General features: G+C 71.9%; 51 protein-coding genes (2 of these 51 cut by a window edge). 29 read left to right on the forward strand and 22 right to left on the reverse strand.

The window, feature by feature from the left end:
- Together secG and I2501_RS24710 are read left to right on the forward strand one after the other, a co-directional pair.
- A protein-coding gene (gene secG, locus I2501_RS24705) for a preprotein translocase subunit SecG (protein ID WP_196196398.1) crosses the window boundary here: on the forward strand, positions 1–164 show its 3' portion. It extends 76 nt beyond the left edge of the window; only the last 164 of its 240 coding nucleotides appear in the window; its start codon lies off the left edge, out of view; the stop codon is at positions 162–164.
- A gap of 246 nt (positions 165–410) precedes the next feature.
- Positions 411–698, forward strand: a complete 288-nt coding sequence (locus tag I2501_RS24710) for an RNA polymerase-binding protein RbpA (protein ID WP_042363813.1) — start codon at positions 411–413, stop codon at positions 696–698.
- Between the two features lie 178 nt (positions 699–876).
- Here the strand turns inward: I2501_RS24710 and I2501_RS24715 are convergent, their stop codons facing one another.
- Positions 877–1,989 (reverse strand): LLM class flavin-dependent oxidoreductase, encoded by a 1,113-nt coding sequence (locus I2501_RS24715; protein ID WP_196196399.1) that lies wholly within the window; start codon positions 1,987–1,989, stop codon positions 877–879.
- A gap of 90 nt (positions 1,990–2,079) precedes the next feature.
- Between I2501_RS24715 and I2501_RS24720 the strand changes: the two genes are divergently transcribed.
- Together I2501_RS24720 and I2501_RS24725 are read left to right on the forward strand one after the other, a co-directional pair.
- The gene (locus I2501_RS24720; RefSeq protein WP_196196400.1) at positions 2,080–2,667 is read left to right on the forward strand and encodes a PadR family transcriptional regulator; all 588 of its coding nucleotides are present in this window, start codon (positions 2,080–2,082) and stop codon (positions 2,665–2,667) included.
- A gap of 54 nt (positions 2,668–2,721) precedes the next feature.
- Positions 2,722–3,273, forward strand: a complete 552-nt coding sequence (locus I2501_RS24725) for a hypothetical protein (protein WP_196196401.1) — start codon at positions 2,722–2,724, stop codon at positions 3,271–3,273.
- On the opposite strand, the gene I2501_RS24730 is transcribed toward I2501_RS24725, so the two are convergent.
- The 6 genes from I2501_RS24730 to tkt all read right to left on the reverse strand — a co-directional run bounded on the left by I2501_RS24730 (position 3,246) and on the right by tkt (position 10,198).
- Complete coding sequence (locus I2501_RS24730; RefSeq protein ID WP_196196402.1) at positions 3,246–3,443, reverse strand: ribbon-helix-helix domain-containing protein; 198 nt, start codon at positions 3,441–3,443, stop codon at positions 3,246–3,248. The genes I2501_RS24725 and I2501_RS24730 overlap by 28 nt on opposite strands.
- Before the next feature lie 109 nt (positions 3,444–3,552).
- Positions 3,553–4,335, reverse strand: coding sequence for a 6-phosphogluconolactonase (gene pgl, locus I2501_RS24735; protein WP_196196403.1), 783 nt, complete (start codon positions 4,333–4,335; stop codon positions 3,553–3,555).
- Positions 4,332–5,381, reverse strand: a complete 1,050-nt coding sequence (gene opcA / locus I2501_RS24740; RefSeq protein WP_196196404.1) for a glucose-6-phosphate dehydrogenase assembly protein OpcA — start codon at positions 5,379–5,381, stop codon at positions 4,332–4,334. The genes pgl and opcA overlap by 4 nt, the downstream gene beginning before the upstream one ends.
- A complete protein-coding gene (gene zwf, locus I2501_RS24745) occupies positions 5,378–6,898 on the reverse strand; it encodes a glucose-6-phosphate dehydrogenase (RefSeq protein ID WP_196196583.1) in 1,521 nt (506 codons plus the stop codon). Before zwf ends, opcA begins: the two co-directional genes overlap by 4 nt.
- A gap of 74 nt (positions 6,899–6,972) precedes the next feature.
- A complete protein-coding gene (gene tal / locus I2501_RS24750; protein WP_196196405.1) occupies positions 6,973–8,091 on the reverse strand; it encodes a transaldolase in 1,119 nt (372 codons plus the stop codon).
- A 31-nt stretch (positions 8,092–8,122) separates the two neighbouring features.
- Positions 8,123–10,198, reverse strand: coding sequence for a transketolase (gene tkt / locus I2501_RS24755; RefSeq protein WP_196196406.1), 2,076 nt, complete (start codon positions 10,196–10,198; stop codon positions 8,123–8,125).
- A 341-nt stretch (positions 10,199–10,539) separates the two neighbouring features.
- Here tkt and I2501_RS24760 point away from each other — a divergent pair, with 341 nt between their 5' ends.
- Both I2501_RS24760 and I2501_RS24765 read left to right on the forward strand, forming a co-directional pair.
- Positions 10,540–11,481, forward strand: a complete 942-nt coding sequence (locus I2501_RS24760) for a heme o synthase (protein ID WP_328806596.1) — start codon at positions 10,540–10,542, stop codon at positions 11,479–11,481.
- 92 nt (positions 11,482–11,573) lie between these two features.
- Positions 11,574–11,909 carry a hypothetical protein gene (locus I2501_RS24765; protein WP_196196408.1) on the forward strand — a complete coding sequence of 112 codons (336 nt, stop codon included), beginning with the start codon at positions 11,574–11,576 and terminating at the stop codon, positions 11,907–11,909.
- Between the two features lie 132 nt (positions 11,910–12,041).
- Here I2501_RS24765 and I2501_RS24770 read toward each other — a convergent pair whose 3' ends face one another.
- The 3 genes from I2501_RS24770 to I2501_RS24780 all read right to left on the reverse strand — a co-directional run bounded on the left by I2501_RS24770 (position 12,042) and on the right by I2501_RS24780 (position 14,874).
- On the reverse strand, positions 12,042–13,010 hold the full coding sequence (locus tag I2501_RS24770; protein ID WP_236047146.1) for a COX15/CtaA family protein: 969 nt from the start codon (positions 13,008–13,010) through the stop codon (positions 12,042–12,044).
- 134 nt (positions 13,011–13,144) lie between these two features.
- Positions 13,145–13,864: an ABC transporter permease gene (locus I2501_RS24775; protein WP_196196584.1), complete on the reverse strand. Its 720-nt coding sequence runs from the start codon at positions 13,862–13,864 to the stop codon at positions 13,145–13,147.
- A gap of 80 nt (positions 13,865–13,944) precedes the next feature.
- Positions 13,945–14,874, reverse strand: coding sequence for an ABC transporter ATP-binding protein (locus I2501_RS24780; RefSeq protein WP_196196410.1), 930 nt, complete (start codon positions 14,872–14,874; stop codon positions 13,945–13,947).
- 157 nt (positions 14,875–15,031) lie between these two features.
- Here I2501_RS24780 and I2501_RS24785 point away from each other — a divergent pair, with 157 nt between their 5' ends.
- The 10 genes from I2501_RS24785 (at position 15,032) to I2501_RS24830 (ending at position 23,816) form a co-directional block, all read left to right on the forward strand.
- Positions 15,032–15,805: a helix-turn-helix transcriptional regulator gene (locus I2501_RS24785; protein WP_408022781.1), complete on the forward strand. Its 774-nt coding sequence runs from the start codon at positions 15,032–15,034 to the stop codon at positions 15,803–15,805.
- A complete protein-coding gene (gene sufB / locus I2501_RS24790; RefSeq protein ID WP_196196411.1) occupies positions 15,802–17,214 on the forward strand; it encodes a Fe-S cluster assembly protein SufB in 1,413 nt (470 codons plus the stop codon). The genes I2501_RS24785 and sufB overlap by 4 nt, the downstream gene beginning before the upstream one ends.
- 63 nt (positions 17,215–17,277) lie before the next feature.
- Positions 17,278–18,480, forward strand: coding sequence for a Fe-S cluster assembly protein SufD (gene sufD, locus I2501_RS24795; protein ID WP_196196412.1), 1,203 nt, complete (start codon positions 17,278–17,280; stop codon positions 18,478–18,480).
- Entirely contained in the window at positions 18,477–18,803 is a 327-nt protein-coding gene (locus I2501_RS24800) for a non-heme iron oxygenase ferredoxin subunit (protein WP_196196413.1), read from the forward strand. The genes sufD and I2501_RS24800 overlap by 4 nt, the downstream gene beginning before the upstream one ends.
- A gap of 4 nt (positions 18,804–18,807) precedes the next feature.
- Positions 18,808–19,572 carry a Fe-S cluster assembly ATPase SufC gene (sufC, locus tag I2501_RS24805; protein WP_196196414.1) on the forward strand — a complete coding sequence of 255 codons (765 nt, stop codon included), beginning with the start codon at positions 18,808–18,810 and terminating at the stop codon, positions 19,570–19,572.
- Positions 19,569–20,825: a cysteine desulfurase gene (locus I2501_RS24810; RefSeq protein ID WP_328806598.1), complete on the forward strand. Its 1,257-nt coding sequence runs from the start codon at positions 19,569–19,571 to the stop codon at positions 20,823–20,825. Before sufC ends, I2501_RS24810 begins: the two co-directional genes overlap by 4 nt.
- A gap of 38 nt (positions 20,826–20,863) precedes the next feature.
- Entirely contained in the window at positions 20,864–21,319 is a 456-nt protein-coding gene (sufU, locus tag I2501_RS24815) for a Fe-S cluster assembly sulfur transfer protein SufU (RefSeq protein WP_196196415.1), read from the forward strand.
- 116 nt (positions 21,320–21,435) lie between these two features.
- Complete coding sequence (locus I2501_RS24820) at positions 21,436–21,723, forward strand: metal-sulfur cluster assembly factor (protein WP_196196587.1); 288 nt, start codon at positions 21,436–21,438, stop codon at positions 21,721–21,723.
- Positions 21,724–21,820: 97 nt separating this feature from the next.
- On the forward strand, positions 21,821–22,912 hold the full coding sequence (locus I2501_RS24825) for a hypothetical protein (protein ID WP_196196416.1): 1,092 nt from the start codon (positions 21,821–21,823) through the stop codon (positions 22,910–22,912).
- A 541-nt stretch (positions 22,913–23,453) separates the two neighbouring features.
- Complete coding sequence (locus I2501_RS24830) at positions 23,454–23,816, forward strand: hypothetical protein (RefSeq protein ID WP_196196417.1); 363 nt, start codon at positions 23,454–23,456, stop codon at positions 23,814–23,816.
- Here the strand turns inward: I2501_RS24830 and I2501_RS24835 are convergent.
- Positions 23,743–25,041 carry an MFS transporter gene (locus I2501_RS24835; RefSeq protein WP_196196418.1) on the reverse strand — a complete coding sequence of 433 codons (1,299 nt, stop codon included), beginning with the start codon at positions 25,039–25,041 and terminating at the stop codon, positions 23,743–23,745. The genes I2501_RS24830 and I2501_RS24835 overlap by 74 nt on opposite strands.
- Before the next feature lie 296 nt (positions 25,042–25,337).
- On the opposite strand from I2501_RS24835, the gene I2501_RS24840 reads away from it, so the two are divergent.
- Positions 25,338–27,059, forward strand: coding sequence for a hypothetical protein (locus I2501_RS24840; protein ID WP_196196419.1), 1,722 nt, complete (start codon positions 25,338–25,340; stop codon positions 27,057–27,059).
- A 164-nt stretch (positions 27,060–27,223) separates the two neighbouring features.
- Here I2501_RS24840 and I2501_RS24845 read toward each other — a convergent pair whose 3' ends face one another.
- Positions 27,224–28,771 (reverse strand): APC family permease, encoded by a 1,548-nt coding sequence (locus I2501_RS24845; protein WP_196196420.1) that lies wholly within the window; start codon positions 28,769–28,771, stop codon positions 27,224–27,226.
- Between the two features lie 110 nt (positions 28,772–28,881).
- Here I2501_RS24845 and I2501_RS24850 point away from each other — a divergent pair, with 110 nt between their 5' ends.
- Positions 28,882–29,526, forward strand: a complete 645-nt coding sequence (locus I2501_RS24850) for a TetR/AcrR family transcriptional regulator (protein ID WP_196196421.1) — start codon at positions 28,882–28,884, stop codon at positions 29,524–29,526.
- A gap of 16 nt (positions 29,527–29,542) precedes the next feature.
- On the opposite strand, the gene I2501_RS24855 is transcribed toward I2501_RS24850, so the two are convergent.
- Entirely contained in the window at positions 29,543–30,580 is a 1,038-nt protein-coding gene (locus I2501_RS24855) for a COG1361 family protein (protein WP_196196422.1), read from the reverse strand.
- Between the two features lie 170 nt (positions 30,581–30,750).
- Between I2501_RS24855 and I2501_RS24860 the strand changes: the two genes are divergently transcribed.
- Complete coding sequence (locus tag I2501_RS24860; RefSeq protein ID WP_196196423.1) at positions 30,751–31,962, forward strand: hypothetical protein; 1,212 nt, start codon at positions 30,751–30,753, stop codon at positions 31,960–31,962.
- Between the two features lie 42 nt (positions 31,963–32,004).
- Here I2501_RS24860 and I2501_RS24865 read toward each other — a convergent pair whose 3' ends face one another.
- Entirely contained in the window at positions 32,005–33,783 is a 1,779-nt protein-coding gene (locus tag I2501_RS24865; RefSeq protein WP_236047148.1) for a PucR family transcriptional regulator, read from the reverse strand.
- A 205-nt stretch (positions 33,784–33,988) separates the two neighbouring features.
- On the opposite strand from I2501_RS24865, the gene pruA reads away from it, so the two are divergent.
- The 4 genes from pruA to lgt all read left to right on the forward strand — a co-directional run bounded on the left by pruA (position 33,989) and on the right by lgt (position 38,086).
- Entirely contained in the window at positions 33,989–35,617 is a 1,629-nt protein-coding gene (gene pruA, locus I2501_RS24870; RefSeq protein ID WP_196196589.1) for an L-glutamate gamma-semialdehyde dehydrogenase, read from the forward strand.
- 227 nt (positions 35,618–35,844) lie between these two features.
- Positions 35,845–36,774 (forward strand): proline dehydrogenase family protein, encoded by a 930-nt coding sequence (locus I2501_RS24875; protein ID WP_196196424.1) that lies wholly within the window; start codon positions 35,845–35,847, stop codon positions 36,772–36,774.
- Between the two features lie 157 nt (positions 36,775–36,931).
- Positions 36,932–37,159, forward strand: coding sequence for a hypothetical protein (locus I2501_RS24880; protein WP_196196425.1), 228 nt, complete (start codon positions 36,932–36,934; stop codon positions 37,157–37,159).
- Positions 37,160–37,216: 57 nt separating this feature from the next.
- On the forward strand, positions 37,217–38,086 hold the full coding sequence (gene lgt, locus I2501_RS24885; protein WP_196196426.1) for a prolipoprotein diacylglyceryl transferase: 870 nt from the start codon (positions 37,217–37,219) through the stop codon (positions 38,084–38,086).
- Here the strand turns inward: lgt and I2501_RS24890 are convergent.
- From I2501_RS24890 to I2501_RS24900, 3 genes are all read right to left on the reverse strand, one after another.
- Positions 38,080–38,730, reverse strand: a complete 651-nt coding sequence (locus I2501_RS24890) for a LysE family transporter (RefSeq protein ID WP_196196427.1) — start codon at positions 38,728–38,730, stop codon at positions 38,080–38,082. The two genes, lgt and I2501_RS24890, sit on opposite strands and share 7 nt — an antisense overlap.
- 203 nt (positions 38,731–38,933) lie before the next feature.
- Positions 38,934–39,122, reverse strand: a complete 189-nt coding sequence (locus tag I2501_RS24895; protein WP_196196428.1) for a hypothetical protein — start codon at positions 39,120–39,122, stop codon at positions 38,934–38,936.
- Between the two features lie 65 nt (positions 39,123–39,187).
- Complete coding sequence (locus I2501_RS24900; protein WP_236047150.1) at positions 39,188–39,859, reverse strand: hypothetical protein; 672 nt, start codon at positions 39,857–39,859, stop codon at positions 39,188–39,190.
- 344 nt (positions 39,860–40,203) lie between these two features.
- On the opposite strand from I2501_RS24900, the gene pepN reads away from it, so the two are divergent.
- From pepN to I2501_RS24925, 5 genes are all read left to right on the forward strand, one after another.
- A complete protein-coding gene (pepN, locus tag I2501_RS24905; RefSeq protein ID WP_328806600.1) occupies positions 40,204–42,765 on the forward strand; it encodes an aminopeptidase N in 2,562 nt (853 codons plus the stop codon).
- Positions 42,766–42,767: 2 nt separating this feature from the next.
- On the forward strand, positions 42,768–43,862 hold the full coding sequence (locus I2501_RS24910; protein WP_408022786.1) for an amidohydrolase family protein: 1,095 nt from the start codon (positions 42,768–42,770) through the stop codon (positions 43,860–43,862).
- 148 nt (positions 43,863–44,010) lie between these two features.
- Positions 44,011–46,680, forward strand: coding sequence for an ATP-binding protein (locus tag I2501_RS24915; RefSeq protein WP_196196430.1), 2,670 nt, complete (start codon positions 44,011–44,013; stop codon positions 46,678–46,680).
- A gap of 64 nt (positions 46,681–46,744) precedes the next feature.
- On the forward strand, positions 46,745–47,422 hold the full coding sequence (locus tag I2501_RS24920; protein ID WP_196196431.1) for a uracil-DNA glycosylase: 678 nt from the start codon (positions 46,745–46,747) through the stop codon (positions 47,420–47,422).
- Between the two features lie 314 nt (positions 47,423–47,736).
- Positions 47,737–50,472 (forward strand): tetratricopeptide repeat protein, encoded by a 2,736-nt coding sequence (locus tag I2501_RS24925; RefSeq protein WP_196196432.1) that lies wholly within the window; start codon positions 47,737–47,739, stop codon positions 50,470–50,472.
- A gap of 56 nt (positions 50,473–50,528) precedes the next feature.
- Here the strand turns inward: I2501_RS24925 and I2501_RS24930 are convergent, their stop codons facing one another.
- Positions 50,529–51,761, reverse strand: coding sequence for a S53 family peptidase (locus tag I2501_RS24930; RefSeq protein WP_196196433.1), 1,233 nt, complete (start codon positions 51,759–51,761; stop codon positions 50,529–50,531).
- Positions 51,762–52,278: 517 nt separating this feature from the next.
- On the opposite strand from I2501_RS24930, the gene I2501_RS24935 reads away from it, so the two are divergent.
- Positions 52,279–53,313: an SCO1860 family LAETG-anchored protein gene (locus I2501_RS24935; RefSeq protein WP_236047152.1), complete on the forward strand. Its 1,035-nt coding sequence runs from the start codon at positions 52,279–52,281 to the stop codon at positions 53,311–53,313.
- Positions 53,314–53,320: 7 nt separating this feature from the next.
- Here the strand turns inward: I2501_RS24935 and cobC are convergent, their stop codons facing one another.
- The 4 genes from cobC to cobJ all read right to left on the reverse strand — a co-directional run.
- Entirely contained in the window at positions 53,321–54,385 is a 1,065-nt protein-coding gene (gene cobC, locus I2501_RS24940) for an Rv2231c family pyridoxal phosphate-dependent protein CobC (RefSeq protein WP_196196434.1), read from the reverse strand.
- On the reverse strand, positions 54,375–55,373 hold the full coding sequence (locus I2501_RS24945; RefSeq protein WP_196196435.1) for a sirohydrochlorin chelatase: 999 nt from the start codon (positions 55,371–55,373) through the stop codon (positions 54,375–54,377). The genes cobC and I2501_RS24945 overlap by 11 nt, the downstream gene beginning before the upstream one ends.
- Positions 55,370–56,005, reverse strand: a complete 636-nt coding sequence (locus tag I2501_RS24950; RefSeq protein ID WP_196196436.1) for a precorrin-8X methylmutase — start codon at positions 56,003–56,005, stop codon at positions 55,370–55,372. The genes I2501_RS24945 and I2501_RS24950 overlap by 4 nt, the downstream gene beginning before the upstream one ends.
- A 65-nt stretch (positions 56,006–56,070) precedes the next feature.
- On the reverse strand, positions 56,071–57,428 hold the 3' portion of the coding sequence (gene cobJ, locus I2501_RS24955) for a precorrin-3B C(17)-methyltransferase (protein ID WP_196196437.1). 367 nt of this gene lie beyond the right edge of the window; only the last 1,358 of its 1,725 coding nucleotides appear in the window; its start codon lies off the right edge, out of view — the gene reads right to left on this strand; it ends in the stop codon at positions 56,071–56,073.

A 57,428-nucleotide genomic window follows, 5' to 3' on the forward strand; every position in this document is an offset into this window, starting at 1 on the left:
AGGGCGGCGGCCTGTCCGACATGTTCGGTGGCGGCATGTCCTCCACCGGTGGTGGCTCCGCAGTGGCCGAGCGCAACCTCGACCGGATCACCATTTTCATGGGCGTCGGATGGTTCGTCTGCATCATCATCCTGTCGCTGCTGATGAAGGCCAAGAACGGCTGATTGCGCAGGTCAGCAGGACGCTGTCAGGAGATCTGACGGAGCGTCGCCTCCACGCCTATCATGGGTGACGGTCGTCACCGGCCCGTCCTGACGGGGGTGTGGGGCGACGCTTATGCGTTCCGTACACTAGGACGACCTTCGCCCAGGCCCAGTGGCCGGGTGGTCGCAGTACCGCACCATCACGCAGGGAGTCAGACCGTGGCAAGTGGGAACGCCATCCGTGGCAGCAGGGTCGGGGCCGGCCCGATGGGTGAGGCCGAGCGGGGCGAGTCCGCGCCGCGCCTGCGCATCTCCTTCTGGTGTGCGAACGGGCACGAGACGAAGCCGAGCTTCGCCTCCGATGCGCAGATTCCGGACACGTGGGACTGCCCGCGATGCGGGTTCCCCGCCGGTCAGGACGAAGAGAACCCGCCGGCTCCGCCGCGCACCGAGCCCTACAAGACGCACCTCGCGTACGTCCGCGAGCGCCGCAGCGACGCGGACGGCGAGGCGATCCTCGCCGAGGCGCTGGCCAAGCTGCGCGGCGAGATCTGAACTTTTCGCAGTGAGGTAGTTGCACTGCCCAGGGGCGCGAGAAACCACTGATGAGCGGATGGCCCTGAACGGTCGGGGCTCTACCTGCGTGGGTGGCTTATCGCGCTCACGTGGCGGAGCCGCACATTGGCAGAGTCCCGCGCCCCTGACGCTGCAACTGGCCCCTCGTGCAAAGGGATTACCGGAATCGTGGGATCACGCGTTCCCCCCACTGCCGGATGGTCTCCAAGCACGCCGCCTGCGGCACCGTGCCCATCTGGATCAGGCAGATGACCTCGTCCACGCCGATCTCGGCCAGCCGCTCGACATAGGCCACCGCAGTCTCCGCCGTCCCGTAGGCGTGGTCGACGTTGAAGGTCCCCGTCGCGCTCGGGCGGACCGGAACCCTCGCCTCGTGGAGTCTCGCGACCAGCTCCTCGCGGTGCGAGGCCATCGCCGACGCGTGGTCCGCGTCCGGGGCCGGGTCCTCGACGGGCGAGGGGCCGCCGCCGTACCAGTGGGCGATGGACTCGGCGAAGAAGCGCTGCCCTCGCGTGCCCACCCGGTACGCCTCCTCCGCGTCGTCCAGGACCACCGTCGGACACAGCGCCGCGAAGTGGTCGTTGACCTCGGAGGAGACCAGGCGTGAGCCGTCCCGCGCGGCCAGCGCCGCGTCGTAGACCGCGCGCATCTCGCGGACGTCGTCCGCGCCCGCGAAGCCGAGGACCAGCGCGCCGACGCCGTACTCGGCGGCGGTCCGCAGCGTGTCGTGCTTGCTGCACGCCATGTACAGGGGCGGGTGCGGGAGTTGGACCGGGCGCGGCAGCACCGCGCCGGGGCCGATGTCGATCGAGCCGTGCCACTCGAACTGCTCCTTGCGCCACGCCGCCGCGACAATCCGCAGCGCCTCCTCCACCTGCGGATAGGTGTCCTCGGCCCGGACGCCGAACATCGCCATCTCCTGCGCGGTCGCGCCGCGTCCCGCGCCGAGGTCGACCCGGCCGCCGGAGAGGGCGTCCAGCATCGCGCTGCGCTCGGCGACGCGCAGCGGATGCTGGTAGCCGAAGGGCATGGTGACCACGCCGTGGCCGATCCGGATCCGGGAGGTGCGGGCGGCCACCCAGGTCAGGAAGATCTCCGACGCGCTCATGTGCGCGTACCGGAGCAGGGAGTGGTGCTCGACGGCCCAGACGCGGTCGAAGCCGACCTCCTCGGCGAGGACCGCCTGGTCGACGCAGTCGTGGAGGAGGGCGTGCTCGCGTTCGGGGGTGGGGTGGGCCAGCTGTGCTTCGAAGATCATGGAGAACTTCACGGGCTGCCTCCGATATGCCGAATAGCTATATGACTAGCAGTCATATCCCAAGAAGGGAACGAGCGTTGGCACAGCACGTACACTGCGGGGATGAACGCACTGCCGATCACCGGTTGGGCCGTGCTGGGTCTGCTGTCCTTCGGGCGGGAGCTGTCGGGCTACGACCTGAAGAAGTGGGCGGACCAGAGCATGGGCTTCTTCTACTGGAGCCCGTCGTACAGTCAGATCTACAGCGAGCTGCGGCGGTTGGAGTCCGTCGGCTACGCCGCCTCGGAGGAGGTGCCGGGCGACATCCGTGCCAAGCGCCTCTACCGGATCACGCCGGCCGGAGAGGACGCCCTGCGGGAGTGGGCCGGAACGGCGCCTGTCGAGCCCGCCGTGCTCAAGCACGGGCCGATGCTGCGGCTCTGGCTCGGACACCTCCAGGATCCCGCGCGGCTGCGCGAGACCCTGCACGCCCAACGCGACCTCGCGGAGCAGCGCCGCGCCCAGGCGGCGGCGGACGTCCTCGCGGCCGAGGTGAACCCGGAGTGGATCTTCCCGGTGATGACGCTTCGCTGGGCCGAGCAGTACTACGCGGACGAGCGCGACCGGATGGACCGCATGCTCGCCGACCTCGACGCGGTGGCGAAGCCCACCAAGACCACCAAAGCCGCCAGGGCCAACGGCAAGGGCTGACCGAGGGGATGCGAGGATGACGCGGCCCGCTCCGCTCGATCCTGCGAGGACTCCGTGATCGTCCACACCCGGCCGCTGACCCCACCCCTGCTCCGCGACCTCCTCGCCCTGGCAACCAGCGCCTGGGACCAGGACTCCGTGCAGGCGTTCCTCGACGCGAGCGGCTGGACACCGGCCGACGGAGAGGGCGTGGACACCGGCTCCGGCCACCATCTCGTCCCGGACGACCCGGACTGGTCCAGCGCCGCCCAGCGTGGCTTCCACCTCCCCTTCGCGACAGCCGGCGACGGCGACGAGGAGGTCGAACTGCCGGGCTGGGAACGGGAATCGGGACGCGACGCCTTCGACGCGGCCTGGCGCGCCGCGTGCGCGGTCGTGAGCGGGGAGTTGGGACCGGCGGAGGTGACGCTTCCGGTCGAGGGCACCGCGTGGCAGCTCGCCGCGTGGCGGGCGGGGGAGTCGACGGCCGTGGTCGTGGCGCAGGGGGAGGAGTTCACCAGCTACGGCGAGCTCGACATGGCCGCGCTCTGGCTGCTCCGGCACCCGGCGGACGCCGCCTGGCCGGACTCGGCGGGTTGCTACGCCTGGCTGCTGGGCGAGGGCTGAGACCGGAGGCCGTCGCCCAAGGGGCCGAGCGTGACGCGTAGGTGCTCCGCCTGTGCGTGGATCGACTCGCGCAGCAGCCTGCCCAGCGGAACCCCGGTCCAGCGGGCCGCAGCGCGGAGGACGGCGAGGTCGTCGGCGTCCAGGTGGACGGTGATGCGCTTGATCGTCATGGCCCCATCCTGGCCTGGCACGGCATTCGTCCTCACGCGATGAGGCCCGCCTCCCCCGAAAGGGGGAGACGGGCCTCATTGTCGTTCACCGCGTCCGGGCTTCGCCCGCCTACGCGACGTCCGGCGGGTAGAGCGCGGGCGGGATCTTCGCCGCGGCGGCGCGGTCGAGGAGCCAGAGGGTGCGCTGGCGCCCGACCGCACCGGACGCCGGGGCCTGGATCGGGCCGGGGCCCGACAGCGCCAGTGCGACGGCGTCCGCCTTGTCGTCCCCCGCCGCGAGGAGCCAGACCTCGCGCGCGGCCCGGATCGTCGGGAGGGTCAGCGAGACCCGCGTGGGCGGCGGCTTGGGCGCCCCGCGCACGCCGATGACGGTCAGCTCGGTCTCGCGCACGCCCGGAAGCTCCGGGAAGAGCGAGGCCACATGGGTGTCAGGGCCGACACCCAGCAGCAGCACGTCGAACTCCGGCACCCGGAGCCGGTCCAACGGACCGGAGGCCTTGGCCAGTTCGGCCGCGTAGCTCGCCGCAGCCGCCTCGGGGTCGTCGCCGTCCGGGCCGTCGGAGGCCGGCATCGGGTGCACCCGCGCCGGGTCCAGCGGCACCGCGTCGAGCAGTTCGGCGCGCGCCTGGGTGTAGTTGCGCTCCGGGTCGCCCTCCGGAAGGAACCGCTCGTCGCCCCACCACAGGTCCAGCCGCGACCAGTCGATCGCGTCCCGCGCCGGGGACGCGGCGACCGCCGCGAGCAGGGCGTTGCCGTTGCGACCACCCGTCAGCACCACCGAGGCGGTGCCGCGCGCGGACTGCGCGTCCACGATCCGGGTGATCAGCCGTGCGGCCGCGGCAAGGGCCATGAGCTCCTTGTCGCGGTGCACGACCAGTTGAGGCGCCGTCACTTCTGGGTCCGGGACGCCGAAGCGGTGCTCTTCTTCGTCGCCGGCTTCGCGGCCGGCTCCGAAGCGGAGGCCGCAGTCGGCTTCTCCGTCGGGCTGTCGACGACCTCGCTGCTGACCGTGGTGTCGTGGAGCTTCTCCACGCCGTAACGGACCGCCGAGGCGTAGATCAGGTCCGGGTCGAGGCGGCGCAGCTCCTCCGCGATCAGCTCCGAGGTCTCCCGGCGCTTGAGCGCGACCATGCGGTCCGGTTGGTCCGGCATGGACAGCTTCGCCAGCAGGCCGTCGGGACGGTCCAGGCAGACGTCGCCGTCCTTGGTGTGCATCCGGACCGCGGTGATGCCGGGGCCCTCGCTGACGGTCCGCTCGACCTTGATCTTGAGGCGCTCGGCCAGCCACAGCGCCAGCAGCTCGGTGCTGGGGTTGTAGGACTCGCCCTCGACGACCGCGGACTCGACCTTGACGTGGCGCTGGTCGAGCGCGGCGGCCAGCATCGAGCGCCACGGGGTGATCCGGGTCCAGGCCAGGTCGGTGTCGCCGGGCGCGTAGGACGCGGCCCGCGCAGCGAGCTGCTGGACCGGGTTCTCCGCGGTGACCGCGTCGGTGATCCGGCGCTGGGCCAGTGCGCCCAGGGGGTCCTTGGCCGGGTTCTCCGGAGCGTTCTCCGGCCACCAGACCACCACGGGGGCGTCCGGCAGCAGCAGCGGCAGCACGACCGACTGCGCCTGCGCGGCCAGCTCGCCGTGGAGGCGGAGCACAACCGTTTCTCCGGTGCCCGAGTCCGAGCCGACCCGGACCTCGGCGTCGAGCCGGGCCTGGGACCGCGCCCGGGGCGAGCGCCCCGGACGCTTGATGACGGCCAGGATGCGCGAGGGGTGCTCGCGCGACGCGTCGGAGGCGGCCTTGAGCGCGTCGTAGGCGCTGCCCTCGTCGGTGACGATGACGAGGGTGAGCACCATGCCGACGGTCGCCGTGCCGATGGCCCGGCGCGCGTCGATCAGCGCCGCGTTGATCTTGCTGGAGGTGGTGTCGGTGAGGTCGATCTTCATGGCCGTCGCCAGCTCCTGCCGTCTCGTGCGAGCATCTCGTCCGCTTCTTCCGGGCCCCAGGTGCCGGCCTCGTACTGGGCGGGCTTGCCGTGCTTGTCCCAGTACTGCTCGATCGGGTCGAGGATCCGCCAGGACTGCTCGACCTCCTGGTGGCGCGGGAACAGGTTTGCGTCCCCGAGCAGCACGTCCAGGATCAGCCGCTCGTAGGCCTCCGGGCTGGACTCGGTGAAGGACTCGCCGTAGGCGAAGTCCATCGTCACGTCCCGGACCTCCATCGAGGTGCCCGGCACCTTCGAGCCGAACCGCACGGTCACGCCCTCGTCCGGCTGGACCCGGATGACCAGGGCGTTCTGCCCCAGCTCCTCGGTCGCCGAGGCGTCGAACGGCAGGTACGGGGCGCGCTGGAAGACCACCGCGATCTCGGTGACCCGCCGGCCCAGCCGCTTGCCGGTGCGCAGGTAGAACGGCACGCCCGCCCAACGGCGGTTGTTGATCTCCAGCTTGATGGCGGCGTAGGTGTCCGTGGTGGACTTGGGGTTGATCCCCTCCTCCTCCAGGTAGCCGGGCACCTCCTCGCCGCCCTGCCAGCCGTGCGCGTACTGCGCCCGCACGGTGTGCCGACCCAGGTCCTTGGGGATCTGGACGGCCGACAGCACCTTGAGCTTCTCCGCCACCAGGGCCTTGGGATGGAAGGAGGCGGGCTCCTCCATCGCCGTCAGCGCCATGAGCTGCAGCAGGTGGTTCTGGATGACGTCACGGGCGGCGCCGATGCCGTCGTAGTAGCCCGCGCGACCGCCGATGCCGATGTCCTCGGCCATGGTGATCTGCACGTGGTCGACGTAGCCGCGGTTCCAGATCGGCTCGAACATCGAGTTGGCGAAGCGCAGCGCCAGGATGTTCTGGACCGTCTCCTTGCCCAGGTAGTGGTCGATCCGGAAGACCTCGTCACGCGGGAAGACCTCGTGGACGACCTTGTTGAGCTCCTGCGCGGAGGCCAGGTCGTGACCGAAGGGCTTCTCGATGACGGCACGCCGCCACGAGCCCTTGGGCGGGTCCGCCAGGCCGTGGTCCTTCAGCTGCTGGACCACCTGCGGGAAGAACTTCGGCGGGACGGAGAGGTAGAAGGCGAAGTTGCCGCCCGTGCCCTGCTCCTTGTCCAGCTCCTGGATGGTCGTGCGCAGCCGGTCGAAGGCCGCGTCGTCCACGAACTCGCCCTGGATGAAGCGCATGCCCTTGGCCAGCTGCTGCCAGACCTCCTCGCGGAAGGGCGTGCGCGAGTGCTCCTTGACGGAGTCGTGCACGACCTGGGCGAAGTCCTCGTCCTCCCAGTCGCGGCGCGCGAAGCCGATGAGCGAGAAGCCCGGCGGCAGCAGGCCGCGGTTGGCCAGGTCGTAGATGGCCGGCATCAGCTTCTTACGGGACAGGTCGCCCGTGACGCCGAAGATGACGAGGCCGGACGGCCCCGCGATGCGCGGGAGCCGCCGGTCCTTCTCGTCCCGGAGGGGGTTGATCCACACGTTCGTCTCGCCGGACTCGTCGTCCGACGTGAGTTCGTCGAGAACGGCGTCGTCCGCCACCGCCACAGGATCGGTCACTTGGAGGAGCCGCCCTTCGCGTCGAGAGACTTCTGCACGGTCTCCAGGAGCTCCTTCCAGGAGACCTCGAACTTGTCGACGCCCTCGTCCTCCAGCAGCTGGACGACGTCGTCGTAGGAGATGCCCAGCCCGGCGATCCGGTCGAGCACCGCCTTGGCGTCGGCGTAGTTGCCGGTCACCGTGTCGCCGCGGACCACACCGTGGTCGGCGACGGCGTCGAGGGTGGCCTCGGGCATGGTGTTGACCGTGCCCGGGGCGGCCAGCTCGACGACGTACATGGTGTCGTCGTAGGCCGGGTCCTTGACGCCGGTGGACGCCCACAGCGGACGCTGCGGCTTGGCACCGGCCGCGGCCAGCGCCTTCCAGCGGTCGGAGGAGAAGACCTCCTCGTAGGCCTGGTACGCCAGGCGGGCGTTGGCGATGGCCGCCTTGCCCTTGAGGGCGAGCGCCTCGTCGGTGCCGAGCTTCGTCAGGCGCTTGTCGATCTCGGTGTCCACCCGGGACACGAAGAAGGAGGCGACCGACTCGATGGTCGACAGGTTGTGGCCGTTGGCCTTGGCCCGCTCCAGACCCGTCAGGAACGCGTCCATGACGGCCTTGTAGCGGTCCAGCGAGAAGATCAGCGTCACGTTGACGCTGATGCCCTCGGCCAGCACGGCGCTGATCGCGGGCAGGCCCTCGACCGTGGCCGGGATCTTGATGAAGGTGTTGGGACGGTCCACCAGCCACCACAGCTGCTTGGCCTCGGCGACGGTCGGCGCCGTCTCGTGGGCCAGCCGCGGGTCGACCTCGATGGAGACCCGGCCGTCGCGGCCGTTGCTGGCGTCGTAGACCGGGCGCAGCACGTCGGCCGCGTCGCGGACGTCGGCGGCGGTCATCATCCGCACCGCCTCCTCCACGGTCACGCCGCGCACGGCCAGGTCGGCCAGCTGCTCCTCGTAGCCGTCGCCGGTGCCGATCGCCTTCTGGAAGATCGACGGGTTGGTGGTCACGCCCACCACGTGCTTGTCGCGGACCAGTTCGGCCAGGTTGCCGGAGGTGAGCCGCTTGCGGGACAGGTCGTCCAGCCAGATCGCCACGCCTTCGTCGCTGAGGCGCTGCAGTGCGTCAGTCATGATCAATCACTTTCCTCGCGTGTCGAAACGTTCAGCGCCCGGCGGCGGAGAGAGATTCCTTGGCGGCGGCGACCACGTGCTCCGGAGTGAAGCCGAACTCGCGGAACAGCACCTTGCCGTCGGCGCTCGCGCCGAAGTGCTCCAGGGAGACCACCCGGCCGGCGTCGCCGACCAGGCGGTACCAGGTCAGCGCGATGCCGGCCTCGACCGCGACGCGGGCCTTGACGGCCGGCGGGATCACGGAGTCGCGGTACTCCTGCGTCTGCTCCTGGAACCACTCCAGCGACGGCATCGAGACCACGCGGGTCGGGATGCCCTCGGCCTGGAGCGTCTCGCGGGCCGCGACGGCCAGCTGCAGCTCGGAGCCGGTGCCGATGAGGACGACCTGCGGCTCGCCACCGTCGGCCTCGGTGTGGACGTAGCCGCCCTTGGCCGCGTCCTCGTTGCGCGGGTACACCGGCACGCCCTGACGGGTCAGTGCCAGGCCGTGCGGGGCCGGGTTGGCGGTGTGGCGGCGCATGATCTCCTCCCACGCCACCGCGGTCTCGTTGGCGTCGGCCGGGCGGACCATGTTCAGACCCGGGATGGCGCGCAGCGCGGCCATGTGCTCGACCGGCTGGTGGGTCGGGCCGTCCTCGCCGAGGCCGACGGAGTCGTGCGTCCACACGTAGGTGACCGGCAGCTTCATCAGCGCGGCCAGGCGGACGGCCGGGCGCATGTAGTCGGAGAACACCAGGAAGGTGCCGCCGTAGATGCGGGTGTTGCCGTACAGCGCGATGCCGTTCATGGTTGAGCCCATGGCGTGCTCGCGGATGCCGAAGTGCACCGTGCGGCCGTAGGGGTCGGCCTCCGGCAGCGGGTTGCCGACCGGCAGGAACGACGAAGTGGCGTCGATGGTGGTGTTGTTCGAGCCGGCCAGGTCGGCCGAGCCGCCCCACAGCTCCGGCAGCACCTTGCCCAGACCCTGCAGCACCTTGCCCGAGGCGGCACGGGTGGCGACCGAGGTGCCGGGCTCGAACGAGGGGACGTTCTGCTCCCAGCCCTCGGGCAGCTCGCCCGCGGCCATCCGGTCCAGCAGGGCGGCGCGCTGCGGGTTGGCGGTGCGCCAGTCGGCCAGCTGCTTCTCCCACTCGGCGTGCGCCTGCGCGCCGCGCTCGCCGACCTTGCGGGCGTGCTCCAGCACCTCCGGCTCGACGACGAAGGACTTCTCCGGGTCGAAGCCGAGCACGCGCTTGGTGGCGGCGACCTCGTCCGCGCCCAGCGCGGAGCCGTGGGCGGCCTCGGTGTTCTGCGCGTGCGGGGCCGGCCAGGCGATGATCGTGCGCATCGCGATGAACGACGGACGCGAGGTCTCGGCCTTGGCGGCGGCGAGCGCCTCGCTCAGCGCCTTGACGTCGATGTCACCGCTCGCCTGCGGCTCGACCCGCTGCACGTGCCAGCCGTAGGCCTCGTAGCGCGCCAGGACGTCCTCGGAGAAGGCGGTCTCGGTGTCGCCCTCGATGGAGATGTGGTTGTCGTCGTAGAGGACGACCAGGTTGCCCAGCTTCTGGTGGCCGGCGAGCGAGGACGCCTCGGAGGAGATGCCCTCCTCCAGGCAGCCGTCGCCGACGATGCACCAGATGGTGCTGTCGAACGGAGAGGCGCCCTCGGGCGCCTCCGGGTCGAACAGGCCGCGCTCGAAGCGGGCGGCCATCGCCATGCCGACCGCGTTCGCCACACCCTGGCCGAGCGGGCCGGTGGTGGTCTCCACACCGACGGTGTGCCCGTGCTCCGGGTGGCCCGGCGTCAGCGAGCCCCAGGTGCGGAACGCCTCGAGGTCCTCAAGCGTCAGGCCGTAGCCGGACAGGTAGAGCTGGATGTACAGCGTCAGCGAGGTGTGCCCGGGGGACAGCACGAAGCGGTCGCGGCCCAGCCACTGGGCGTCCGCCGGGTCGTGGCGCAGGAAGCGCTGGTAGATCAGGTAGGCGGCCGGGGCCAGACTCATCGCCGTGCCGGGGTGGCCGTTGCCGACCTTCTGCACGGCGTCAGCCGCGAGAACGCGCACGGTGTCCACCGCACGCTGGTCAAGTTCGGTCCACTCGAAGGTACTGTTCGGCGTCGTGCTCACCCTGGATCAGGGCTCCTTCCGTAACGTCTTTCGACCCGGCGCCAGGAGCCGACTGCGGTGGCGGTCTCTTGGGCACAGAACGTTGACCCTTTGTACAGAGCGAGCCTACCGCTCATGCGCACAAGGGTTCCCGCTGAACGAGCGCTGAACGGGTCAGCGCGGCGAGGCCCGAGGGTGTCGCGGCGCGGATGTTCGACGTGCGCCTCCATACGTTCATTCCGACGTTCATTCAGTGCGCTTACGACGGGCTTTGCGCCGACACGGCCCCCCGCCGCCGGAGCCGAGATATGGAGCGTCTAAGGTGGCGTGGTACTCGTGAGCTTTATCAACCAGGGGTGTTCGTGACCGCCGTCGAAACCCGTCCGGCCGGTCTGGTCGAGGGGAACCCCGGACAGAGGCCGTTGTCGGCCCGTGTCGGGGCCTTCATCGCACTGACCAAGCCGCGGATCATCGAGCTGCTGCTGATCACCACCGTCCCGGTGATGTTCCTGGCCCAGCGCGGTGTGCCCAACCTGCTGCTGGTGCTCGAGGTCGTCGTCGGCGGCTACCTCTCCGCCGGCGGTGCCAACGCGCTCAACATGTACATCGACCGCGACATCGACGCGCTGATGGCACGGACCGAGCGCCGCCCGCTGGTGACCGGCATGGTCTCCCCGCGTGAGTGCCTGGCCTTCGGCATCGCGCTGGCGCTCGTCTCGACCGCGTGGTTCGCCGTCCTGGTCAACCCGCTGAGTGCGGCGCTGTCGCTGGCGGCTCTCCTCTTCTACGTCTTCGTCTACACGCTGGGCCTGAAGCGGCGGACCGCGCAGAACATCGTCTGGGGCGGGATCGCGGGCTGCATGCCGGTTTTCATCGGCTGGTCCGCCGTCACCAACTCGCTTGCGTGGCCGCCGGTCGTGCTCTTCCTGGTCATCTTCTTCTGGACGCCGCCGCACTACTGGCCGCTGTCGATGAAGGTGAAGGAGGACTACGCCAAGGTCGGCGTGCCGATGCTGCCGGTCATCGCGACGAACGAGGCCGTGGCCAAGCAGATCGTCATCTACAGCTGGGTCATGGTGGCCGTCTCCATGGCGCTGTGGCCGCTGGACCACACCAGCGTGGTCTACCCGATCACCGCGGTCGTCCTGGGCGGCCTCTGGCTCAAGGAGGCGCACGGGCTGCAGTCGCGCGCCAAGGCCGGGATCGTGGGCGCGAAGCTCAAGGAGATGCGGCTGTTCCACTGGTCGATCACCTATCTGACGCTGCTCTTCGTCGAGATCGCGATCGACCCCTTCCTGAAGTAGTTCCGGCTCCAGCCGTCACCGGGCCCCGATGTGCAAGAAAGCACATCGGGGCCCGGTCGTGTGTGTCGCTACCGCTGAGTAGTCTGCTGTCCATGACCACCGAAGAGACCCCCGCCGCCACCGCCGTCCTGTCGCCCAAGGACGAGAAGCGCGCCCAGCGCATCGCCAAGCACGTCAAGGCTTTCGCCGCGGAGCACGGCGGCAGTGCCGACGGCGTCGTGGAGTACGTGGGCGCGTCGGCCACCCGCATCGCCATCGTCGGCGCGGACGGCGCGTGGGGCGACCAGGTCGCCCCGAGCCCCGCGGTGGCGGAGCGCGCGGTGGAGCTGTCCGGGATCACGAAGCACGAGAACTTCGAGGGCGAGCTCGGCCTCAAGGTGAAGACCGGCGTGTACGAGTGGCGCCGCATGGCGGGCATTCAGCTTTGAGTTAGTTGCACCAAGCAGGGGCGCGGGGAACTGCGCGACAAGCCACCCACAGCAGTTGGTCCTCAATGAGCAGGGCCATCCGCACAGGGTGGTTTCTCGCGCAGTTCCCCGCGCCCCTAAAGGTGCTGCAACTTAGACGGTTGCCAAGGCTTCGATGTCCGCCGGGCGCGGGAGCGCGCCTACCTCTGGGCGCACGCGGAGCGAGAGGTGGAGGCGGAGGACCGAGACCCAGCAGAGCGCGGCGCCCAGCAGGTGGATGCCCACCAGCAACTCGGGGACGTGCGTGAAGTACTGGACGAATCCCAGGACGCCCTGAGCCAGCAGGACCCCGAGGAAGACCTTGGCGAGCCTGCGCGGCGCGGTGGGTGCGTCCACCGCCATCAGGGCGAAGATCAGCGCCACGGCGAGGCCGATGCTCAGCATCGCGAAGTCCGCGTGGAACTGGGTGATCTCCTCCCAGTTGAACGGCATCCGCTTGACGTCGCTGCTGTCGCCCGGGTGCGGGCCGGAGCCGGTGACCAGGGTGCCGGCGGCGATCAGCAGGGCCGTCATCGCGACCGTCACCCGCGAGAGGTGGATGATCGGGCGGCCGACGGTGCGTACCGGCTCGGCGTCGCCCTCGCGGGTGCGCTGCCACATCGCGTGCGCGGTGAGGATCAGCACCATCGACAGCAGGAAGTGGATCGCCACGACGTACGGGTTGAGGTGCGTCAGCACCGTGATCCCGCCGACGATCGCGTCCACGACGGTGACCCAGAACTGGGCCCAGCCCAGCCGGGTGACCTCCTTGCGCCACGGCTTGGCGCAGCGCGAGGCCAGGATCGCCAGTCCGATGACCACACAGATCACGTCGGTCAGCATGCGGTTGCTGAACTCGATGATGCCGTGCACGCCCATCGCCGACGTCGGCGCGAGCGTCGACGTCGTACAGGTGGGCCAGGTCGGGCAGCCCAGGCCGGAGCCGGTGAGCCGCACCGCGCCGCCGGTGACCACGATCAGGACGCTGCACACCAGCGTCGCCAGCGCGGTCCAGCGGACCCAGCGGTCCGGGACGGTGACGCGCTCGGCGAGGAGGGAGAAGGGGGTACGCACGCGCTTCATGGTAGTTCGCGCCATTCGGCGTCCCGGACGGGGGTCCGTGCCCGAGCCCGTCGGTCCGGGCCGTGTGCCAGGACGACGGCGCTGACCTGCGAATACCCCGTCGGCCCCGTCACATGGGGGCCGTTCGTGTGCGTCTACTCCCAGCGGAAGAAGCGTGCCGCCGCGGCCAGGCCGACGACGGCCCAGACGGCGAGGAGGCCGACGTCACCCCAGGGCATCGCCGCGCCCTGCTGCAGCACCGCGCGCAGGCCGTCGGAGAGGGCGCTGATCGGCAGCGCTTCCAGGACCGGGCGGACGGCGGACGGGAACTTCGACAGCGGGACGATCACGCCGCCCGCGAGCAGCAGCAGGATGAAGACCAGGTTGGCCGCCGCCAGCGTCGCCTCCGCCTTGAGCGTGCCCGCCATCAGCAGCCCGAGACCGGAGAACGCGGCCGTGCCCGCGACGAGCAGGAGCAGCACCGCGAGCGGGTTGCCGTGCGGCTGCCAGCCGAGCGCGAGCGCGATCACGCAGAGCAGCACCACCTGCAGCACCTCGGTGACCAGCACGCTCCCGGTCTTCGCGGTCATCAGCGCCCAGCGCGGCAGCGGGCTCGCACCGAGGCGCTTGAGCACGCCGTAGCGGCGCTCGAAGCCGGTGGCGATGGCCTGGCCGGTGAAGGCGGTGGACATGACCGCGAGCGCCAGCAGGCCGGGCGCGAGGAAGTCGACGCGTCTGCCGGGGCCGGTCGTCGCCACGATGCCGACAGCGCTGAACAGCACCAGCAGCACGCTCGGGATGACGACCGTCAGCAGCAGCTGCTCGCCGTTGCGCAGCAGCAGCTTGGTCTCCAGAGCGGTCTGCGCGCGCAGCATGCGGCCCAGCGGGGCGGCGCCCGGGTCGGGGGCGTAGGCGCCGGCCGCGGGGGTGGTCGCCGTCGCAGGGGAGGTGGTGGTCACGAGCGCAGGTCCCGTCCGGTCAGTTCGAGGAAGACGTCTTCGAGGGTGCGGCGCTCGACCGCGAGCTTCTCGGGCATCACGCCGGACTGCGCGCACCAGCTGGTCACCGCGGCCAGCAGCTGCGGGTCGACCGGGCCGGTGACCAGGTAGCTGCCGGGGCTCGGCTCGGCGGCGGTGCAGTCGTCCGGCAGCGCCTTGAGCAGCGTCTCCAGCTCCAGGCCGGGACGGCCCTGGAACCGGATGGTGTTGCCCGCACCGCCCTGGCAGAGCTGCTCCGGGCTGCCCTGGGCGATCACCTTTCCGCTGTCGACGATCGCGACGTCGTCGGCGAGTTGCTCGGCCTCGTCCATGTGGTGCGTGGTGAGCACGATGCTGACGCCGTCCCGGCGCAGGTCGCGGACCAACTCCCAGGTGGCGCGGCGGGCCTGCGGGTCCAGGCCGGCGGTCGGCTCGTCCAGGAAGACCAGCTCGGGCCGCCCGACGACGGCCATCGCGAGCGCGAGCCGCTGCTGCTGGCCGCCGGAGAGCCGCCGGTAGACCGTCCGCCCGCAGGAGCCGAGCCCCAGCCGCTCGGCGAGTTCGTCGACGTCGAGGGGGTTGGCGTGCAGCGTGGCCGTGTGCCGCAGCATTTCCAGCGCGCGAGCGCCCGGGTAGATGCCGCCGGACTGCAGCATGACCCCTATGCGGGGGCGCAGCGCGGCCGCGTCGGCGACGGGGTCGAGACCGAGCACGCGGACGGTCCCGGAGTCGGCGCGGCGGTAGCCCTCGCAGGTCTCGATGGTGGTCGTCTTGCCCGCGCCGTTGGGCCCGAGCACGGCGGTGAGGCTGCCACGGGCGACGGTGAGGTCCAGTCCGTCGACGGCGGTCTTCGCGCCGTAGCGCTTGGTGAGATCCCGGATCTCAACGGCTGGGGCGTGGTCATGCATGCGGACGAGTCTAGGTGGGGCGTTCCGTTGCACTTTCCTCAGGGGCGCGGGGCCCTGCCGCCCCTGGTTGATTAGGTAACCCTTAGTGATAGAGCGCACTTCGCGCTCCGACCTGCGCCGCTTGTTGCATCCGGAGGAATTACGCAACAATGGCGTTGTGAAATACGTGCGCGAGACGACGGAGGGGCGCGAGACGGTCGAGACGGCCGCCCCGCAGTCCACCGCGTCCTCGCGCGACCGGGTCGCGCGGTCGATCCTCGACCACGGCCCGTCCAGCGCCGCCGATCTGGCCGAGCGCCTCTGCCTCACCCAGGCGGCCGTACGGCGTCACCTCGACGCGTTGACCGCCGCCGGGCTCGTCACCTCGCGGGAGCAGAAGGTCTACGGCCACCGCGGCCGGGGCCGCCCCGCGCGTGTGTTCCTGCTGACGGACTCCGGGCGGAGCACCTTCTACCAGGCGTACGACCAGCTCGCCGCCGACGCCCTCGGCTTCCTCGCGGAGGCCGCCGGTGGCGGCGAGAAGGGCCGCGAGGCGCTGGCCGCCTTCGCGCGGGCCCGGCTCGCGCGGGACGCCGAGCGCTACGCCGGGTCGCTGGGCGAGTGCCCGGACACCGAGGCGAAGGCGCAGGCCCTCGCCGGGGCGCTGACCGCGGACGGTTACGCTGCCACGGTGCGCAGCGCGCCGCTCGGTGAGCAGCTCTGCCAGCACCACTGCCCGGTGGCGCACATCGCCGAGCAGTTCCCGCAGTTCTGCGAGGCCGAGACGGAACTCTTCTCGCAGCTGCTGGGCACCCACGTGCAACGGCTGGCCACCATCGCCCACGGCGACGGGGTCTGTACGACCTTCGTGCCCAGGGCGGCCCCACCGCCCCACCAAGAGACCAGTACCACCGACGACGAAACCGCCGCATCCGGGAGGAACCCCGCATGACCACCACCGCTCACCCGGAGCTTGAGGGCCTCGGCAAGTACGAGTACGGCTGGGCCGACTCCGACGCGGCCGGCGCCGCTGCCAAGCGCGGTCTGAACGAGGACGTCGTCCGGGACATCTCGGCGAAGAAGAACGAGCCCGAGTGGATGCTGAAGCTCCGCCTCAAGGGCCTGCGCCTCTTCGACAAGAAGCCCATGCCGACCTGGGGTTCCGACCTCACCGGCATCGACTTCGACAACATCAAGTACTTCGTCCGGTCCACCGAGAAGCAGGCGGAGTCCTGGGAGGACCTGCCCGAGGACATCAAGAACACCTACGACAAGCTCGGCATCCCGGAGGCGGAGAAGCAGCGCCTGGTCGCCGGTGTCGCCGCGCAGTACGAGTCGGAGGTCGTCTACCACCAGATCCGCGAGGACCTGGAGGAGCAGGGCGTCATCTTCCTGGACACCGACACCGCGCTCAAGGAGCACCCGGAGCTGTTCCAGGAGTACTTCGGCACGGTCATCCCGGTCGGCGACAACAAGTTCGCCTCGCTGAACTCGGCCGTGTGGTCCGGCGGATCGTTCATCTACGTGCCGAAGGGCGTGCACGTCGAGATCCCGCTCCAGGCCTACTTCCGGATCAACACCGAGAACATGGGCCAGTTCGAGCGGACGCTGATCATCGTCGACGAGGACGCCTACGTCCACTACGTCGAGGGCTGCACCGCCCCGATCTACTCCTCGGACTCGCTGCACAGCGCCGTCGTCGAGATCATCGTCAAGAAGGGCGGCCGCTGCCGCTACACGACGATCCAGAACTGGTCGAACAACGTCTACAACCTGGTCACCAAGCGGGCCGTGGCCTACGAGGGCGCGACCATGGAGTGGGTCGACGGCAACATCGGCTCCAAGGTCACCATGAAGTACCCGGCCGTGTACCTGATGGGCGAGCACGCCAAGGGCGAGACGCTCTCCATCGCGTTCGCGGGCGCGGGCCAGCACCAGGACGCCGGGGCCAAGATGGTCCACATGGCGCCCAACACCTCCTCCAACATCGTCTCCAAGTCGGTGGCGCGAGGCGGCGGCCGCACCTCCTACCGCGGCCTGATCGAGATCGGCGAGGGCTCGCACGGCGCCAAGTCGAACGTGCTCTGTGACGCCCTGCTGGTGGACACGATCTCCCGCTCCGACACCTACCCGTACGTCGACGTCCGCGAGGACGACGTCTCCATGGGTCACGAGGCGACGGTCTCCAAGGTCTCCGACGACCAGCTCTTCTACCTGATGAGCCGTGGCCTGACGGAGTTCGAGGCGATGGCGATGATCGTCCGCGGCTTCGTGGAGCCGATCGCCAAGGAGCTTCCGATGGAGTACGCGCTGGAGCTCAACCGGCTGATCGAGCTGCAGATGGAAGGTGCCGTCGGCTAAAGCGCCCGACGCCCACCCCAGCTGCCACTTTGTCCTTTCCAGAAAGCGAGTAGCACGACAGCCATGGCTGACGTCACCACCACCCCCGGGGGAGCCACCACCTCCGGCTCGATCCAGGTCGCCGGTGTGCCCGGCGAGTTCACCGCCCAGCCTGCGGATGCCCGCACCGACGCCGTCGCGTCCTACGACGTGAACGACTTCCCGGTCCCGCACGGCCGCGAGGAGAACTGGCGCTTCACGCCGCTGCACCGCCTCAAGGGCCTGCACGACGGCTCCGCCGAGGCGACCTCCGGCGCGATCAAGGTCGACGTGACCGCCCCCGAGGGCGTCCTCGTCACCGCCGTCGAGCGCGACGACGCCCGCGTGGGCGCCGCCGGCAAGCCGGTCGACCGCGTCGCCGCGCAGGCGTTCAGCAGCTTCGGGAAGGCCGGCCTGGTCTCCATCCCGAAGAACGCGCAGCTGACCGAGCCGGTCCGGATCACCATCCACGGCCAGGGCGGCACCGCCTACGGCCACCAGGTGATCGAGGTCGGCGCGTTCGCCGAGGCCGTGGTCGTGATCGAGCACACCGGTGACGCCGTGCTCGCCGCCAACGTCGAGTACCTGATCGGCGACGGCGCCAAGCTGACCGTCGTCTCGGTCCAGGACTGGGAGGACACCGCCGTCCACGCCGCCCAGCACACCGCGCTGGTCGGCCGCGACGCGACCTTCAAGTCCGTGATCGTCACCCTCGGCGGCGATGTCGTCCGCCTGCACCCGCGGGTGATCTACGGCGGCACCGGCGGTGAGGCCGAGCTCTACGGCCTCTACTTCGCCGACGCCGGTCAGCACTTGGAGCACCGCCTCTTCGTCGACCACGACACGCCGCACTGCCGTTCCAACGTCGCCTACAAGGGCGCGCTGCAGGGCCAGGACGCGCACGCGGTGTGGGTCGGCGACGTGCTGATCCGCGCCGAGGCGGAGGGCACCGACACGTACGAGCTCAACCGCAACCTGCTGCTCACCGACGGCGCGCGGGTCGACTCGATCCCGAACCTGGAGATCGAGACCGGCGAGATCGTCGGTGCCGGACACGCCTCCGCGACCGGTCGTTTCGACGACGAGCAGCTCTTCTACCTGCAGTCCCGCGGCATCCCGGCGGACGACGCCCGTCGCCTGGTGGTGCGTGGCTTCTTCGCCGAGCTGGTCCAGCAGATCGGCCTGCCGGAGCTCCAGGAGCGCCTGATCGAGAAGATCGACGCCGAGCTGGAGGCCACGGTCGGATGAGCAGCAACGGCTTCGTGCGCGTCGCCGCGTTGAGCGAGTTGGAGGCGGACACCCCGAAGCGGATCGAGGTCGGCGGTGTCGCCGTCTCCCTCGTCTCCGCCGAGGGCGAGGTCTTCGCCATCAACGACATCTGCTCGCATGCCAACGTGTCGCTGTCCGAGGGCGAGGTGGAGGACTGCTCGATCGAGTGCTGGCTCCACGGCTCGCGCTTCGACCTGCGCACCGGCAAGCCCTCGGGCCTTCCCGCCACCCGGCCCGTCCCCGTGTACCCCGTAAAGATCGAAGGGGACGATGTGCTCGTCTCCGTCACCCAGGAGTCCTGAGTCCATGGCAACGCTTGAAATCCGCGACCTGCACGTCTCCGTCGACGCCGAGAACGGCCCGCGCGAGATCCTCAAGGGCGTCGACCTCGTCGTGAAGCAGGGCGAGACCCACGCGATCATGGGCCCGAACGGCTCCGGCAAGTCGACCCTGGCCTACTCGCTGGCCGGCCACCCGAAGTACACCATCACCTCCGGCACGGTGCTGCTGGACGGCGAGGACGTGCTGGCGATGACCGTCGACGAGCGCGCCCGCGCCGGCGTCTTCCTCGCCATGCAGTACCCGGTCGAGGTCCCCGGCGTCTCCGTCTCCAACTTCCTGCGCACCTCCGCCACCGCGATCCGCGGCGAGGCCCCCAAGCTCCGCACCTGGGTCAAGGAGGTCAAGGAGGCCATGGCCGACCTCCAGATGGACCCGGCGTTCGCCGAGCGCAACGTCAACGAGGGCTTCTCCGGCGGCGAGAAGAAGCGCCACGAGATCCTCCAGATGGAGCTGCTCAAGCCGCGGATCGCGATCCTCGACGAGACCGACTCCGGTCTGGACGTCGACGCGCTGCGCATCGTCTCCGAGGGCGTCAACCGCGTCCGCGAGACCGGTGAGGTCGGCACCCTGCTGATCACCCACTACACGCGCATCCTGCGCTACATCAAGCCCGACTTCGTCCACGTCTTCGCCGGCGGCAAGATCGTCACCTCCGGTGGCCCCGAGCTGGCCGACGAGCTGGAGGAGAACGGCTACGAGCAGTACGTGAAGGGCGGTGCAGCCGAGTGATCTCTACCTCTCGCACGCTGGACGTGGACGCGATCCGCAAGGACTTCCCGGTCCTCGGCCGGATCCTGCCGAACGGCAAGCCCCTGGTCTACCTGGACAACGCGGCCACCTCGCAGAAGCCCAGGCAGGTCCTCGACGCGCTGACGGACTACTACGAGCTGCACAACTCCAATGTCCACCGCGGCGTGCACACGCTCGCCGAGGAGGCCACGGCGCTGTACGAGGGCGCGCGTGACGCCGTCGCGTCCTTCATCAACGCGCCCAGCCGCGACGAGGTCGTGTTCACCAAGAACGCGAGCGAGTCGCTCAACCTGGTCGCCAACATGCTCGGTTGGGCCGACGAGCCGTACAAGGTCGACGCCGACTCCGAGATCGTCATCACGGAGATGGAGCACCACTCCAACATTGTGCCGTGGCAGCTGCTGGCGCAGCGCACCGGCGCGAAGCTGAAGTGGTTCGGCCTGACCGACGACGGCCGCCTGGACCTGTCCAACATCGACGAGATCATCACCGAGAAGACCAAGGTCGTCTCGTTCGTGCTGGTCTCCAACATCCTGGGCACGGTCAACCCGGTCGAGGAGATCGTCCGCCGGGCGCAGGCCGTCGGCGCGCTGGTCGTCATCGACGCCTCGCAGGCCGCCCCGCACATGCCGCTGGACGTGCAGGCGCTCGAGGCCGACTTCGTCGCCTTCACCGGCCACAAGATGCTGGCGCCCACGGGCATCGGCGTCCTGTGGGGCCGTCAGGAGCTGCTGGAGGACCTCCCGCCGTTCCTGGGCGGCGGCGAGATGATCGAGACCGTCTCCATGCAGTCCTCGACCTACGCCCCCGCGCCGCACAAGTTCGAGGCGGGTACCCCGCCGATCGCGCAGGCGGTCGGTCTGGGCGCGGCCATCGAGTACCTCAACGGCATCGGCATGGACGCGATCGCCGCCCATGAGCACACGATCACCGAGTACGCGGTGAACCGCCTGCAGGAGGTTCCCGACCTGCGGATCATCGGGCCGGCGACGGCCGAGGGCCGCAGCGGCGCGATCTCCTTCACCCTGGGCGACATCCACCCGCACGACGTGGGCCAGGTGCTGGACGAGCAGGGCATCGCCGTGCGCGTCGGCCACCACTGCGCGCGTCCGGTCTGCCTCCGTTACGGAATTCCGGCGACCACGCGGGCGTCGTTCTATCTGTACTCCACCGAGGCGGAGGTGGACGCCCTGATCGACGGGCTGCACCACGTCCGCGCCTTCTTCGGTTAGTCGGATAGATCGGATAGTCGGAAAGGGAGCGGCGGTCGATGAAGCTCGACTCGATGTACCAGGACATCATCCTGGACCACTACAAGCACCCGCACGGCCGTGGCCTGCGCGACGGTGACGCCGAGGTGCACCACGTCAACCCGACCTGCGGCGACGAGATCACGCTGCGCGTCAAGCTCGACGGCACTGTGCTCAAGGACGTCTCCTACGAGGGCCAGGGCTGTTCGATCAGCCAGGCCAGCGCGTCGGTGCTGAACGACCTGCTGGTCGGCAAGGAACTGGGCGAGGCCCAGAAGATCCAGGAGGCCTTCCTGGAGCTGATGCAGTCCAAGGGCCAGCTGGAGGGCGACGAGGAGGTGCTGGAGGACGCGATCGCGTTCTCGGGCGTCTCCAAGTACCCGGCGCGCGTCAAGTGCGCCCTGCTGAGCTGGATGGCCTGGAAGGACGCCACGGCGCAGGCCCTGGCCGACGCGCCCGTCAAGGAGAGCGCATGAGCGAGACCACCGAGACCACCGCGACCAGCGAGGTCACGCCGGAGACGGCTGCGGAGACCGCGGCCGCGACCGAGTTCGAGAGCGTCAGCAAGGGCTCCGTCGCCGTCGAGGACCTCATGGAGGCCCTGATGGACGTCGTCGACCCGGAGCTGGGCATCGACGTCGTCAACCTGGGCCTGATCTACGGCGTCCACGTCGACGAGGCCGACGTGGCCACCATCGACATGACGCTCACCTCGGCGGCCTGCCCGCTGACCGACGTCATCGAGGACCAGGCCCGTACGGCCACCGACGGTCTGGTCCAGGACCTGCGGATCAACTGGGTCTGGATGCCGCCGTGGGGCCCGGACAAGATCACCGACGACGGCCGGGACCAGTTGCGCGCCCTGGGCTTCAACGTCTGACCCGGACTGGCTCAGTCTGACCCGGGTGCACGTGCACTGCCCAGGGGCGCGGGACTCTGTCCCGCGCCCCTGGCGCGTTTGCAACACAATGTGACCTATGAGAGCTCTCTCCGTCGCGTTGGGCGTGCTGCTGCTGATCATGGTCGTCAGCAGCGTGCTCCGGACGCTCGTGGTCCCGAGAGGGCTGTACTCAGCCCTCGTCTTCCGGCTGACCCGCAGCTTCCGGTACCTGCTGCGGCTCTCCGCCGCACCCCTCGGCACGTTCCGGGCCATGGACCGCGCGCAGGCGTGGCTCGCGCCGCTGGTGCTGCTGGGCATGCTCACCGCATGGCTCGGCGGGATGCTCCTCGCGTACTCGTGCCTGCTGTACGGGCTGTCCAACCTGGACTTCGGCACCGCCGTCCGGGAGGCCGGGTCGAGCCTGTTCACGCTGGGCTTCGCCAGCGGCAGCCGACTCAAGCTCTCCGGCCTGGACTTCCTCGCCGCAGCCAGCGGTCCGCTGGTGATCGCGCTGCAGATCGCGTACCTGCCCACCCTCTACAGCGCGTACAACCGTCGCGAGACGGAGGTGACGCTGCTGGAGTCCCGCGCCGGAGAACCCGCGTGGGGACCGGAACTGTTGGCCCGTCAGTGGCTTGTCGACACCCAGACCGCGCTGCCCGCGCTCTACCGCGACTGGGAGCGCCTGGCGGCGGACATCGGCGAGAGCCACTCCAACTACCCGCTACTGCTCTCGTTCCGCTCGCCGCGCCCGCAGCGCAGCTGGATCGTCAGCCTGCTCGCGGTGCTGGACGCCGCGGCGATCCAGCTCTCCATCTCCCCGAAGTCCGCGCCGCCGGAGGCCCGGCTGGTCCTGCGCGCGGGCTTCTCCTCGCTCCGCGACATCGCCCGCACCATGCGGATCGCCTTCGACCCCGACCCGGAGCCGAACACGCCGATCCGGCTGAGCTTCGCGGAGTTCGACGCGGCGGTGGCGATGATCGCCGCGACCGGCTTCGCGAAGGAGAGGCCGGTGGAGGAGGCGTGGGAGCATTTTCGCGGCTGGCGCGTCAACTACGAGGCCATCGCGTATGAGCTCTGCCGCTGGGCGGACGCGGTCCCCGCGCTCTGGACCGGCCCCCGCGACTTCCCCGCCACGCCGATTCCCCCGCGCCGGCCTCAGGACCGGCAGCCGGCGGGGAAGGTGTGACCTTTTTGCAGCACATTTTGCAGAGTGGGACGTTGCAGCAGGCTGGGGGCGCAGCTTTCTGCAGGCGAGGTGCCATGCACCTCAGGGGCGCGGGGAACTGCGCGAGTAACCACCCGCGTGCGGATGGCCCTGCGCGTTCGGGGCTCCACCTGCGTGGGTGGCTTGTCGCGCAGTTCCCCGCGCCCCTATGGGGTTGCAACTACCCGCGGGAGCGAAAGCACCGGCTGGTCGCGCCCACGCGGCGGAGCCGCATATCGGCAGAGCCCCGCGCCCCTATGGGGTTGCAACTACCTGCGGGAGCACGGCTCGGCTTGTCGCGCCCACGCGGCGGAGCCGCAGATCAGCAGAGCCCCGCGCCCCTACGGCGTTGCAACGTCCCGTTCGTGGGTAGGGGCAGCCGTAGGAGGCTGCCATGCAGTTCGCGCTCGGTCGGGGGCATCGGCCGCCGCCGCGTGCGCTGACATCGTCGGTGGGCTCGGGCGCGCGGGGGAGGGGGCCTGCTCGCCGCCAGGGGAGGAATGGGAGTGAGCCGGCGACCGCGTTGAGCGACCTGCCCGCGCGGCGGCTCCTCGCCGCCATCTTCGGGCCGGTCTATCTGCTCGCCGCAGGCTTCTTCGCCTTCCTCGCCGTCAATGCCAAGCCCGGCGATGTCAGCGGTCGGAACACCTTCCTCGGCTTCGCCGCGACCTGTGGCCTGCTCGCGCTCATCGCCTTCGTAGACCTGCTGGTGATCCGAGCCCGGATCGCCGCCGAACGGCGGGCCGGGCTCGGATGGCGGCATGACCGCCCGTGGGTGATGCGCGGTGAGCTGGTCGAGCCGGACGACCCGGCTAGTGACGCGACCGCGCCGACGCCACCGCCAGGCCCACGCAGGCAGTTGCTGCGACGGCGGCGAACACCGTGACCGCAGGCAGGATCCCGTACGCGCGGGCCAGGAAGCCCACCGCGACGATCGGCAGCGAGCTGCCCAGGTAGACGACCACCCACAGCGCGCTCAGCTCGGACGCGCGGCGCTCCGGCTCCATCGCCGCGACCGCGCGGGCGAACAGGGCGCGGAAGGCCAGCCCCTGCGACGCGCCGCCCAGGACGCTGCCCAGGAAGAGCAGCGCGGGCAGGTGTGCGTACCCGGCCAGCACGACCAGGCCGAGGCCGAGCGCCAGGCCGGACATGCCCAGTACCGGCACGGACCGCGAGCGGGTCGGCCGCGCGAGCAACTGGGCGGCCGCCGACGAGCCGAGCAGCAGTGCCGCTACCCCCGCGCCCGCGATCGGTGCGTGCGTGTGCAGCAGCGAGGCCGCGTAGCTGGGCGCGAGGCTGAGGTAGACCCCGAAGACCGCGTAGGAGACGAACCCGGTGCCCGCCGCCAGCAGGAAGATCCCGCGACCCTGCTGCGGCAGGCTGAGCGCGCGTGGACGCAGGCTCAGGCGACCCGGCACGCGCAAAGGTGCGGTGTGGTGTCCGGGCGTGCGTGGGTGCAGTACGGCCAGCGGGATGCAGAGTGCCAGCAGCGCGACCGCGTGCAGGGTGAACGGCGTGACGATCGGGTCCGCGCCCTGGGCCAGCGCCGCGCCGAGCAGCGGGCCGAGGGCGACGCCGCCCGCCGACGCGGCCAGCGTCAGCTTGGCGGCGAGAGTGGGCCGGTCCGGCAGCAGGTCCGCGAGGGCGGCACCGGCCGCGCTCGTCGCCAGGCCGACGGCGATGCCCTGGACGGCGCGCCCGGCGGCCAGCTGGCCGAGGCTGTTCGCGCTGGCGAAGACCGCGTCGCCGCACGCCGCCATGACGACGGCCGGGAGCACCAGCGCCCGGCGTCCCAGCTGGTCCGACCAGTGGCCGACGGCGGCCAGCACCGGGACCAGGGCGAAGACGTAGACGGTGAAGAGGAGGGTGGTGTCCACCGGGTTCAGACCGAGTCGGGTCTGCAGCGCGGGATAGAGGGGAGTCGCGAGGTTGGCTCCGATGAGCAGGAGCAGCAGGACCGCGACGGTCAGGCCCACCCGGACGCCGCGCAGCGCGTTCCAACGGCTCAGCGTCGGGGTGCGCAGGCGCTCGCGGGGAGCGAGTTCGAGCGGGAGCAGGGCCTCACGAAGGCGTGTCGAGGCATGCGTCGAGGCAGGGGAGAGTTCCGCCATGGCAGGGGTCTCCTGGCGTCTGGGCTCCGGGCCGGCCGACTGGGTGTGCCGGGATGGTCCGGGTGGAGCAGGCGTGCAAGGGAGTGCGGAGCCTCGGCGCGGGGTGTGCGCATCAGCCCAGCGGAGGATACGGCCTGGTTGCCTGTCAAGGGAAACGGCAACAGGGGCCTACCAGGGACTACTCTCGGCTCAGGAGTGCTTGTGCCGTGGCTCACACGGGTCCTTTTGGCCGGGCGGTCCAGCTGGAGCACATCGGGTTCCCGGCGGTCCGGGGCGAGCGAGAGACAGGTCGGATCATGGCAGCGCGCAGTCGTAAGGACGGCTCCGGCGACGAGGGCCGGGCCCTCCCCGCGGACCTCGACCTGGAGACCCTCTACGGTGCCACCGGCGGTCCCGGCACCGTCGGCGAGGTGGACGCCGAGGACGCGGAGGAAGAGGAGCTGATCCTGGTCCCGCCGGTCCGGCTCGCGGCTCCGGAGGCGCTCGCCGAGGCCGCGCTGGCCTCGCCGCTCCTGGCCCAGGCGATCGGCCTGGCCCGCTGGGTCGGCGAGGGCAAGCCCGTCGACGAGTGGGGCGAGCTCTCCGAGGAGCAGGCGGCGGCGGCCGTGAAGGCGCTGGAGCTGGAGTCCGAGGACGTCGGCGAGGTCGAGCGCGCGTGGGCGCTGGCGGTCGACCTGGAGCTGGTCGTGCTGGAGTCCGCGGCCGACGGCAACCCCGAGAAGGCCGACACCCCCGAGCGCGGCGTCGCCGGTCCGCAGCTGGAGCGGCTGGCGTCCGGGGACGTCGAGGCGATCCTGGACGACTGGCTGACCTCCGCGTCGATCATCGCCGCCACCGCGGTGGAGGCGGCGCTGGACGACGTCGAGGCCGCGCGGGACGCGGAGGAGGACGAGGACGACGAGGACTCCGCGGCCGGGGAAGGCTCGGCGGAGGTCGCGGCCGAGGCCGAGGCGGCCGACGGATCCGAGGAATCCGAGGGATCCGACGAGGAGGAGGACGAGTCCGAGGAGGAGTACTCGCGGCTGGAGGAGGCCCGCGACGAGGCGCAAGGACTGCTCGACGACGCGCTCCAAGTCCTCTACGAGACCCGCGCCCTCGCCCCGACCCGCACCGAGCAGACGCTGCCGCTCGGAGTCCTCGCCGCCCTGCTCGTCGTCCCCGAGGGCGAGGACCCGACCGAGGAACTGCTCGGCGAGATCACCGACACCATGGTCATCCTCGACCCGATGCTCCAGGACTTGGCCGACCTCGGCATGCTCGACTACCGCCCGATCGACCCCGCGCTCTTCGAGGAGGAGGACGAGTCGGCCTTCGGCGAGAGCGGCGAGCTGGAGCTGGACGACGCGGACGTCGACCGTTTCGGCCACGTCCGCCTGACCGACCTCGGCGTATTCGGCGTCCGCCAGTGGCTGCTGGAGGACGGCATCGACGCGCCGCTGATCGGCGAGCACGCGCAGGGCGACGCGGAGGCGCTGCTGCGCGGCATCTGCGAGTCCCCGAACGTGCTGCCGGAGGAGGAGATCCTGGAGTGGATCGCCGGTAAGGAGCCGCTCCCGGCCGCGACCGAGCTGCTGGCCGCCGCGCGGGGCGACGACCTGGTCGCGCCGGTCCGCCGCCTGTACTGCCAGGTGGCGCTCCGTCACCTCGGCACGCCCGCGGAGCCCGCGGCGCGGGATGCCCTCACCGATCCCGAGCTCGCGGGCATCGCGGGCGCGTGGCTCACCGAACGCGGCGTCACCGACTTCCCCACCCCGGGGCGGGACGTGGTCCTGTGGACCACGGTCGACGCGCTGGCCGCCCAGCTGATCGACACCGGCGGCGAGGAGGAGCCCATGCTCGAACTGATCCGCATGCTGCCCGGCCCGGACGGTTCGGAGCGCTTCTTCGAGGAGATGTGGCGGGTCGACCACACCTACACTCGCGCCGTGCTGGAGGCGGTCGGCGCGCTCCACCCCGACAAGTCGGTGGCCAAGCAGGCCCGCAAGGCCGCTTTCAAGGCGAAGTCCGCGGGGCGCTGACCGGGCCGTTGGGTAGAGCTGGTGCTGCCGCATGTAGTTGCACTACTTAGGGGCGCGGGGAACTGCGCGACAAGCCACCCTGTGTGGTGAGTCGCTGAACGAGCAGGGCCATCCCGGCAGGGTGGTTGCTCGCGCAGTTCCTCGCGCCCCTGAGGTGATTGCAACTACAGCACTGCGGGCGCCAGTTCGTCGCCGATGGGTTGGTCCTCGTCGGCCGCGCGCATGCGAAGGTGCGGTTTGCGGACCGCGAGGTACGCGAGGCCCGCCGCGCAGACCACGCCCACGCCGAGCAGCGCGGCCCACACCTGGTACCAGGGCGCGCCGACAGGCGCGAGAATCGCGCGGGGCCAGCAGATGTTGACGACCTCGAAGCCCGTCCACAGCACGGCCAGTGCGTTCAACGGCGTCCCCAGACGCCCGTAGCGGACCACGCCCGACGGCGCCCACGTGCGGCGCACGCGCGCGACCAGCGCGACCACCGTCAGCAGGAAGAACGGCACGAACGTGGCAGCGCTGCCGAAGGTGATCAGGCTGCCCATGGCCGACGTGCTCAGGCCCAGCGGCAGCGCCGCGCAGCTGATCACGGTGGCGGCGACCAGGCCGCCGATCGGGGCCTTGTGGCGGTTGACCCTGCGGACGTGCTTGGCGAACGGGAAGACGTCGTCGCGGGCGAGTGAGTAGAGACCGCGGGCCGCGCCGCCCTGGGAGGCCATCAGGCAGGCGGTGAAGCTGACCAGCACCACCAGCACGAACGGCTTGTCCGCCCAGCCGCCGAAGGCGTGGGTCACGGCCGTGGTGACCGGGTCCAAGTCCTTGCCCGCGACGACCTCGGCCGGGTCCGGGTGGGCGAGCTCGACCGAGATCGCGTTGAGGATCACCACCAGGCCGACGCTGAGCAGCGACCACCACATCGCCTTCGGCACCTGACGTGCCGCGTCCTTGGTCTCCTCGGCCGTCGAGACGCAGGCGTCGAAGCCGATGAAGGCCCAGCCGGCGACCGCGACCGCAGCGAGGAACCCGTCGAGGTTGCTGACGCCCAGCCCCTTCGGCGCGCCGAGGAAGTTCGTCAGCAGTGAGAACCCGTGCTGCCGGAAGACCAGCAGCAGTGTGAGCCCGACCAGCACGGAGGCGACCGCCTCCGCCGCGATGCCGAGGCTGACGAACCAGCGCAGGAAGTTGATCCCGTAGGCGTTGACCAGCGTGCAGAAGAGCATGAAGCCGACCGAGGCCAGCACCTGCTCGGTCGGTGTCGGCACCGCGCCGAACAGTGCGAAGAGCCAGGGCGAGGCGAGGTAGGCGACGGTGGTGTTGCCGAACATCACCGCAAACTGCCACATCCAGCCGCTGAGCCAGGCGAAGGCGGGGCTCGCCAGGCGTCGGCTCCACTGGTACGCGCCCCCGGCGAGCGGCCACTGCGAGGCAAGTTCGGAGTAGACGCAGACGACCAGGCACTGGCCGAGCAGACAGAGCGGCAGCGCCCAGACCCACGCCGTCCCGGCCACGCTCATGCCGACCTGTGCGGCGGCGTAGAGGCCGACGACGGGGGAGACCACGGCGAAGCCCATCGAGATATTGCCGAGGACGTTCAGGCTGCGTCTCAGCTCCTGCCGGTAGCCGAGGGCCTCCAACCGGTCGCTGTCCTGCTGGACGGGGTCCTGCTCGACGGGGTCGTGCGGGACGAGATCGTCCTGGGAGCGGTCGTCGTTCGCCATGGCGTCGCCTCCTTTTCGGATGAGGAACGTAAAACTAACTTAGTTAGTCACTGCGGTTGATCTGGCACGATAGCCGTCGAATGCCGAGTGCGGAAGAGGGGAACTGCGGCGTGGGCCGACCGAGCAGGGCGCTGCTGACGCGCGAGCGGATCGCCGTGGCCGCGCTGGACGTGGTGGACGAGCTGGGTGCGGACGGCCTGACCATGCGCGCGCTCGCCGAGCGGCTCGGCGTCAAGGCCGCCTCGCTCTACAACCACGTCGAGAGCAAGGAAGCGCTGGTCGACGCGGTCTCACAGCTGGTGAACGAGGAGGTCGACCACTCGCCGCTGGCCGACCCTGACTGGCGGACGGGGCTCGCCGGGTACGCGCGCGGCTACCGCGCCGTCTTCCTGCGGCACCCGAACACCATCGCGCTGCTGGCCCGCCGTCGGGTCGAGGCCGACCGGGCGCTGCGCGGCTACGACGCGTTGCTCGGCGCCCTCGGCCGCGCCGGACTCGCCCCGGCCGACGCGGCCGAGACCGCCGCCGCGCTCGACTACCTGGTGCTCGGCTCCGCGCTGGAGACCTTCACCGCCGGCTTCACCCGCGAGCCGGACGGCTACCGCCCCGAGTACCCCGCGCTGGCTGACGCACTGTCAGGATCCTTCGCTCGCGGCGGTGGTGCGAGCGGGCTGGACGAGCGCGGCTTCGAGCTCGCGCTGCGGCTGCTGCTGGACGGCATCGAGGGTCGGGCGACCAGGCAGGCGCCTGCCTGATCGGAAGTGGCTCGCGTCAGTGCGTCACCGTGACGTCGAACTCCCCGCCCCGGAACGGGGCCGGGTCGAACGGGTCGGTGGCGTCGACCCGCCCGCCGGTGAGCGTGGTGCCAGGGACGGCGTCGGCGTCGACCGTGAGCGGGAGCTGTTCGAGCTCGTTGCGCCAGGTCAGCGGTGCGCCCGGGTAACGGCACCTGAGCCGGGTGCCGGCCGGGTGGTCCGGGGTGGCAGGGTCCGGTGCGCAGCGGTAGGCGTAGGGCTGTGCCCAGCGGGTGCGCTCGGGAGCGGTGAAGGTGAAGACGGCCGGGCCGGTGTACTCGTTCGACGGCCCGGTGTTGCCGAGGACCGCCTGGACCGGGACGGTCTGCCCTGGTCGCGCCGACAGCGGCAGCACGGCGGCGGTCAGATGCACGACCGGAGCGCCCGTCTCCACGTCGTAGGCGGCCGTCGCTTGGTCGTCGGGGCCGTCTCCGGTCACGGTGACCGAGCAGTGCTCGGTGGTGTCGGGCGGGATGGACGGGCCCAGGCCGATGGTCACCTCGGCGGACGCGGTCGCGCCGGGCGGGAGGTCGGCGGGGAGCGAGAGGGCCAGGTCCGTCGTCGTGGTCCGGGGGTGGAGGTCCGGGTCCGCGCTGAGGCGGTTGGGTGCGAAGTTGTGCACGACCACCTGCGTCGGGCCGGTCGTCGGCGCGGTGCCGAGATTGGTGACGTGGACGCCGAGCACCTGCGTCGTTCCCGGCGTGACGGGACGGTCCGGCCAGTCGAGGATCAGCGCCAGCGCGCCGCCGTTGCCGACCTGGGGCGGCGCGGTGCAGTGCTCGGGGGAGGCGCCGAGCGCCGGGTCGTGGACGTCGCCGAGGCGCGTTGCCCGCCCCGGGGAGGGTTCGGCGTGCGCGGTTGCGGGCAGGCTGACCAGTCCGGGCAGCGCGGCGGCGAGGAGCAGGACCGTCGAGCGGCGAGGCGAGTTGCAGCGAAGCGGAGACGAGCCGGAGCGCGACCAGAAGCGGACCTCGCCGAGAAGGCGGGGTGCGGCGGATCGACCTGTGCGGTGCACGGGGTGAGCATGCGTCATACCACCACGCTGACGCGCGTCGGGCGTCGGTGTGGCGCGGACGTGCTCGTGCCGTTCGTGCGTCAGTCGTACGGCGTACGGGTAATCCAGAGCATGGTGCGCGCGAGGACCGTCACTCCGTAGGGTGGAACGCGACGTGAAGGGGAGGCGCGGTGAAGTTCGGCGGCGGCAGCTTCGGCAGATTCGACAGCCCTGACGACTTGTGGCGCGATGCGGCGCAAGCCGACCTCAACACCCTTTCCTCCTGTCCCTTCCCGCTCTACGCGCCCACGGCGCCGCTGCTGCCGTCGCCCGCGCTGACGGAGTGGCAGATCACCAACGGTGCACTGGTCAAGGTCGTGCTCAGTCACGGCGAGCCGATGACCGCCGACGGCCCGTGGCTCCAGGTGGCCAACGCGGACGCGGGCGCGGGGACGATGGAGTACGGCCTGGCCGACATCGTCGAGGACGAGCGGGACCGGCTGTTCAGCCATGCGGGCATCGACGAGTCGCCCGGCGCGGCGGGGGACGCGCTCGCGGGGCTTGCCGTCGAGTCGCAGATGCGCCTGCCGGTGGACGGCGTGCCGGTGGAGGCGCTGCTGCGCCGGGAGGGCCCGATCTGGGCGGCGAGGCTGCGCGCGCCCGACGGCCGCGTCGTGCTCACCGTCACCGGGCGCGGTGTCGACCCGGACCGGGTGGCGCTGCGCGTCGTCCACGACCTGGAGCCGTACGCGGTCGGACGCCAGGCGCTGCTCAACGCCCTGCTGGTGCGTCGCCGCAGGCTCGACGAGGGTCGTCGCGCCGGGCAGCCGGGCGGGGCGCCCGCGGCGCGGTCCGCGTCGGAGTCCGAGTCCGTGCAGGGCCCGGCGGACCCGCCGCTGAACCTCGCGGCGCACCGGCAGTTGGTCGACTACTGCGTCGCCCACGCGTTGCGGGTGGAGGCCGCCGTGCGCGAGCACCGCGTGCCGCGGCTCCCGCGCCGCGACGCCGGACGCCACGGGGACCTGTGGGAGGCGGCGGTCCGTCAGCAGATGCGGCTGGCGGGCGAGGACCACGACGAGGCCAACGAGTCGGTGACGGCGCTGGTCAACCACATGGTCTCGCTCTCCGAGGCCGCCGACTGGTTCCCCGACTCGCCGGAGGGCCGCGCAGCGCTGGAGGAGAGCATCCGGTTCACCGCGTTCGAGAGCGAGGTCCGCAGCGCGCCCGCCCAACGCGCGTGGCTCCGCGACTGGCACCGCCTCGACCTGCCCGGCATCGCGGCTACCCCGGGCAGTGCCCGCTCCCCGGAGGAGGCCCGCCTCCTGCACGAACTCCGCGTCCAGTCCCGCGCCGCCTGGCTCGACCTCTGGCGCACCTGGCACGACGCACCACCGCGGCGGTGACGGGTCACCTGGGCGCGGCTTTGCGGTGGGCGCCGATCGTGGTCACAGCCGGAGCTGGAGCATCGCGAGCAGGCGGTCCTCAGGGCGGGTGAGGTCGAGGCCGGTGAGTTGTTCGGCGCGGCGGACGCGGTAGCGGAGGGTGTTGGGGTGGATGTGCAGGGCCGCCGCTGCCGTGCGGACGTCGCCGAAGGCGTCCAGCCAGGCCAGCACGGAGGCGGCCAACTGGCCGCCGTGCTGGGCGTCGTGGGCGAGCAGCGCGGTCAGGCGCGGGTCGCGGACGGCCTGGGCGGCGGCGAGGAGGGCGAGGGTCTCGGCGAGCAGGACCTGGGCCTGGACCTCGGTGATCTCCGCGACATGCGCCTCGACCTGCCCTGACGCCATGGCGTCCAGGACCCGGTCCGCCTCGCGGCGGGACGCGGCGGTGCCGTTGAGCCCGGCCGCGACCGTCCCCACCGCGCCGCGCACGGGCGCGCTCGCCGTCGCCGCCGCGAGGTGCCGGGTGGCCGCCTCGGCGAGTTCGCGGGTCCAGCCGAGGAGTGTCACCGCAGCGATGCCGTGCGGGAGTTCGGGCAGCAGCACGTAGACGCGCTCGTCCGCGGCGGCGACCAGGGCGCTGCGGTGGCGGGCGGCGGCGTGGACCGCCATCAGGCTGAGCGTCTCCTCGCGGTGCAGCTCGTCCGAGCCCGGCAGGGCGAACCCCAGGACGGCGGCGGGTCGTTTGGCGTCCAGGCCGAGATGACCGGCGAGGGACTGGGCAGCCGTGGTGCCCTGGAGGACGCCGGACAGCAGGTTCTGAGTGAGCCTCAGTTCCGAGCTGACGAGCCGCCGCCGCCGCATCAGCTGCAGCGCCGCGACCCGGGCCGCGCCGAGGAGGGCCTGGTCGGCGCGGTCGGCGAGCGGCGTCGCGCCCTCCTGGACCCAGATCGTCCCCAACTGCCGCTCGCCGGAGCGGATCGCCACCACCAGGCGGCGGCGCAGCCCCAACTCCGGGTGCTCGTCGATCGCGACGACCGAGTCGCCCGCGCGCAGGCGCTGGAAGACGCCCCACTCGCGGAGCTTGGCCAGATACGGCTCCGGGCCCTGCCAGCCCAGGATGGTGAGCCGCCGCAGGTCGTCGATCTCGTCGGAGTCGGCGGAGCGCGAGTAGGCGAGGATCCGGTTGGCAGTGTCCTCGATGCTGACGATGCCGCCGGTCAGCACCGCCGTCGTCTGGGCCAGGGCGAAGAGGTCGCCCTCCTCCGCGCCGTTCTCCCCGGCGTTGCCCGGGAGTTGGCGGCCGCTGCCGAGCGCCGCGCGGGCGAGGGCGTCGAGGTGCTCCCAGCGGACCTCGCGGCGGACCGAAAGCAGCGCGATCCCGGCCTGCTCGGCGAAGTCGCGCAGCGTCTCGCGCTGCGCGGAGGAGTCGATGCGCACCGCGACCGCAGCCGCGCCGGCGCGCGCCGCCGCCCGTAGCGCCGGGATCGCGGCGCGTCCGCGCACGCCGATGGCCAGCACCAGCTCGCCGGGACGCGCGGTCGGCGGGTCCTCCGGGTCGAGCAGAGCGACGTCGACCGCCTCGACGTCCAGCCCCGCCGGGGCGCACTGGAGCTCGACCACCGGCTCGCCCAGCGACATCAGCAGCTGGCGCAGTGAGAGGCCGCCGGGGCGGACCAGCGGCAGGTCAGGCGGCAGGTCGGAGGGGAGTTCCGACGGCAGGTCGGACGGCAGGTCGGACTGGGGGTCGGACGGGAGGTCCCCAGGGGGGCCGTCGGGTGTCGGCGGCTCGGCCGGGACCGGCTCCTCGGGGCCTTCGGCGGTGTTGTCCGATCGGACATGCTCCATGGTCAGATCTTATGCGCCCGGACAAAGAGGAGCGCTTTCGCACAGGCTTAGCGTGTGACTCGACGGACCGTGCCGACGTGCGAACCACGCCCGGTCGGTCGACGATCCCCCTGGGTCGTCCGGCGATCTGCCGGCTGGTCCAGGAGCACTGATCCGCCCGAACGTCCCGTCCGTTCCGGACGTCTCAACGAGGAGAACGCGCGTGTTGGACGCTGTGACCCAGATTCCCGCGCCGGTCAACGAGCCGGTGCACGGCTACGCCCCGGGCAGCCCGGAGCGGGCCCGGCTGGAGGCCGAGCTGAAGCGGCTGGGCTCGCAGGCCCCGGTCGAGCTGACGATGACCGTCGGCGGCGAGCGCCGCCTGGGCGGTGGCGAGCCGATCGACGTGGTGCAGCCGCACCGGCACGCCGCCGTGCTCGGCACCATGCGCAACGCCACCGCGCAGGACGCGCGGGACGCGGTCGAGGCCGCGCTGGCCGCCGGTCCCGCCTGGCGTGCGCTCTCCTTCGACGACCGCGCCGCCGTCTTCCTGCGCGCCGCCGACCTGCTGTCCGGCCCGTGGCGCGAGACGCTGGCCGCCGCGACCATGCTCGGCCAGTCCAAGACCGCGCAGCAGGCCGAGATCGACACCCCGTGCGAGCTGGTCGACTTCTGGCGTTTCAACGTCCACTTCGCCCGCCAGATCCTGGCCGAGCAGCCGATCTCCTCGCCCGGCGTGTGGAACCGCACCGACCACCGTCCGCTCGAGGGCTTCGTCTACGCGATCACGCCGTTCAACTTCACCGCGATCGCCGGCAACCTGCCCACCGCGCCCGCGCTGATGGGCAACACCGTGGTCTGGAAGCCGTCTCCCACGCAGCAGTTCGCCGCGCACCTGCTGATGCAGCTGCTGGAGGAGGCGGGCCTGCCCAAGGGCGTCATCAACATGGTCACCGGCGACGGCCTGGCCGTCTCCGAGGTCGTGCTGCCGCACCCGGACCTGGCGGGCATCCACTTCACCGGCTCCACCGCGACGTTCCAGCACCTGTGGAAGTCGGTGGGCGAGAACATCGCCTCCTACCGCACCTACCCGCGCCTGGTCGGCGAGACCGGCGGCAAGGACTTCCTGGTCGCCCACCCGTCCGCCGACGCGGCGTCCCTGGTCACCGCGCTGGTGCGCGGAGCGTTCGAGTTCCAGGGCCAGAAGTGCTCCGCCCTGTCGCGCGCCTACGTTCCGGCGTCGCTGTGGGCACGGATCAAGGACGAGGTCAAGGCCCAGACCGAGTCGCTGACCATGGGTGACGTCTCGGACCTGTCCAACTTCATGGGCGCGGTCATCGACGCCCGCGCGTTCGCCAAGAACAGCGCCGCGCTGGAGCGCGCCGCCGCCGACCCGAACGTGGAGATCCTCGCGGGCGGCAGCTGCGACGACTCGGTGGGCTACTTCGTCCGCCCGACCGTCCTGGTCGGCTCCGACCCGGCCGCGGAGTACTTCCGCGACGAGTACTTCGGCCCGATCCTGGCCGTCCACGTCTACGAGGACGCCGACTGGGACGCCACGCTCACCCAGCTCGACGCCGCCTCGCCGTACGGCCTGACCGGCGCCGTCTTCGCCACCGACCGCACCGCGATCGCCGAGGCCATGGACAAGCTGCGCTTCGCGGCCGGCAACTTCTACATCAACGACAAGCCCACCGGCGCCGTCGTCGGCCAGCAGCCCTTCGGCGGCGGCCGTGCCTCGGGCACCAACGACAAGGCGGGTGCGGCGCAGAACCTGCTCCGCTGGACCTCGGCCCGCTCGGTCAAGGAGAGCTTCGTCCCGCCGACCGACTACCGCTACCCGCACATGGGCTGACGGATCGTCGACCGGCACGTCGTGACGGTCGTCGGCCGGGCTCGCCCTGCCCGCTGAACGACGGCTGTCGCATCCCGTCGGTCCACCCGCCTGCTACGGCCGGTCGGACCGACGGAGGCGGCGTCCCCTCCCAACTCCCCCCGGGGGAGGGGCCGCCGCCGGTATCCCTGTCTTTCCCACGCTTGTCCCCCCACGCTTCCGCTTCTCCCGCACCCCCAGGAGTTGACATGCTCCGTACCACGCTGCTTGCGGCCTCCCGCTCTCCGCGCTCCCGCAAGCTCATCGAGCAGCTCCCGCCCACCCGCGCCATCGTCAAGCGCTTCGTCGCCGGTGACACCCTGGACGAGGGCGTCTCCGTCACCGACACGCTCGTCGGCACCGGCCGCCGGATCACCCTCGACCACCTGGGCGAGGACACCACCGACGCCGCCCAGGCCGCCGGAACCGCCGAGGCATACGAGAAGCTGCTCGCGGCCCTCGCCGAGACCGGTCTGGCGGACCGCGCCGAGGTCTCCGTCAAGCTCTCCGCCGTCGGGCAGTTCCTGCCCAAGGACGGCGAGCAGGTCGCCCTGGAGAACGCCCGCCGCATCTGCGCCGCTGCCGCGGCCGTCGGCACCACGGTCACCCTGGACATGGAGGACCACACCACCACCGACTCCACCCTGGGCATCGCCCGCGAACTGCGCGCGGACTACCCGTGGTTGGGCGTCGTGCTGCAGGCCTACCTGCACCGCACCGAGGCGGACTGCGCCGAGTTCAGCGGTCCCGGCAGCCGCGTCCGCCTGTGCAAGGGCGCGTACCAGGAGCCCGCGTCGGTCGCGTTCCAGAAGAAGAGCGACGTCGACCTGGCCTATGTCCGCTGCCTCAAGATCCTGATGGCGGGCGAGGGTTACCCGATGGTGGCCTCCCACGACCCGCGGCTGATCCGCGTCGCGGGCCAGCTGGCCGCGCAGAACGGCCGGTCGGCGGACTCCTTCGAGTACCAGATGCTGTACGGCATCCGCCCGGAGGAGCAGGAGCGGCTCATCGCCGAGGGCAACACCATGCGGGTCTACCTGCCCTACGGCAACCAGTGGTACGGCTACTTCATGCGCCGCCTCGCGGAGCGCCCGGCCAACCTGGTGTTCTTCCTGCGCGCGCTGGCGACGAAGAGCTGACGGACCGTCGGACGCGAGGCACCGTCGGACTCGACTGGGAGGCGGACCCGCCGGGGCAGCGGCGGGTCCACCGGCCTGCCCCTCACCGTCACCGTCGTCCTCACCTGAACGCAGCACCCGGGACGTGACCGTCCCGTCGGCGGCTCGTTGTTCCGACGTGAGCGTGAAGAAGATCGTCACCGCTGCCGTCCTCGCCACCGCTGCCCTCGCGTCCGCCGCGCCCGCCAGCGCTGCCGACAGGGGCCACGTCGGGCCGTTCGATCCGCCGCATCCCTGGGACTTCTCCAGCGCGGTCTCGTGCTTCCAGCAGATCGCCGCCGTACCCGTCCTCGGCCGCTGGAACGACGACCACGCCCCCGCCCCCGCCCCTCACTGCGGCGGCTGAGCGTCCCAGGTGCGGGGCCGGTCGGGGTTCGGCAGGGGCCGCGGTTACCCTCGCAGCATGCAGCTAGCCGCCATCCCGTCCCCGTCGGTGAACGGTTTCCACCTGGGGCCGCTTTACATCCACTTCTACGCGCTGATGTACATCGTGGGCATCAGCCTCGCCGTGCTTCTCGGCCGGCGGAGGTGGAGCGCGGTGGGCGGCGACCCGGCGCTGGTCGACGAGATCGCCATCTGGTGTGTGCCCGCCGGGATCATCGGCGGCCGGATCTACTTCGACCTCACCACGCCCAAGTACATCCCGCCGCACTGGTGGGGGCCGCTGGCCGTCTGGGACGGCGGGCTGGGCATCTGGGGCGGGGTCGCGTTGGCCACGGTCGTCGGCATCTGGCGGCTGCGCAAAGCCGGGGCCGACGTGCTGGCGATGATGGACGCGCTGGCGCCGTGCCTGCTGGTCGCCCAGGCGATCGGCCGCGTCGGCAACTACTTCAACCAGGAGCTCTTCGGCGGCCCGACCAGCTTGCCCTGGGGGCTGGAGATCGCGCCCGCCTACCGCCCGCCGGGCTACCTCCAGGACCCGACGTTCCACCCCACGTTCCTCTACGAGCTCGTCTGGGACCTGCTGCTCGCGTGGCTGCTGATCCGTCTCGGCAAGAGCGGCAAGGTGCGGCCCGGCAGCCTGATGGCGCTCTACGTCGTGGGCTACTCGGCCTTCCGCATCTTCGAGGAGTCGCTGCGCGTCGACCCCTCCGAGCACTTCCTCGGCCTGCGCCTGAACTTCTTCGTCGCCTCGGCGTTGACGCTGTTCGGCCTGGTCTGGTTCGTCGTCCTGCAGCGGCGGAGCCCCCGACCGGAAGCAGTAGCGGAAGCGGAAGCGGACCCGGAGGCAACAGACACCTCGGAGGCACCTGAGCCGCCGGAGTCTCAGTGAGGCTGCAGCAGTAGGCGGACGGCGAGACCGAGGATCACGGCGCTGGAGACCAGGGACGTGCAGAGCCGCCCGTAAGGGCCGGTCAGCGCGCGGCCCAGCAGGGCACCGCCGCCCGCGAGCAGGAGTTGCCAACTCGCGGACGCCGCGAAGGCGGCCGTGACGAATACGGCCTCGTCCCAGCGTCCGGACGCTGCACCGCCCTGCCGGGCGAGCACGAGGGCGGCGAAGTAGATCACCGTGATCGGGTTCATCAGCGTGATGCCGAGGAGCCCGAGGTACGCCTGCGTCGGGCTGAGCGGGGCGCGGTCCTCCGCCTCCGCCCGCTGCCGCGCGCGGTACCGGGCGACGGCGCGGGTCGCGCCGATCAGTGCGAGCGCGACGAGCACCGTGGCCGAGGCCCAGTGCAAGGGGACGGTGATCGAGGTGAGGGCGGGCGCCAGAGCCGAGCCCCCGAGTACGGAGATCAGCGCGTAGAGGCCGTCGGCGGTCGCGACGCCGAGAGCGGCGCACGACCCGATCCGCAGCGTCGTCCGGGCGGTGAGCGCCACGAGGTATGTTCCGACCGCTCCCACCGGCATGGCGATGCCGTAGCCGGCGAGAAGTCCGGCGACGAGAGCCGCGCCACCGGCGCTGCCCGCGCTCATGCGGGGTGCGGAATCGAGCCTCCCGGGCGGCGCGCGGACTGCTGTCGGCCGTGCTCCGCCGTGGCGGAGGAGGGCAGCGACGGCAGTGGCAGCGCGAGGGCGGGAGTCGTGGTCATGGGCTGATGGTCGGGGCGTTCCAGGCCGCCCCGCAAGCCGTTTTCCGTTTCAGGAGGCAGCCTTTCAGGAGGCAGCCACGCCGCGGTTCAGGCGGCGGTGGCTATCTCCAGGGGCTGGTTCGCGGCGGTGCGGGCGGCGAGGTACTCGTCGACGAGGCGGGTGTAGAGATCCCGCTCCGACGCCGTGAGACGACGGCCGCGGGCCCGCGCGAGAAGCGCGCGGATGCGGTTGTTCGCGAGATCGGCTCGCGAAAGCGGGGTGATCACGTTCTGCATACCTCGAATCTATCGTCGACCACTGACAATCGGCGCGGGATTTCGGCTCGCGGACGGTCGTGCGATCACCCCGGACCGGCGGAGGAGTCGCCGGTGAGCAAGGGTGGCTGACGCTCGTTCAGTTGACGGCGGCACTCGGCGGCCAGGTGTGGATACGCCGTGCCGATCGCCTCGTACACGCGTCGGCGCAGCAGGCACTCGGCGTCGGCGCGGCCCGCGCTGCCGTGCAGGCCGTCGAGCACGGCGTCGTAGTCGGTCAGCGCGTGCCGCAGGTAGTTGACCTGCCACCGGCGCAGCGCGCCCGGCTCGGCGGCGTCGGGTCGGGCCGGGGCCGCGGCGTGGTCCCCGTACCGGCAGGCGCGCTGCGCGTCCCGGTGGTTGCGGTGCGCGACGGCCCTGCGGGTGAGGCAGTCCGGCGAGAGCCGGGGGACGCGGATGTCCAGCCCCTCCACCTCGGCGAGCACGGCGCGGCGTCGACGCTGGGCCGCCGCACGGGAGTTGGCGGCGCGCTGGGCGGCAGCGGTGGCCAAGGCGGCGAACGCGTCCGTCGCCTCCGCGGCGGCGACGCGGGAGACGGCGTAGAGCCGGGACGGCGACGCGCCCCTGAAGTGCGGATTGCGCACCGTCTTGTCGGGCGAGCCGAGCAGCTTGGCGACCATGCTGGGCGTCCAGCCACGGTGTCGCAGTCCTGCGAGGGAGAGGTAGCGGTGGGCGGGAGTGGTGGCGTCGGGGTTCATGCCGCCTCCAGGGGGACCGGGGTTGAACAGCCGTATGTGGTGTGTACGGACGGTCTAGCGCCCAGCACTGACAGCCTTCGGCGAGTTGCACTATCAGGGGCGGGGGGGGGGGCCGGGGGGGGGGGGGGGCCCGGGGGGGGGGGGGGGGGGCCGCCCCCCCCCCCCCCGCCCCTGAAAGTGCAACTAACTGCGGTAGCGTCGGTGACCCGTCGGGCTCCGGAGGCAGGTGCAACCCCTCCCAGTGGGGACAAGCGGCGCGCATCGGCGCAGCTCACGCCCCCTGCCGCGCCGGAGGCGCGGATGGGTTCTTCGCGCGGAAGAGCTGAGCGCCTAGCATGATCCCCATGTCTGCTGCCCTCACGCGCGCCGAAGCCGAGGTACGGCGGCGTCTGCTCGACGTCCGCTGTGTCTCCGTCGAGCTGGATCTGACGGTCGGGGAGGACGTGTTCCGGTCCGTCACCGTGATCAACTTCAGCTGCCGGACCCCGGGCGCCGCGACGTTTGTGGACGTCAAACCCGCGCTCCTGCGGCGCGTCCTGCTCAACGGGCGGGAGCTGGATCCGGGCGCGCTGGACGGCGGGCGGTTCCCGCTCACGGACCTCGCGGACGACAACGAGCTGCTGGTCGACGCGGACATGGCCTTCTCCCGTACCGGCGAGGGCATGCACCGGTTCGTGGACCCGGCCGACGGCGAGGTCTACGTCTACACCCAGTCGTTCCTGGACGACGGCCCGCGCGTCTTCGCGGCCTTCGACCAGCCGGACCTGAAGGCTCCGTACCAGGTCAGCGTCACCGCGCCGTCCTCGTGGACCGTCGTCGCCAACGCCTCCGGCACCCGCGAGGAGCTGGCGGAGGGCCACGCCACCCGGACCAGCTTCGCGCCCACCGCCGCGATCAGCAGCTACCTGGTCGCCGTCGTCGCCGGGCCGCTGCACTCCGTGCTCTCCGAGCACGACGGCATCCCGCTCGGCCTGCACTGCCGCCGTTCGCTCGCGCCCTACCTCGACGCGGACGCCGAGGAGTTGCTGACCGTCACCCGGCAGTGCTTCGACGCCTACCACGGGCTGTTCCGGCAGCGGTATCCGTTCGGCGGCTACGACCAGTGCTTCGTACCGGAGTTCAACGTCGGGGCGATGGAGAACCCCGGCTGTGTGACGCTGCGCGACACCTTCCTCTTCCGGTCCGCCGTGCCGGAGACCGAGCGTGAGCACCGCGCGATCGTGGTGGCGCACGAGATGGCCCACATGTGGTTCGGCGACCTGGTCACCATGCGCTGGTGGGACGACCTGTGGCTGAACGAGTCGTTCGCCGAGTACATGGGCTTCCGCGTGGTCGCCGACGCGACCCGGTTCGGCACCGCCGCGTGGACCGGCTTCGCGTCCACCAAGGCCTGGGGTCGGGACGCGGACCAGCGCCCCTCGACGCACCCGGTCGCGCCCGAGTCCGTCTCCGACACCGCCGAGGCGCTGCAGAACTTCGACGGCATCTCCTACGCCAAGGGTGCCGCCGCGCTGCGGCAGTTGGCCGCCTGGCTCGGTGACGAGGCCTTCTTCGCGGGCGTCAACCGCCACTTCGAGGCGCACGCGTTCGGGAACGCCACCCTGGACGACCTGTTGCAGTCGCTCGCCGGGACCAGCGGCCGGGACGTGCACGCCTGGGCCGAGCGGTGGCTGCGGACGACGGGGTTGGACACGCTGCGCCCCGCCGACGGCGTGCTGCAGCAGCGCAGCGCGGACGGGCAGTTGCGTCCGCACCTGATCACCGTGGCCGGCTACGACCGGCTGCCGGACGGCACGCTGATGTTGCGTCAGCGGACGCCGCTGGAGCTGGTGCCCGGCGAGCCGGCGCTGCTGCCCGAGCAGCGCACCGAGCTGCTGGTGCCGGACGACACCGACCTGGCCTTCGCCAAGATCCGCCTGGACGAGAAGTCCTGGGAGACCGTCAGGGAGTCGTTGGGGCATGTCCCCGACGTGCTGGCCCGGGCCGTGCTGTGGAACAGCGCGCGCGACCAGGTCCGCGACGGCGAGCTGCCCGCGAGCGAGTTCGTGGAGCTGGTCGCCGCCCATCTGCCGGGCGAGTCCTCGGTCCACCTGGTGCAGGACGTGCTGGCCTTCGCCGGTGGCGGATGCGCCGACCACTACCTGCCGCCGGAGCGTCGTGCCTGGGCGCTGACGAGGCTGGCCGAGGTCTGCCGTTCGATGCTGCGCCGGACCGAGGGCGACCCGGCCGCGAGCGGGCTGCGGCTGGTGGCCGTGCGCGGGCTGATCGACGCCGCCTCCACCTCGGTCGAGCAGGCGGAGCTGCGCGGCTGGCTGGACGACGGCGCGGTCCCCGGCGGCCCGGAGCTGGACCCGGCGCTGCGCTGGCAGTTGCTGCTGCGGCTCTGCGTGCTGGGCGCGGCGGGCGAGGCGGAGATCGTGGCGGAGGTGGACCGCGACCCGAGCGCCACCAGCGCGGAGGGCGCGGCCCGCTGCCGCGCCGCGCTGCCGGAGAGGGACGGCAAACTGGCGGCCTGGGACGCCGTGTTCGGCGGTGATCTCTCCAACTACCTGCTCCGGGCCACCATCGACGGCATCTGGCAGCCGGAGCAGGCCGAGCTGCTCGACGAACTCGGCCTGCCGGAGCGGTTCTTCGCCGACGCCGCGGCCGTCGCCGAACGCCGTGGCCCGGCCATCGCCCGCGCGCTCACCACGGCGTCCGGGTTCCCCGGCCACGCCGCCTCGCCGGAGGTGCTGGCCGTCGGCGAGCAGTACCTCTCCCGCGACGACCTCGGCGCGGCGCTGCGGCGCGGTCTGTCGGACCGGCTGGACGACATGCGACGCGCCGTCAGGAGCCGTGCGCTGGAGCGCGACGCGGGCGAGCCGGAGGAGATCGCGGTCGACACGGCAGCGAAGGAGGGGGAGTGACGGTGGATCAGCCGGTGCTGCACGTCAAGGGGCGGGTCCTGGTCGGCCCGGAGGACGTCCGCGACGAGCTGTGGGTGGTCGACGGCCGGATCAGCTTCACCGCGCCCGCCTCCGCGTCGGCGGACGTGCGGACCCTCCAGGGCTGGGTGCTGCCGGGCCTGACCGACGCCCACTGCCATGTCGGCCTCGACGCCCACGGCGCGGTCGACGACGCGACCAGCGAGAAGCAGGCGCTCGCCGAACGCGACGCGGGCGCGCTGCTGTTGCGGGACGCCGGGTCCCCGGCGGACACCCGCTGGATCGACGAGCGGGAGGACCTGCCGAAGGTGGTGCGGGCCGGTCGCCATATCGCCCGGACCCGCCGCTACATCCGCAACTACGCGCACGAGATCGAGCCAGACCAGCTCGTCGACTACGTCCGCCAGGAGGCGCGGCGCAGTGACGGCTGGGTCAAGCTGGTCGGCGACTGGATCGACCGCGGCACCGGCGACCTCGGACCGTGCTGGCCGCGCGAGGCGCTCGCCGCCGCGATGGCCGCCGCCCACGAGGAGGGCGCCCGGGTCACCGCCCACGTCTTCGGCGAGGACGGGCTGCGCGACCTGGTCGAGGCCGGGATCGACTGCATCGAGCACGCCACCGGGCTGACCGAGGACACCATCCCGCTCTTCGCCGAGCGCGGCGTGGCGATCGTGCCGACGCTGGTCAACATCGCCCACTTCCCCGAGCACGCGGCGGCGGGCGAGGCCAAGTTCCCCGACTACGCCCGCACCATGCGCAAGCTGCACGCGCGCCGGTACGCCACGGTGGCCGCCGCCTACGACGCGGGTGTGCCGATCTTCACCGGCACGGACGCGGGCGGCTCGCTGGCGCACGGGCTGGTCGCCGACGAGGTCGTGGAGCTGGTCACGGCCGGTCTGCCGCCGCTCGCCGCACTCGACGCGACGACCTGGGGCGCACGGCGCTGGCTCGGCCGTCCGGGCCTTACGGAAGGCGCTCCGGCCGACCTGGTGCTCTTCGCGGAGGACCCGCGCGCGGACGTCCGGGTGCTGCGGGACCCGCGGCTCGTGGTGGTGAACGGCAGGCCGACGGGCGGCTGAACGGCATGCGCGCAACAGGTCGTGCACACCGCGTGGACCCAGTTCGACCGGAGATGTCCGAAGCCTGGATCCCTACCCGCAGATCAAACTCCCGAACCGCTCCGCGGCCGGTCCGCCGGGACTAGTCTCCAGCCAGTGCCGTGGCACTGTGAACTGGGAGGTCGGGGTGCAGGGGCTGCTCGAACGCGACACCGAACTCGCCGCCGTGCGTGCGGCGGTGGCCGAGCTGGCCGGGGCGGTCGCCGGGGATGCGCCCGACGCGGCGCCGGACCGGCTGATCGTGGTGACCGGGGCCGCCGGGCTGGGCAAGACCAGCGTGCTGGCCGAGGTGCGGCGGGCGGCCGAGGCCGCGGGGCTCCTGGTGCTGGCGACCCGTGGCGGTGAGCAGGAGCAGGGTTCGGCGTTCCATGTCGTGCGCGGTCTGCTGCGGCTGCTGCTGGAGTCCGCGGGCGAGGAGGGCCGCCGCGAACTGCTCGGCGCCTGGTACGACATCGTGGCTCCGGCCGTCGGCATCGCCACCACCGGCGCCGCGCCGGACCCGCAGGGTGTCCGCGACGGCCTGGACTGGGTGGTCACCAACCTGGCCTTCGCCCGTGGCCCGCTGGTCCTCGTCGTGGACGACGCCCACTGGGCCGACGCCGAGTCCCTGGCCTGGCTCGCCGCCTTCTCCTCCCGGGTCGCCGACCTGCCCGTGCTGCTCGTGGTCGCCTACCGGCCGGACGAACTGCCGGACTGGGCGGACGCGTTCCGCAGCATGGCCGGGGACAACGGGGTCCGCCCGCTCGGCCTGGCCGCGTTGACGCCCGAGGCGGTGGACGCGCTGGTGCGGCGGATGTACGCGGAGTCCGGGCGGCGGGTGGAGGACGGCTTCGCCCGCGAGATCTGGGCGGTGACCGGCGGAAACCCGTTCGAGACCGTCGAGTTGGTCGCCAAGGCGGCGGAGCGGGGGATCGCCCCCGCCGAGGCGTCCTGGACGCAGCTGCGTGAGCTGAGCGCGGAGAACAAGGGCAGCGGCCTGATCGACCGGCTGCGGGGCCTCGGCTCGGGGCCGGTCCAACTCGCCCGCGCCGTCGCGGTCCTGGGCATCGCCACGCCGCGACCGCTGGCTGCCGTCGTGGCCGCCCTGATACCGGGCGAGGCGGAGTCGGCTGCCGAGCGGCTGCGCGAGGCGCGCATACTGACGGGTCATCAGACGCTGGAGTTCGTCCACCCGTTGATTGCCACCTCGGTGTACCGCAGCATGTCCGAGGAGATGCGCGCCGAACTCCACGACCGGGCCGCCTGGGCGGTGCTGGAGGCCGGACGCAGCCCGGTGGTCGCCGCCCGCCACTGGCTGGAGGTCCCGCCCAGCGGGAACGCGGCGCTGGTCGACCAACTGCGCGCCGCGGCACAGCTGTTCATGCAGTCCGGCGCGCCGGAGACGGCCCAGCGCTGCCTGGCCAGGGCTGTCGAGGAGCCCCCGCCGGTCGAGGAGCGGGCGCACGTGCTCTACGAACTCGGCTGCTCCACCCTGCTCTACGACCCGGCCGCCACCGCCGGACAACTGCGCACCGCGCTGGAACAGCCGGTGGTGCCCGAGCGGCTGCGCGAGGAGATCAGCGTCCGGCTGGCCCAGTCGCTCGCGCACAGCAACAACCTTGCCGACGCGGCCAGCACCATGGCCGAGGAGGCGTTGCGCACCGACTCCGCCGAGATCCGCCTCAAGCTGCTGGTCTGGAACTTCATGTGGTGCGCCTTCGACGCCTGGGAACAGGGCTCGGAGGAGCGGTCCAAGCGGCTGGCCGACCTGGCCGAGCGGCTCGACGTCGAGGGCGACCGCAGCATCGCCGCCCGCTACATCCTGGGCCTGCGCGCCTGGGACGCCACCGTGCGCGGCGAGCCGGTCGACGTCGCGCTGCACTACAGCGACCTGGCCCTGGAGGGCGAACTGCGTTGGGCGCACCCGGAGTGGGGCTTCGAGGTCCCGGTCCTGGTCGCGTTGACCTACATGTACGGGGACCGGCCCGCGCGCGCCCTGGAACTCTTCGCCAAGGGCATCGCCGAGTACGAGGAGGCGGGCTGGCGCGGCGCGCACCTCGCCTTCGGCCACACCATCCGCGGCTACGTCCACTACCGCACCGGCGATCTGGCGGAGGCGGAGCAGTGCGCCCGGCTCGGCCTCGACCTGGCCAACCGCGTCGGCGAGGGCACTCCGGTGCACTCGTACGCCGTCGGCACGCTGATCCTGGTGCTGACCTCGCGCGGTGCGCTCGACGAGGCGGGCGCGCTGGCCGAGCGCTACCGGTTCCACGCGCCGTACTCCAACGCCGTGGTCTTCCCCGACTCGCAGACCGTGCGCGGCGTACTGTTGCTTGCGCGTGGCGAGTTCGTCGACGCCGAGGCCGAACTGACCCAGGCCGGGGCCCGGTTGGACGGCCGGGGGATGCGCAACCCGGGGTGGTGCGGCTGGGAGCGCGGCCTGATGTCCGCCTGCGCCGGTCTCGGCGACCTGGACCGGGCGCGCAGCCTGGCCGAGGACCAGTTGGAGCGGGCCGAGCGCTACGGCACCCTCTCGGCCATCGGCACCGCGCTGCGGGCCGCCGCGGAGGTGACCGAGGACCCGGCCGAGCGCGTCGCCCGACTGGAGACGGCGGTCCAGGTCCTGGAGCGCGCCCCGGCCCCCTACGAGCGGGCGCGCGCGACGCTCGACCTGGCGGTCGCCCGCCGGGAGATGGGGCTTCCCCCGCGCGAAACCTTCGAGCAGGCGGCCGAGTTGGCCGCCGCCTGCTCGGCGGACGGGCTGGCGCAGGCGGCGGAGTCGGCGCGGGCGCAACTGTAGTGCGGGACGGGCCGGTTCGGGGTCGTGGTTCGCCCGGTCGGCGGAAGTGGCTAGGCTGACGGACGTGGCAGCACGTCCTTTGAACGAGATCGTCGAAACCGGCTGGGCCCAGGCCCTGGAACCTGTGGCTGGCAACATCGCCACCATGGGCGACTTCCTGCGCACCGAGATCGCCGGCGGGCGCACGTACCTGCCCGCCGGGGCCAACGTATTGCGCGCCTTCCAGCAGCCGTTGGACGGGGTCCGGGTGCTGATCGTCGGGCAGGACCCCTACCCGACGCCCGGTCACGCCGTCGGCCTCTCCTTCTCCGTCGCGCCGGAGGTCCGGCCGCTGCCGGGCAGCCTGGTGAACATCTTCACGGAGTACCAGCGCGACCTGAGCCTGCCCGCGCCGTCGAACGGCGACCTCACGCCGTGGACCGACCGGGGCGTACTGCTGCTCAACAGGGTGCTCACCACCGCTCCTCGCAACCCCGGCGCGCACCGCAACAAGGGCTGGGAGGCGGTGACCGAGCAGGCGATCCGCGCCCTGGTCGCCCGTGACACGCCGCTGGTGGCGATCCTCTGGGGCCGCGACGCCCGCAACCTGCGCCCGCTCCTCGGCCAGGTGCCGTGCATCGAGTCGGCCCACCCCAGCCCGATGTCGGCGGACCGCGGATTCTTCGGCTCCCGCCCGTTCAGCCGCGCCAACGAGCTACTGGTCAAGCAGGGTGCGCAGCCAGTGGACTGGCGCCTGCCGTAGGGCTGAGGGAGGCGAACAGGATGCCCGCCCCGGCGGCGCCGAGCGAGGTGACGGTGGCGAGAATGCGCTTGAGCATGGTTCTCCTCTGACTCTGACGGGCTCGTGAGTGTGACGGGCTCGTGAGTGTGACGGGCCCGTGAGTGTGACGGGCTCGGTGCCGTGGCAGGAAGAGACCGGCCCCCCGACCTGGTCTCTTCCTCCGCGGATGCCGCTTGGACCGGCCATGCGCGAAGCGGCAGGACCAGATTCGCCGTACGGCTTGGCGATGTCCCCTATCCCGTACGAATCCGTACGCCCGGCCTCTTACAATGCGCATGGCAGTAGCACAGCTTCACGACGCGGGGGACACCGTGGGTAAGCAGCGGGGCGCACTTCCGGATCCAGGCAGCGCCGGGGATCTGGCCGAGTTCATCGGGTTGTTGGGCGAGCTGCGTGCGTGGGCGGGGATGCCCTCGTACCGGACGCTGGCCAAGCAGGTCGGACCGCTGATGCGACCGCCGTGCGTGGTCTCGCTGTCCACGGTCGTGGACGTGTTCAAGGTCAACCGGCGCCGCCTCGACCTGGACCTGGTGATCGCGATCGTTCGCGCGCTGGGGTTGGACGAGCAGACGGTCGGTCTCTGGCGCGCGGCCTACCTGCGCATTCAGCGGGACGCCCAGGCAAGCGGGCCGACGGGAGCGCTCCGGCAGCTGCCGGCGGACCTGGCGACGTTCACCGGACGGCACGCGGAGGTCGACCGGCTGGTGACGGCTGCCACGACGCCGTCGGACTCGGAGCCCACGGTCTCGGTGTTGGTGATCGAGGGCATGGCCGGGGTCGGCAAGACCCAGCTGGCTCTGCACGCCGCGCACAGCCTGGTCCGCTCGGGCCACTACGCAGACGTCCAGCTGTACACCAATCTGCGCGGGTACGACCCGGACCGGCCGCCGGCCGACCCGGCGGCCGTGTTGGACTCGTTCCTACGGCAGTTGGGCGTGGCGCCGCAGCGTGTTCCGGAGACGCTGGAGGAACGCGCGGCGATGTTCCGTGACCGGATGAACGGTCGCGCCGCCCTGGTGGTGCTGGACAACGCCGCAGAGGTCAGCCAGGTGCGGGAGTTGATACCCAGCAGCCCGAGCTGCCTGGTGCTGGTCACCAGCCGGCGCAGCCTGACCGAGCTGCCCGACGCGAGCGTGCTGCGGCTCGACGTGTTCACGGAGCAGGAGGCACTGCAACTGCTCGCACGAGTGGCGGGCGCCGACCGGGTCGACGCCGAGCCGCAGGCCGCGCGGCGGATCGTCGAGCTGACCGGCGGCCTACCGCTGGCGGTGGCGCTGGCCGCGGCCCGGCTCCGTTCGCGCCCGGCGTGGAGCGTTGCGGAGCTGGCCGATCGTCTGGCCAAAGGAGCAGGCGCGGAACCTGGCGTGACGGCGGTGCTCGACCTGTCCTACCAGGGCCTGCCGAAGGCCGCGCAGCGTCTCTTCCGGCTGCTGGGCGTGGATCCCGGGTTGGACGCCACGGTCGACTCCGTCGCCGCGCTGGTCGGCATCGATCCGGACGAGGCCGACCAGCTGCTGGAGCTGCTCCAGGACGAGCACCTGGCGCACCAGCAGGTGCTCGGCAGGTACGAGATGCACGACCTGGTGCGCGCCTTCGCCGCCGAGACGTCTCGCGCCACCGATGCGGAGGCGGACCGGAACGCGGCGTTGACCCGCTGGCTGGACTGGTATCTGCACTCCGTCTACGCGGCCACGGACCTGGTCAACAAGAACCGCTACCGCAACGGCGACCTGCCGCGACCGCCCGAGCTGCCGGTGGCCGAACCGGCCGACGACGACGAGGCCCGCGCCTGGCTGTCCGCCGAGCGCGCGAACCTGCTGGCGGCGACCCGGTTCGCCGCCACCGAGGGCTGGCCCGGGCACTCCTGGCGCTACGCCCAGGCGCTGTGGTCGTACTACTTCGCGTCGGGCCTCAACTCCGACTGGGCCGAGAGTCTTCGCCACGGCCTCGCCGCCGCCGAGGTGGACGGCGACGCCGCCGCGCAGGGTGAGCTCTGGCACGCCCGGGGAAGCTACGAAGTCGTCGCCGGCCGCTTCGACCGGGCCCTGCCCTACACCCGCGAGGCGCTACGACTGCGCAAGGTCGCCGGAGACCCCGTCAAGACCGCGACCACCCTGGGCAATCTGGCGTGCGTCCTGTCCGACATGGGCCAGTTCCGCCAGGGCCTGGAGTTCTTCCACGAGGCCCTCGCCCTCATGCGGGAGACCGCCAACGGGCACGGCGAGGCGAACGTCCTCCACAACATGGGCATCGGGGCCTACGCGATGGGCCGTCACCGTCAGTCCCTGGAGCTGTTGGGCGAGGCCCTCGCCTTGTACCGGGAGTCCGGGAACAAGGACCACCAGACGTTCGTCCTGATCCCCACCGGTCTGAACATGAGCCTGTTGGGCGACCACGACGGGGCTTCGGCCGCGGTGGCCCAAGCCGTGGCACTCGCCGAGGACATGGGCGCGGGCCGCCGTCTCGCCCCGGCGATCAACGTCCTCGGCACGCTGGCCATGGAGCGTGGCGACCACGAGGAAGCCGCCCAGGAGTTCCGCCGGGCGCAGGCACTCGCCCACGAGATCGGCGACTGGGGCGAGGAGACCGAGGCCTGGTTCGAACTCGGGGTCAACGCCCTGCGATCCGGCGATCCGGCCGGCGCCGTCACCTTCTTCGACGAGGTTGCCACGCGTCTGGACGGCCGGAAGTACCACCGGTGGATCCTGCTCCTTCCCCAGTACCGGGCCGACGCACTGCTCGCCCTCGGCGACCTGGCCGGAGCGGCGGAGCTCTACCAGCGCGTACTGGACGCGGAGGACGACTCGGAGGCAGTGGTCAGGGCACGCGCGGCCTACGGCATGGCCCGCCTCGCCCGAGCCGCGGACCCGTCCGACCTCAGCACCGCCCGCTCCCGGCTCCACCAGGCGCTTCGTCTCCTGGAGAAGGCCGAGTTCCCCTCGCTGGAGCAGACCGTCACCGCGACGCTCGTCGACGTCGAGGGAGAGCTCGAAGCGGCGTCAACCCGCTGACGGCGCGCAACGACCCGGCCGCGTGGGGGGCAGCCGGGTCGTTGCGCGAGGTGCGGTCAGCCGGTGAAGGCGGTCAGGCCGTTCGGGGTGCCGAGGCCGGTCGGGCCGTCGTAGCCGGGCTCCGCGGTGCAGAGGTAGGCCGGGGAGCAGGAGGCCGTCGAGCCGGTGGTGACGTCGTTGAGCGACGTGGTGTGGGCGTAGGCGATGGAGGCGGGGATCGCCGTGCTGTGCGCGCCCGCGTCGGCGTAGACGCCCGCGATCAGCGGGGAGGCGACGGAGGTGCCGCCGTAGACGGCCCAGCCGCTCGCGCCGTAGGTCTGGTAGACGGCGACACCGGTGGCCGGGTCGGCGACCGCGGAGACGTCGGCGACGGTGCGGTTGGAGCAGCCGCTGTCGGTCTGCCAGGCGGGCTTGGGCTCGTAGGCGGAGCAGCCGGAGCCGGCGCCCTCGGTGGAGGAGGTGGACCAGACGGACTCGGTCCAGCCGCGGCTGTTGGACGCCTTGGACAGCGAAGTGCCGCCGACCGCGGTGACGTTGGGGGACGCCGCCGGGTACTCGACGCCGTAGCCGCCGTCGCCGGAGGAGGCGGTGATGGCGATGCCCGGGTGGTTGAAGTAGGTGGAGTCGTAGCTCGTGTCGGCCGAGGACTCGGAGCCGCCGTAGCTGTTGGAGATCTCCGTCGCACCCAGCTTGGCGGCCTCGTTGACGGCCGTGCCGAGGTTGGTCATGCTCGCCGTCTTGGCCTCGACCAGGATGATGTGGGCGTTCGGGGCGATCGCGGAGACCATGTCGAGGTCGAGCGACTCCTCGCCGGCCCAGCCGGAGTTGCTGCTCGGCAGGGTGCTGCTTCCGGTCTGGCTGACGATCTTCAGGCAGCCGCTGGCGGTGGTGCAGGCGGGGAGCCCGTACTGGGAGCGGTAGACCGCGAGGTCGGCGGCGGCGTTGGGGTCGTTGTAGGCGTCGACGATGGCGACGGTCTGTCCGGCGCCGCCGTTGGCCGGGAGGTTGTACGCGGACAGCAGGTCGCTCGGCCCGTAGCCGGACGGGGTCGCGTTCGGCGTGACGCCCTTGGCGTTGACGTGCTCGGCGGCGCTGGTGACGTGCAGCGCGTTGCAGAAGGCGTGACCGGCGGTCAGGTCGACGGCGCAGGAGCGGGACCAGGCGACGCCGTGGCCGGCGGTGGCCGCCTGGGCGGGCATGGCGGCGATCAGGCCGGAGATGGCGAGGGCGGCGGAGCCGATGAGCGGGACGGCGGCGCGGGCGGCGGTGGATATCGAGCTGGTGCGCATCGTACTTCTCCTGGGACTGGGGACCGGGGGGAGTGCAGGTGCGACCGCAAGAAGGGGGCGCCCCCGTCTGCGGGTTGAGCAGGCAATTGCGTGGAACTTCTGACCACCCTCTGAAGTGGTGGCGACTGGGCGAGAACCTATCCGCCTGTCCGCAGCACGACAAGAGGGCGGCGGAAGATCGCATTCAGGTTTAACAGTCGAGGCATCAGACGTAACGAAGCAGCCCGCACCCGGCGCGATTTTGCTTGGGCCTTGGGGGTGCGCATCGGCTTTCCGTGGTGGGCCCGGTGGGTCCGGCTTGCGGGGGCCTTACCAGGTTTGGGCGTTAACGAGCGTGTGGTGCTTGAGGTTTCTGATTCATAGTCACCCTTAAGAGTGAACTGACGGTGTGTGCGGCCACAGTGACGGAGGGTTCGCAAGGATGGGCGGCGTCCGAGATCGTGCGCCGCTCGTCCGTGCAGTTTGATGCCCGTGAGCGTGAAGCGGCGTACGCACGTTCCCAGGTGGGGGTTTCACCTTGTTCACCCGTCGTCGCTTCGCCACGCCCTTTGCGCTCTCCGGTGCGCTCGCCGCCGTCTCCATGCTGGGGGTCGCCACGCCCGCGCATGCCGACGGCGGATCAGGCGGGGGCATCGGTACCGCCTCCGCGACCACCGCGGAGGCCGCGTTGGACGTGAGGCTGCTCAACGCCATCGACGTCCCCATCGATGTCTCGCTGAACCGGATCACTGCCCCGTCCTCGAAGCAGGACACCGCGCTGACCGCCGTGGTCGGCGGCGTCGGCGGTCCGGGGCGGCGGCAGCCGGTCAACCTGCTGCTGGCCAAGGTCGGCGAGAGCTCGGCCATGGCCGACGCGAGCGGCTCGCACGCGAGCGTCACCCTGGCCGAGGCGCACCTGCACCTGCCCGGCCTGCCGCTGACCGAGCTGCTCGGCCTCAAGGCCGTGACCGCGAAGGCCGACTGCCCGGCGAACGGCGCCCCGTCCGCCGAGGCCAACGTGCTCGGCGACATCACGGTGCTGGGCCTCACCGTCCACCTCAGCGCGTCGGGGGAGACGCGCGTCCCGGTGCCGGCGCTCGGCGAGGTCGACCTGTGGCTGTCGAAGCACAGCACCACCTCCGACTCGGCGGCGGCGACGGCGCTGGACCTGGAGGTCTCGGTGAACCCGCTCAACCTCAACGTGGCTGCTGTCACGGGCAAGTTCGTGCTGGCGGACGTCTCCTGCACCAAGGGTGACGGCAGCGGCAGCGGCAGCGGCGGCAACAGCGGCGGCGGGACCGGCGGCAGTGGTGGTAGCGGTGGCAGTGGCGGCAGCTCCGGCGGCGGCAGCACGCGCGGCGCTTCGGGCGGCGGTGGGTCCTCGGTCTCGGGCGGTTCCGGCTCGGGCAGCTCCGGCTCGGGCACCGGGACGGACGCCTCGGACACCACGACGGGTCACCTCGCCGAGACCGGGAGCAGCAGCGCGACCCCGGCCATCGCCGGAGGCGCGCTGATCCTGCTCGGTGCGGGCGCCGGCGCGGTCACCCTGACCCGGCGTCGTCGGTGCGGCTGACGGTTCGTCAGATGGCTAGTGCCTGACCCAAGGCCGCGCAGAAGGCGTCGGTCGTGGCGCGGTCGCGGACCGCGATGCGCAGCCAGTCCGGCCCGAGGCCGGGGAAGCTGTCGCCGCGCCGGACGGCGAACCCGGCCGCGCGCAGCCGTAGGCGGACCTCGTCCGCACCGGCCAGCTCGACCAGCACGAAGGACGCCTCGGGCGTGCCGTGCACCCGGACGCCGGGAAGTTCGGTGAGACGGGTCAGCAGGTGGTCGCGGTCGGCGACGGTCGCCTTGGCGGCGGTGTCGGCCTCGACGAGTGCGGCAGGGGAGCTGCACGCGATCGCCGCGGTCAGCGCCGGGGAGGAGACGGGCCAGAGCGGCTGTGCGGCGGCGAGTCGGGCGATCAACTCCGGTTCCGCCAGCACATAGCCGATGCGCAGCCCGGCCAGACCCCAGGTCTTGGTGAGGCTGCGCAGCACGACCAAGCCCGGCACGTCCGACCGCGCGGCGAGGCTCTCGGTCTCGCCGGGGACGGTGTCGGCGAAGGCCTCGTCCACGACCAGGACGCGGCCGGGCCGGGCGAGTTCGGCCAGGGTGGTGGCCGGATGCAGCACAGAGGTGGGGTTGGTGGGGTTGCCGACCACGACCAGATCGGCTTCGGAGGGGAACGCCGAAGGGTCGAGTCGGAACCCCGCCTCCTTGCGCAGCAGCAGTCGTTCCACCGGATGCCCGGCGTCGCGCAGCGCGGCCTCAGGCTCGGTGAACTGCGGATGCACCACGACCGCGCGGCGCGGCCGCAGCGCCCGTGCCAGCAGCACGAACGCCTCCGCAGCGCCCGAGGTCAGCAGCACCTCCTCGGGCGCGCGACCGTGCCGGGCCGCGACGGCGGCACGCGCGGTGCTGCCGTCCGGGTAGGCGGCCAGCCCGTCGAGGCTGTCCGCCAGGACCCGCCGCAGCCAGGCGGGCGGCGTCCCGGTCCGCACGTTGACTGCGAGGTCGACCAGGCCGCCGCCGACCTCACTGTCGCCGTGGTGGCGCAGATCCGGCTCGGCGGCGGCGAGTTGGGCCGCCGAAGGGTCAGTGGGCATGGGTGTGCGACCCGTGCGCGTGGTCGTGGTGGTGACTGTCGTGCCCGTGGTCGCCGTGTCCGTGACCGTCGTGCCCGTGGTCGTGGCTCGGGTCGTCCGGGTGGTGGTGCGGGCGCTGCGGCGCGCCGACCTTGGACTCGAAACCCGGCATGGCGATGCGGTAGACGCAGGTGTCGCAGTTCATCCGCAGGTCGCCCGCGAGCGTCTCGCGGTAGCGCTCCAGCACCAGCTCGGCCAACTCCTCGGTGGCGCCCAGCACACCGGCCTGGCGGACCTCGACGTCCGGATGAGCCTCGGCCCAGGCGTCGGCCTGCTCGACGACACGGTCCGGCAGGATGCCGGTGAAGAGGAAGTACGGCAGCACCACGATCCGCTTGGCGCCCAACAGCTGACAGCGCGTCAGGCCCGTTGCGACGTCCGGCGCTGCCAGTGAGACGAACGCCGGCTCGACCCCGGCCAGACCCCGGCCCTCCCAGAACAGCCGGGCCACCTTGACGACTTCGGCGTTGGCGTCGGGATCGGTCGAGCCGCGGCCCACCAGCAGCACCATGGTGTCGGCGCGCTCCTCCGGGCGCAGCACCTCGTCCAACCGCCGCTCCAGGACGGTCAGCAGCGACGGGTGCGGGCCGAGCGGGCGGCCGTACTGGAAGCTGGTGCCCGCATGACGCTCGCGCTCGCGGACCAGCGCGGCCGGGATGTCGCCCTTGGCGTGCCCTGCCGAGACCAGCACCAGCGGCACGGCGGCGAAGCGCCGCGCGCCCTGCTCGACCAGCTCGGCGACGGCGTCGGCCAGCGGCGGCGGGGAGAGCTCGATGAACCCGCCGCCGACGGGCGTGTCCGGCAGCCGGTCCTTGAGCGAGTCGACGAAGGCGCGGAACGCCTCGGCTCCGGCGTCGTCGCGGGTTCCGTGGCCGACGAGAAGGAGGGCGGGAGCGGAGCGACTCGAATGATGGGCGGCGGCGGGCGACGGGTGGGCGGGGGCAGTCACAGGGACTCCTTGGTGGATGGTGCAGGTGCGGCGGCGTCGCAGGCAGACGCGTAGAGATCCGGGTAGAGCAGGGCGTTGGCGGCGGCTGCGGCGACGGCGGAGCCGCCCTTCTCCGAGACGTTGCTGACGGCGGGCAGCCCGGAGGCGCGCAGGGCGGCCTTGGACTCGGCCGCGCCGACGAAGCCGACCGGCAGGCCGATCACCAGCGCGGGGCGGGCGTCGAGTCGCAGCAGCTCCTCCAGCGCGGTCGGCGCGCAGCCGATCACCCAGACCGCGCCGTGGCCGACCTCCTCCAGCGCCAGGCGGATCGCGGCGGCCGATCGGGTGAGCCCGGTCGCCGGATCGCCCTTGGCGTCCCGGACGCGGCACAGCGCGCGGCGCGCGGTGATCCCGGCGGCGACCATCTCCACGTCCGCGACCAGCGGCGCGCCCGCGGCCAGGGCGTCGGCGGCGGAGCGCAGCACGCTCTCGTCGGCGATCACCAGGTCGTCCAGGTAGGCGAGATCGGCGCTGGAGTGCACGACACGCTCCGCGACCGCGCGGGTCAGCGGCGGCAGGTGGGACGTGTCCGCCCGGGCGCGCAGCCTGCGGTACGACTCCTGCTCGATGGGGTGGACCTGACGGCCAGTCATGGCGGCTGCACCTCCGGGGCGTTGCGGACGAGGGGTGACCGGGGTTCCCGGCTCGGGGGCGGCGTTCACCCCTGCCACCGGTAGCCGCGCGGGGTGACGAACCGACCGGCGATCTGCCGGGAGGCGGTGTTGCCGACGGTGACCACGGTGAACATGTCGACGTCCGTCGGGTCCAGCGCCGCCAGGGTGGTGACCGAGTGCCACTGGTCCGGACGCGAGACCGAACGCGCGATGCCGACCGGAGTGGTGGCCGCCTCGCGGTGCTCGGCCAGGATCGCCAGCGCCTTGGGCAGCTGCCAGTCACGGGCGCGACTGCGCGGGTTGTAGAAGGTGACGACGAGGTCGGCCTCGGCCGCCGCCCGGACCCGGCGCTCGATGACCTCCCACGGCGTGTGCAGGTCGGAGAGGCTGATCGAGACGTGGTCGTGTCCCAGCGGCGCGCCCAGCAGCGCGGCGGCGGCCAGAGCCGCGGTCACCCCGGGGACGCCGACCACGTCGATGTCGTCGCCCGCCTCGGCCAGCGCCGGGGAGGCCATCGCGTAGACGCCCGCGTCGCCGCTGCCGATCAGCGCCACGGCCAGGCCCTGTTGGGTCAGGCGGACGGCGCTGCGGGCGCGCTCCTCCTCCGCGCCCAGGCCGGTGGCCTCGATCCGGACGCCGGGGCGCAGCAGGTCGCGGATCTGGTCGACGTACTGGTCCAGACCGACGATCACCGAGGCCCGCCGCAGCTCGGCACGGGCCCGGTCGGTGACCAGGTCACGCGCGCCGGGGCCGAGGCCCACGATCGCCAGCCGACCGCGTGCCGGCTTGCGGGCGATCGCGACGGTCGCCATCGCGGCCCGGCCTTCCGGCGTGGACTTCCGCTTGGGGACCAGGAGTTCGTTCGCCCCCGCCGCGAGCAGCGCCGCCGCCTCGGCCACGCTCGGCGTGCCGACGGCCTGCAGCGGCGCGGTGGACGGGTTCGGCACGTCGACGGCTGCCAGCGTGTCGGCCTCGAAGATCTCCACCGGGACGCCCAGTTCCTGAGCGACCGTCAGCAGTCCTGACTCGTCGGCCTTTGCGGTGACCGTGGCGAGGCAGGCGATCGAGCGCTCGCTGAGTCCGGCCTCCGCCAGCGTCTCGCGGATCAGCGTCCGGATCTCCTCGGCGGGCGCGCCCTTGCTGGCGCCGACGCCCACGACCAGGCTCGGCGTCTGGAGCTGGACGGTCGCGAACTCTCCATCGTCGGCCGGGAGTTCGTCGCCTACCACGATCGTCGGAGCGCCAGCGGGCGCGTCCGCCGAGACGTTGGCCGGGAAGGCGGGCAGCGGGTGGCGCTCCGCGCCGACCAGGCGGACCGGCTCGCCGTCCAGCAGCGCTCGGCTGACGGCCGCAAGGTCCCCGGTGACCGACAGGCCCAGGGTGTCCAGTCCGGCCAGGCCGG

The organism is Streptacidiphilus fuscans (genome assembly GCF_015690355.1).
In the GTDB taxonomy this organism is placed as follows: Bacteria; Actinomycetota; Actinomycetes; order Streptomycetales; family Streptomycetaceae; genus Streptacidiphilus; species Streptacidiphilus fuscans.

What these genes read in the sequence shown, in the direction of transcription:
- I2501_RS24710 (WP_042363813.1), top strand. Translation starts at nt 411, where the DNA reads ATGGGTGAGGCCGAGCGGGGCGAGTCCGCGCCGCGCCTGCGCATCTCC.
- I2501_RS24720 (WP_196196400.1), top strand. Translation starts at nt 2,080, where the DNA reads ATGAACGCACTGCCGATCACCGGTTGGGCCGTGCTGGGTCTGCTGTCC.
- I2501_RS24730 (WP_196196402.1), bottom strand. Translation starts at nt 3,443, where the DNA reads ATGACGATCAAGCGCATCACCGTCCACCTGGACGCCGACGACCTCGCC.
- opcA (WP_196196404.1), bottom strand. Translation starts at nt 5,381, where the DNA reads ATGAAGATCGACCTCACCGACACCACCTCCAGCAAGATCAACGCGGCG.
- tal (WP_196196405.1), bottom strand. Translation starts at nt 8,091, where the DNA reads ATGACTGACGCACTGCAGCGCCTCAGCGACGAAGGCGTGGCGATCTGG.
- I2501_RS24765 (WP_196196408.1), top strand. Translation starts at nt 11,574, where the DNA reads ATGACCACCGAAGAGACCCCCGCCGCCACCGCCGTCCTGTCGCCCAAG.
- I2501_RS24770 (WP_236047146.1), bottom strand. Translation starts at nt 13,010, where the DNA reads ATGAAGCGCGTGCGTACCCCCTTCTCCCTCCTCGCCGAGCGCGTCACC.
- I2501_RS24775 (WP_196196584.1), bottom strand. Translation starts at nt 13,864, where the DNA reads ATGCTGCGCGCGCAGACCGCTCTGGAGACCAAGCTGCTGCTGCGCAAC.
- I2501_RS24780 (WP_196196410.1), bottom strand. Translation starts at nt 14,874, where the DNA reads ATGCATGACCACGCCCCAGCCGTTGAGATCCGGGATCTCACCAAGCGC.
- sufB (WP_196196411.1), top strand. Translation starts at nt 15,802, where the DNA reads ATGACCACCACCGCTCACCCGGAGCTTGAGGGCCTCGGCAAGTACGAG.
- sufD (WP_196196412.1), top strand. Translation starts at nt 17,278, where the DNA reads ATGGCTGACGTCACCACCACCCCCGGGGGAGCCACCACCTCCGGCTCG.
- I2501_RS24800 (WP_196196413.1), top strand. Translation starts at nt 18,477, where the DNA reads ATGAGCAGCAACGGCTTCGTGCGCGTCGCCGCGTTGAGCGAGTTGGAG.
- sufC (WP_196196414.1), top strand. Translation starts at nt 18,808, where the DNA reads ATGGCAACGCTTGAAATCCGCGACCTGCACGTCTCCGTCGACGCCGAG.
- sufU (WP_196196415.1), top strand. Translation starts at nt 20,864, where the DNA reads ATGAAGCTCGACTCGATGTACCAGGACATCATCCTGGACCACTACAAG.
- I2501_RS24820 (WP_196196587.1), top strand. Translation starts at nt 21,436, where the DNA reads ATGGAGGCCCTGATGGACGTCGTCGACCCGGAGCTGGGCATCGACGTC.
- I2501_RS24825 (WP_196196416.1), top strand. Translation starts at nt 21,821, where the DNA reads ATGAGAGCTCTCTCCGTCGCGTTGGGCGTGCTGCTGCTGATCATGGTC.
- I2501_RS24835 (WP_196196418.1), bottom strand. Translation starts at nt 25,041, where the DNA reads ATGGCGGAACTCTCCCCTGCCTCGACGCATGCCTCGACACGCCTTCGT.
- I2501_RS24840 (WP_196196419.1), top strand. Translation starts at nt 25,338, where the DNA reads ATGGCAGCGCGCAGTCGTAAGGACGGCTCCGGCGACGAGGGCCGGGCC.
- I2501_RS24845 (WP_196196420.1), bottom strand. Translation starts at nt 28,771, where the DNA reads ATGGCGAACGACGACCGCTCCCAGGACGATCTCGTCCCGCACGACCCC.
- I2501_RS24865 (WP_236047148.1), bottom strand. Translation starts at nt 33,783, where the DNA reads ATGGAGCATGTCCGATCGGACAACACCGCCGAAGGCCCCGAGGAGCCG.
- I2501_RS24875 (WP_196196424.1), top strand. Translation starts at nt 35,845, where the DNA reads ATGCTCCGTACCACGCTGCTTGCGGCCTCCCGCTCTCCGCGCTCCCGC.
- lgt (WP_196196426.1), top strand. Translation starts at nt 37,217, where the DNA reads ATGCAGCTAGCCGCCATCCCGTCCCCGTCGGTGAACGGTTTCCACCTG.
- I2501_RS24890 (WP_196196427.1), bottom strand. Translation starts at nt 38,730, where the DNA reads ATGAGCGCGGGCAGCGCCGGTGGCGCGGCTCTCGTCGCCGGACTTCTC.
- I2501_RS24895 (WP_196196428.1), bottom strand. Translation starts at nt 39,122, where the DNA reads ATGCAGAACGTGATCACCCCGCTTTCGCGAGCCGATCTCGCGAACAAC.
- I2501_RS24900 (WP_236047150.1), bottom strand. Translation starts at nt 39,859, where the DNA reads ATGAACCCCGACGCCACCACTCCCGCCCACCGCTACCTCTCCCTCGCA.
- pepN (WP_328806600.1), top strand. Translation starts at nt 40,204, where the DNA reads ATGTCTGCTGCCCTCACGCGCGCCGAAGCCGAGGTACGGCGGCGTCTG.
- I2501_RS24925 (WP_196196432.1), top strand. Translation starts at nt 47,737, where the DNA reads ATGGCAGTAGCACAGCTTCACGACGCGGGGGACACCGTGGGTAAGCAG.
- I2501_RS24930 (WP_196196433.1), bottom strand. Translation starts at nt 51,761, where the DNA reads ATGCGCACCAGCTCGATATCCACCGCCGCCCGCGCCGCCGTCCCGCTC.
- cobC (WP_196196434.1), bottom strand. Translation starts at nt 54,385, where the DNA reads ATGCCCACTGACCCTTCGGCGGCCCAACTCGCCGCCGCCGAGCCGGAT.
- I2501_RS24950 (WP_196196436.1), bottom strand. Translation starts at nt 56,005, where the DNA reads ATGACTGGCCGTCAGGTCCACCCCATCGAGCAGGAGTCGTACCGCAGG.